Origin of the sequence: Nonomuraea composti (assembly GCF_012034275.1) — a bacterium.
Taxonomy (GTDB): domain Bacteria; phylum Actinomycetota; class Actinomycetes; order Streptosporangiales; family Streptosporangiaceae; genus Nonomuraea; species Nonomuraea composti.
Genome location: NZ_JAATEP010000038.1, coordinates 1 through 57,671 on the forward strand (window position 1 = coordinate 1; position 57,671 = coordinate 57,671).

Consider the following 57,671-nt stretch of genomic DNA (forward strand, 5'->3'; position numbering starts at 1 on the left):
CTAGCTCATCGTCACCGCCGACGACCCGGTCGGGCCGGGAAGCGAACCGGCGCAGGTACCCCGAGCTATCGACATCGACCCGGCGTCCGCTACCAGACTTGAAAGGCGATGTTCTTCGCCGAAGGTGGAATCAGCATCATGCAGGCCCGACTCGCCCCGCCTTCGGCCGGCTCCTCGCGAGGTTTTCGGGCCTGGCGGGACAGCGGCCTGGGGCGCGGTTGAATCATCTCCCGAGACTCATCCTGGAGGGGCCTGCTTGGACAAACCCCTCCAGGATGAGTATTTCGGCCCCGCGGCTCAGCGAATGGTGGTGCCTGCGTTTCGCCCAGGAAGGGTGATCAGCCGGGCGTGGCGAAGGTTGTCAGCCGTGGTGTCGATGAGCGCGGCAGTTGATTCGGCCGCGGCCTTGGCGACCTGCGGGTAGACGCTGGTGTAGGTATCGCGGGTGAAGGTGGACGAGACGTGGCCGAGGGTCTCTTGCACAACTTTCAGGTCGACTCCGGCGGCGAGCATCAACGAGGCCGCGCCATGGCGCAGGTCGTGCAGCCGTACTGGCGGCAGGCCGGCCTCATACGCCAGCCGGTAGAACTGATCGCTCACGTGCTGGGGATGTAGCGGCCGACCTAGCTCGTCGGTGAACACGAACGCGCTGTCGACCCGCGCCTCCCCCGCTGCCAGTCGCTCGGCGGCTTGGCTGCGTCTGTGTCTGCGGAGGACGGTGACGGTGTCAGTGTCAAGGGCGATCACCCGATCGCTGGCCTCGGTCTTCGGCTTGCCCTCGATGGTCTGCCAGCCCAGCTGAGTGATCTGCCAGTGCACTCCTGCGGTGCCCGCGTCAAGATCGACGTCCTTCCAGCGTAGACCGGCGCCCTCGCCTCGGCGCAGGCCTCGCAGGGCGATCAACCGGTACAGCGCGAACAGCCGGTGCGAGGCCGCGTGAGCGAGGAAGACCGAGGTATGAGCCGGAGTCCAGACCATCACCGAAGACGGCCGGGGCGTGGCCACATAAAGATTGACCTCGGCAGCGCGACCGAGATCGCCACCCCGGCGCCGCTGCGCCAGGCTCAGCCGATGCTGTAGATCCACGGTGAACTGCGCGACTCTCTCGTCGGTCCACACCAGCGCCTTTGGCCTGTCGGCGTCAGGAAGCTCGACTACCGCGGCAGGATTGAAGTCGATCAACCGATCCTGCTTGATCGCGATGTTCAACGCATGCCGCAGCGTGGCACGGATACGGTGCATCGTCGCCGGAGCCACCGGTCGCCGATACCGCACCTTCGCCCGCTGCTCGGGATCACCGCTGGAGTGCGCAGCGATGATGACGTCGTTGAACTCCTCGATCGCGTCGAACATGCCTGCGATGTCGGACACCCGCAGCCTATCCAGCCGGATGTGGCCGAGGTAGGGAGTGAAGTACAGCCGGATATGCGCCTCATAGGAACGGCGTGTGGTGGCATCGATCTTGCGCTTACGGCGCAGGAACTCGGTCATCCATTCGGCGACGGTAACGGCGGGGTTGAGGTCTTGGTGGGTGCGGACCTTGCGCCGTACTTCCTCCAACGCGGGCAATGTCTTGGTGTCCTTCAAGACGGCCAGCATCAGTTCGCAGATCTTCCGCCGCACGTGTGGGTCCTCGTCCAGCGCCAGCAAGTCGCGGGCGTGGTCCAGTTCGATCTCCGCCTCCTCCAAAGTGGCGAAGCCGCTTCGCCGAAGCGGATTCCGCCGCTGGCCGTCGGCTTGCGGAGGCAGCTCCAGCTGGTAAGCCCAGCGGCCGTGACTGCTGCTCCATCGATCGCCGTTGCCACCTGGACGGCGGAGTTTGAGGCAGGACTTGCCGAGCTTCTTGCCCGTCGTCGCATCCCGGCAGGAACACGATTTGTAGATGGTGCCATTCGCCATCGCTGCTGGTCCTTTCGTTGGTCGCTCGCTCGCGTGACTTCTCGTGTGCGTCACGCCGACTGACATGACCTCGGCGGTCTGGCGCACCAGATGGTCGCCGGCCCGCCGAATGTCAGGCCCCTGCGGCGGAGCCGCCACCGTGCCCGGGCAGGGCGGTATGACGGCCGCACCGTGGGACCTCCATCGGCGGGGCGGTGGTATCGACGCCCACCTTCGCCCCCCACGTCAAGCGATATCCGCTGGTCAATCCCGGCGGCACATATCCGTGGCCTTCGTCGCTCTCGTCCTTTCAATCTTTGAAATACCGACCTCAGGCCGCGGATTCGGACCGCGCAGTCGGTCAACATCAGGCCAAATCGCGAACTCTGCCGGCAAGTGGCGTCGTTCTCAATGTCGCTCGCTGTGGAAAGCGCGCCTTCACCGTGCGGTAAGGGCCAAGAGTTGATCAAGGCATGTCAGCACGGCACCGGCCTACGAGGGCGGAACGAGCTACGGGTTCACAGTGGCAACGTTGTTGCACCTCTCCTTGGACGGACGACTGTGTTCCCTCGCCTCGCCCTCGTGGCCGCTGTGCTCGCCATCTCTCTACCTGCTTCTCCAGCAGCAGCCTTCCCATCTGAGGGCTGGCACAACGACGCTGGTTGGGGCTCAGTGACGGTCTCGGCTGATCGCAAGCGCATCACGGTCTGCGATCTGGCCAACGACGGCCGCGCTGTCCGGGTCGAGTACGCCACGACCTATCTGCAGCAGTGGACCGTGGTCGACGGCAACGGCGCCAAATGGGGCTGCGGATCCGACTCGGCCTTTTTCAGCCGCATCACGGTCTTCAAATTGTGCGAAGGCAGCAAGTACGGCACCTGCCGTCCCTCGATCTGGATCTCACGAAGCAGCCTCACCTGACGCCGGTCAGCCACCGCTGACCGGGTGATCGGCGCAAGAGCGACGTTTCGGCACCCTCGGTTGTCAGACAGCCCGCCAAGTGGCCGGATTGCCATTGATCAGGCTGGTCAAGCGGCGAAGGAGCTCTGCGCGTACGTTCGGCTGGTCGCTGGCGCGAAGGTAGGCGGCCAGGGAGCGTAGCTCGCGGGCCGTGCGCAGGGTGGCGGCGGCGGGGTGATGTTCGAGGTCCGGGTCGACACCGTAGCGGCGGCAGAAACTGACCCAGTCGCTCCGGGGTCGGCCGAACCGGTGGTGTTCCATGATCGAGGGGATGAGGTCGGACAACAGGGGCCCGTAGGCTATGGAGTCCCAGTCTCCGAACACCCAGCGGTCATGGTCACGGAACAGGTTGCCGGTGTGGGCGTCGCCGTGCAGTAACCCCTGTCCGAGTGGACGGTCCAGATCGCGGTAGGCCCGTTCAATTTCGGTGCAGCGGCGCAGCAGCCAGCAACGATGCTGGTCAGAGAGCACAGCAGCGTGCCGGGTGAGGTCGGAGCGCAGGGTGCCGAGCGGCTGGAGGGCCGGTGCCGGGCTGGGCGGCCGGACGACGTGCAGGGTCCTCAGGAGCGCAGCCAGGTTTTGCGCTTCTGGCGCGGGTGTGGCGGGGCCGCTGACGTAGTGCCAGGCGGTGGCGATCCAGCCGTTGACCGTCACGGGTTGTTCGATGGGCAGGGGTTTGATGGTGGCGAAGCCCTGGGCGGCCAGCCAGCGGGTCGTCAGGATGGCGGCGCGGAGGCGGTTCTGGGCGTGGTGGTTGCCGGGGGCGTGCCGCAGCCGGAGCACGACCTTGGTGTTCGGCAGGTGGAAAACGGCGTTGGCGCGTAGATGCAGCAGCAGCGCGTCGTCGGCGTTCAGGCCGAGGAGCGCGGCCGCGGCGTCGAGGGGCGGAGTGGCCATCGCAGGTGCCTGTTCAGCTGGGTGAGTGGGTGTGCCGGTAGTCCTCGAAGTCGCGCACGTGCCGGTTGGATCGGTACGGCTTCAGGCAGTGGGTGAAGTCGTCCATCAAGGTGCGGGCGCGGGTGGAGGCGAGGGTGCCGGTGGCGGGGACGGCTTGGCAGGCGTAGTCCAGGGCGCGGTCCAGCTCGCCCAGTTCGAGGTAGGAGCGGGCGGCGTGGATCTGGTTGAACTGGGTCGAGCGCGGAAAGTCGGTCCCGAAGCCTTGCAGGGCCTGTTCGGTGTGGATGACGGCGCGCTGGTGCTCACCGAGGAGTTGCCAGCAGTATCCGACCTCTGCGGCCATTTCAGCTGCGTCGAAGCTGTCGTTCCAGGAGGGGCCGCGGCCGGTGGTGTCACGCGCGAAGGCGGTCTCCGCCTTCGTCAGCAGCCGGCCCACCTCGCCGATCGTGTAGGCATCGGGTCGGTCTCCGTCGATGTCGGCGAGAACGGCGAGGGCGCGAGCTTGGCGGACGAGGAGTTCGGCCGTCATCTGAGAGGGAGCCTCGGCCTTGTCCGCGGCTTCGACGGCCGCGCCGGCCAGGCGGATGGCCCAGCGGCGCTGGCTAAGGTCACAGGCCTGCTGGGCGAGGGTGGCCAGGACCCAGGCGCCTGTCAGGCCGTCCTCGGCTTGCTTGGCCAGCTTCAACGCCTGACCGAAGTGCTGCTGGGCCTGGCCGTGCCGGGACAAATCGAACGCCATCCATCCCGCCAGCCGGGTCATCTGTGAGGCGGCCGTGAACAGTTCCGTCCGGACGTCGTCGTCTGCTCTGCCGCGCAGGAGCGGAGCCACCTTCGAGGCCAGAAAGTCGATGACCGCCGGACGGACCAGTCCGGCTCCGAATTGGTGATCCATACGAGTGAAGGCCTCATGTGCCTCTTGAATGGCTCGTACATCGCTCATCCCGACGCGTACGTTGCTTACGTTGCCGGGGGCGGCAACGGGTGGGTCGAAGCTCCAAGACAGCAGCCATTCGCCCAGCACCGTCGGGGTGAAGGGCAGCGCGGCCAGAAGTTGTCGTCGTGACGTGTCGATCTCCCACCTCCACAACCGGGCCGCCGACTCGGCGCAGCAACCCACCGCGAGCCCATTCACGTCCACATCGGGCGCCGGTTCCGCGACAGGGTGGGGGACGGCAAGCCAGCGTTCCACTTCTTCCACCGGTACGTGCCACGCGCGAGCGATGCGAACCCGGTAGGCGGGCCGCATCTTCTGCTCGCCGCGTTCCCAGCGAGCCCAGGTTGTCACCGCGACGCCGATCAGCTCGGCGGCCTCTTCCTGGGTGAGGCCCTTGCGTTCGCGCGCCCGGACGAGGTCGGGACGGCCGTTGCCGGTTTGCCGTTCGGGCTGGTTCACCGCGTGTCACGCTCCCTCACCGTCCAGGGGACCACACAGTGTGCGCCGCCGAAACCCGTCACTCCAGTCGATCACCGAAACGACCAGCAAACGACCAGCCCGCCGTCGCGATACGCGCTGCGAATCGGTAAACGTACAGGCCACGCCGTGTACGGCAGGCATTGACGCCGGGTTGCATGGACGTCGTCACAGCGCGTGACCTCACGGGCCGCCACGCCCCGCGCTGTGACCAACGGGGAACCTCGCCCGGCCGCTCCTGCCGAAACATGCAGCCGGGCGAGCTCCCCGCCTAAGGGGAGGTGTCGAGCTGGCGGCATGAGCGCTCGATCGGGACACGGTAAGGAAGGAGTGCTGGATGCCGCCTGGGGCTGGCCAGCTTGAGAGGAGGCGGTGGCATGGCCTTCCCCGCCACCACCTCCTTGAGCGTCACGGACGGATACGACTCAACGGGAGCCTGCCGCACCCCTGCGACGAGCATGTCCGTGGCGATCGTTCGAGCCGGCCGGCCCTTCATCGACGACCAGTCAATGACAGGAGCCTGCGCCTGCCACACCGTCTTCTGACAGCTGGGCCTGGCCACGCCTCTGACCTACCTACATTGCGGGCGTAGCACCATGATCGAGTGGAGGCCCTACCACCGCTACACCGGCAACGCGGCTCGGATCAGGGGCATCTGCTGCTGTGACGCCTACCAGTTCCTCTGCGAAGGCGGCCAGTACGTGATCCTGCGCCGGAGCTCTCTCGGCGATCTTGAGGAGACCGCCCGAGGCTGCCACCCGCGGGCTCGGGCGGTCTGGCTGCAACTGCTCCTGATGCATGCGGAGAAGTGCCAGCGCGGCAACCCGAAAATGGATATCTGGCTGTAAGACGAGCGCCTCAGGAAGGGAGTGGGCCCGCGAAGAATTGCAGCGAGCCCACCCTTCATCAACCGGAGCCGGTGGCCGGCATCAGCCTCACCCTGCCCGAGCCGTCCGGGCTTCTTCCTGCCCTTCCTCGCAGGCGTCGTGGGAATCGTCATAGCCCAGTAGTATCCGCAGTCCGTGCCGCGGGACTGCGTACCGGCCACCGATCCTGAGCACCAAACAGGGGAACGTACCGGCTCTTGCCAGCCGGTACGCCGTCGTCCGTCCCATTCCCAGGAGCCGAGCGGCCTCCATCAGGCTGAGCACGAGCTGCCCGTTCGCCCTGCCGACCACCTGCCGATGCGCTGGCCTCGTCGAGTCCGCGGTGTCACGCACGGTCGCGAGTGTCTGATCGTTCATCGACGTTCTCCCATGGACTGGCCGCGTTCTCCAGCTACTTGTGCCGGCTGGTTGCTCATGTCGCCGGTGTCGGTGACCATCAACGGCTTGACGAGAATCAGCAGATCTTCGTGGGCGGTGGCGTGGATGGGCAGCCCGCGTGTCCAGCCCTTGCGGGCCTCGTGCATCTGGAAGAACGACGCACGGTTGAGCAGCTTGCCGTGGCCGAGCCCGCAGAGCAGGCACACGATCCGGTCGGCGAGCACCAGTCCGGCTCGCGCGGCGACCTTCTGCACGTGGCCGGGTAGGTCGATGAGTTCGCCCTGCTGCCGGTACGGGCGTACCGTCACCGCGACCACGCCGCCGGGCCGCAGCAGTTCGGTGCAGCCGGCGAGGATCTGGGCGAACCCGTCCAGCAGCACCGGTAGCCGCTGGTGGGCAAGGTTGCCACGGTCGCGGGAGTAGCGCTGGTTGTGCTTGCGGATGCCGGGCTGGCCGCTGTCGCGAGTGGAGCGGACGTGGCCATGGGTGGCCGACCCGTACGGCGGGGAGGTGAGCACCAGGGCTGCCTGTCCCGCCAGGCCGTGCAGCAGGCCGGTGATGCCGCGCGCGTCCCCGGCGAACACGGTGCCGGTGCCGGTGGCGCCCTGGCGGCGGGCGTGGGCGAGGTTGGCGACGGCGAGCTCGGCCCAGCCCTGCTCGTACTCCACCCCGGCAGCGTCGCGGCCCAGGTGCACGGCCTCGACCAGGGTGGTGCCGATCCCGCACATCGGGTCGATGACGAGGTCGCCCGGCCGGGTGTAGGTGTCGATCACCTGGGCGGCGATCGCGGGCAGCATCTTGCCTGGATGCTTCATAGATTCCGGCAGGTACCGGCCCTGCCGCTGGGAGCGGGACGGCTGCTGGCCCGTCGCCCAGACCGAGGTCGTCGTCGTAGTCATGCCTGCTCTCCCTCCAGCCAGGCCTGCTCGCCCAGCAGCGGATGATCCTCTGAATCGTCGGTGTTCCTGGAGCCGGACGTGGGCGGGGAGCTGTCGGGGCGCTGTTTGGTGAAGATGAATACGTCGCTGTGCACGCGGGCGCTGACGGGCAGGCCGGCGACGGGTGTACCGGTCTTCGACATCCCCCAGGTGATCGGCGGCTCGATGGACGCGCCACGGAGCGGGATGCGCAGGGCGACGATGTGCTGCAGGTACAACAGCCCCGCCCGTTGTGCCGTGGCGATCAGGGTTGGGGCCGGGTCGAGGAGTTCGTGCCCGTGCCGGTGTAGGCCGGTGACGACGACCAGGTGGCCTCCGGGCTTCAACAGCGCCGCCGATTCGGCCAGGTCAACTGTCGTCCGGTTGGTCGGGTTTGCCGATTCGGGCGCTCGTGCGTCTCGCTGGTACGGGCAGGTGTGAGTGCGTACGACCAAGGCGGCAGTCCCGATGAGATCTTGAATGTCGGTGGGCCAGGTGTCGGGTCGGGTGAGACGGAGGTCGGCCACCTCCAGGTCGTGGTCGGGATGGAGCCTGGCCAGCGTCTTGCCGATGACGGTGAGCAGGCCGGGGTCGGTGATGGTGGCGGTGGCCTGGCAGCCCATGACCAAAGCGGTGGAGATCACGTGGTGATCGGCGGCGTCCAGGTCGATCACGAGGTCGCCGAGCCGGGTGCATGCGGTGACCAGGTGACGGGCCAGCGGTCCACTCACCGGGACGCAGCAGCCGGTGCGGCAGGCGGGAACGGTTTCGGTGTCGGCGGCAGCCGGCCAGACGCTCAGCGGCAGATGGCGTGCGTCCACCTCGCGGACGGTCTGGGCGGGAGCGAGCGGGCGGGCGGTGTGGGAGCGGTCGGCAGGTGCAGGTGGTGTCACGATGATGTGGCCCGATCACCCGGGCGGGCTGGTTCCTGTCACTCAGCTAAATACCGGTGTCCAGGACCGATTTGGGACACGACGACAAGCAAAGAATCCGTCACCTGTCTCGGCCGTCTTACGGCTCGAAGAGGACTCCACCTCATCGGACCCCATCCCAGTCCCGACGCTGGCGGGTATTTCGGAGCTCGGAGTTCCGTACACGATCCGGACTACGTCCGGACAGAAACCGGACAACGACCTCAACACCGCATGTCGGCCCGGGTTCGCATTTGATGAGATCCCGTACGCGCATCTCAGTGTCGCGGGGCAAGCACGCGGCCACGGTGGGCGAGAAAGGCCGAATCGGATCAATGTTCCACGAGCACCGTCAACGGCCCTGCACTTTCGCCGGACATCCCAGACATACGGAATCGATACACCCGGCATCTGAAAACCGCAGGACGATCTGGCTATCCTGCACCGGCGTCCCCCTCTACTCTCGACCGTGACGGCACTGACGCCGTCGGACCAGCGGGGCCTACCTTCGAGACGGTGATGATCGCCATCGCTCAGCTCCTCACGCCCAGCACCTGGCGAGGCCGGCGTGACGTCCTTGCGCCTTGACTGCCGCCCTTTCCCCCTCGGCGTGGTGATCACGGTCGGCGGCGAACTCGACGCGACCAACGCCGACGATCTGGAGACCTATGTCGGCCGGATGCGGCAGCCGCGCCGGCCCGTGGTACTCAATCTTGGCGACCTCACCTTCATGGACAGCACCGGCCTGCACGTCCTGCTCCGCGTCCACGCCGAGGTACGCAAGCAGGGCAGCACCCTGCACCTGACCGCCGTACAAGACCTGCCTGCCCGCCTGCTGCAGATCACCGAGGTATGGGATGCCCTCAACATCCATCCCACGGCCGAAGTCGCCATCGCAACGTTGCTCGATCCCCCTGCACCGACGCCGCGTATGTGGAGGCTGCCATGAGACTGACTCACCGATATCTGCCGGGCGTGAGCGTGATCACGATCGACGGCGAGGTGGACATCACCACCTCCCGTGAGCTGGAGAACTACATCGACCTGGTACGCCGCAGCCTCGACGACCACCTGATCATCGACGCCAGCAGGTTGTCCTTCCTGGACAGCTCCGGGCTGGCCGTGCTGCTCGCCGCCGCGGTCCTCGCCCAGGCTCGCGGCGGCGCCGTGCACCTGGCCGGGTTGCAGCCTCGCGTTGCTCGGATCCTGGAGATCACTGGCGCCATGCCGGCCATTCGTGCCTATGACCACGTGGAGCAGGCGCTGGCCGCCGTCGAGCGTACCGGCGGGGTTCCCTTCACCGAGCCCGTCTGAGCGTCCCGCCGCCTTCGCGCCGTCCGCTGCAAGGCGGTGCGGCAGCGTTGGAACATTTTTGACCTCGTGATTTCGGCCTGGCGCTGTTCTGCCAGGTCAGGCCGTTTTCGGTCGAGGTTCGGACACTGGCCGGCCTCCGCCGCTCTGCGCCATCGAGACATTCCCCAGAGCCGCGTTACCGCAGGTCAGCCACGCTTTCGGCGTACTCTCTCAGTCTTTGGGTGATCTTTGTCCGGGCCGAAGTGTGCCCGGAAGATGTCCGGTTCCTGTACGGGGCCTCTGGCGGCATGAGCAGCATCCGATCCGCTCACCTGTCTTCGGGGGCTGCCATGTACGACACCCGCTCAACCGACGCCGCCACTCCGGCCGCCGCGACTGCTCGCGAGACCTGTCTCGGCATGACGGACAGCTCGCACGACGCCTCGACAGCGTCCGCGCAGGGGCGTCCGCTCGATCTGGCCGAGCGTGCCTTCCGGCTGCTCATGCAGGGACCGCAGCCGCTGGCCGTGGACGGAACCGCCCTCGGGCCCGGTCTGCCCGCCCGGCCGATCCCGCTCGATGAGCTCGGCACCCTCCTCCTGCATCCGTCCTGTTCCCGGGCGACCCGCGACGAGGTTTGGCGGCACCTCATCGAACAGGCCCGCACCCACCGGGGAGCGTGGATGGTGGCCGCCGTCGCGCTCGCGGCTCCCATGCTGCGCCGCCTGCTCAAGACCCTCAACCAGACCCTCCCGGTCGAGCGCGAGGAGCTGGAGGCCGAGATGCTGGCCTGCTTCATGGAGGCGCTGGGCCGGGTGGAGCTGTCCTGGTCGCATCTGGTGCTGCGGCTTTCGCGGCTGACCCAGTTCGCCGTCCTGCGCGCCCGCGCTATCGACCGAGCCGACCTGCTGCCAGAGCCGGAGATGAGCGACGGCCGGCAGGCGCTGCGCTACCCGTCCGGGCACGCCGACGAGCTGCTAGAGCGGGCGGTCGAGCTGGGCGTCATCACCGCGCAGGCGGCCGAACTGATTTCCATGACCCGCCTGGACAGCATCTCGCTCAGCACCTACTGCCGGGCCCGCGGCCTGCTGTACTGCACTGAGCTCAAACGCCGCCAACGCGCCGAAGCGCGCCTTCGCCAGGCCCTGCTCAGCGGTGAGCCCTCGCTGTCCGGCAACGCAAAGTGAACCTCCGCCCCGGCTTTCCGTCATCCGTTGAGACCGACCGTCATGAACGGGCAAATTCCGCTGACCCCGGTGTCTGATTTCGGCCCCTGACCCCGGTCTTTTAGCAGGTGAAAGGCAGCGCGGACGGCACCGGTCCCGGACAGGTCGCACCCGGCCACCGGTTCCTGTCACCACCGGAACGCCACCCGCACCCATCGCTCGAAGGAGGACGCCCACCCGGCCTCGCCCGGGCCCGGGCCTCCGCGCTGCCTTCCACCTCGAATTTCCTGTCCATCTGCCCAGGAGGCAGCCGTGATCCCACGTTCCCGCTTCACGACCCGCAAGAGCCTGCTCATCACCGCCGTCATCGTCGCCGCCGTGACGCTCGGCACCCTGCTGGAACTCGCCCTGGCCCACTTCGCCCAGGCCACCACCGCAAGCCTGCCCACCAAGGTGCTCGCCGACGGCGGCAAGGGGCCAGACTCGCTCAACGCGGTTATCGACAATCTGCGCAACGTCATCGTCGGCCTGCTGGTCGCCCTGGCCACCCTGTTCCTCACCGTGGGCGGGGTGCGCTACATCCTGGCCGGCGGCGACCCGGGCGAGGTCGAGGCGGCCAAGAAGACCCTGCGCTACGCCGCGCTCGGCTACGGCATCGCGGTCCTGGCGCCGCTGCTGGTCAGCGTCCTCAAGGGCATCGTCGGGGCTTGACCGTGACCCGCCACCCGCCGCCGCGCCCACCCACGGCGAACATGCTCCGGCCCGTCCCGCGCCGCTTGGCGCAGCTCCTCACCATCGTCGCGATCACGCTCACCGTCACCGCCATCCAAGCCGCCGCCGAACCGGACCCGCCATCAGCACCCTCGCCCACGGCGAACTCCCAGCCCACGCCGCCCGCCATACCCACTCCTACCTCGACGCCGTCCACTCCGACGGGGCCGATGCTCACGCCACCGCCGCACCCGCACCCGAGCTCCGGACCCACCTCTCCGGCCGCGGGGCAGCCGCCCGCCGCCGAGCCGGCGCCGCAGCCGGGCGGCGGGGCGGAGGAGTGCGGCTGGCTGGACTTCGGCTGCAAGATCAACCGTGCGTTGAACGGCTGGTTCGGCTCGATCGTGACCGAGGCGATCCAGCCCGCTTTCCAGACCATGGGCACGCTGCTGCTGTCCGCGCCGCCGCCGGACATGGTCGAGCGGGTGCAGGAGCTGTCCGCGCACGTACGGGTGGTGGCCAACGCGCTGCTGGCGCTGTTCGTGCTGGCCGGCGGCGTGATCATGATGGCGTACGGGAGCGTGCAGACCTCCACCACCGCAGCCGAGGTCGCACCCCGCGTGGTCGTCGCGGCCATCGCGCTCAACTTCTCGCTCACCGTCTGCCAGTACGCCATCGAGCTGGCCAACGGCCTGGTCGCCGCGCTGCTCGGGGACGGCGTGGATGCACGGCGGGCCGGTGACCTGATCGCCAACAAGCTCGCCAACCCGGTCGGGCAGCTGGCGGCCCCGCAGATGTTCTTCATCTGGATGGTCGCGATCGCGGTGGTGATGGGCCTCATCCTGGCCTTCATCGCGGTCGTGCGGATCGCGCTGCTGCTGTTCCTGATGATCGCGGCGCCGCTCGCGCTGCTGTGTCACGCGCTGCCGCAGACCGAGCACATCGCCAGGCTGTGGTGGCGCGCCTTCACCGGCGTCCTGGTCATGCAAGTCCTGCAGGCGCTGGTGCTGATTCTGGCGTTCAAGGTGTACTTCACCGACGCCGCCGACGCCTTCACCACCGGCCCCGACCAACCGGTCCTGGCGGCCGTGAAACCGATCGTCACGCGCGCCATCGACACCCTGGTGCTGATCGGCCTGCTGTTCCTGCTGATCAAGATTCCCGGCTGGGTGGCCCGCTCCGTCTGGCAGCCCGCCCAACCCCAGCTGCTGACCCGCCTGGTCAAAAGCTTGATCGTCTACAAAACCATGGGCCTGGCCAGAACTGCCCTGGTCAGGAACGGCAGAGCCGCCCGCGCGGCGAGAAGCGCTTCGAGCAGGCGGCATCGGCCTCCCGGCAGGCCAGGCGCGGGCCGCCCCGCCCGACCGCGCGGCGGACCGCCGGGAGCGCGACCGACAGGCCGACCTACCAGCACGGGAGGAACAGCATCGGTGAACACGCCCAACCCGTCCGGCCAGCGCGGCCATCAACAGCTCCAGCTCCCGCTCAATCTTCCGCCCACACCGGCTACAGGCGCTCGTCGGGCAGGATCCGCAGGCGGGCAGGGACGCCAACTCGCCTTGCCGTTCCCGGTCACCCGCGTGCCACGCCAGCCCACACCCCCTCCCCCGGCCGCGCGCACAGGCCCATGGATCCGACCGAAACCGCCCTGGAGTCAGCCGATGCTGCCCGGCATGCCCACCCGCCCGGCCCGGCCCCGGCAACTGCTGCTCCGCCTTGATCCGCCGCCGAACCGTACGCGCAGAGGTGACGGACGATGAACGAGCCGGAGCCGCTTGTCGCGCGCATCCCTGCCGACATCAACACCCCGGACAAGATCGCCTACGGGCTGACTTTCCGCCAGATCCTCATCGTCACCTTGACCGGCGGCATCGCCGCCGCGATCTACTACCTGTTCCATCGCCTCCTGCCCGTCATCATCCTCGCCTCCATTGTGCTGCCGCTGCTGGCGCTCGGCCTCACCATCGCCCTCGGGCGACGCGACGGACTCAGCCTGGACCGCTTCGCCTTGGCCGCTCTGCTCCACGCGTGCGCCCGCAAGCACCTGGTGTCCGCATCTGAAGGGGTCGCCGAGCCACCCCGGTGGTGCCGGGTGCGCGGCCAGCTGCCCTCCCCGCTGCGCCTGCCGGTCCGGGCAGTCCGCACCGACGGCGCCCTCGAACTCTCCGACGGCGGCGTCGCCGCTCTCGTCGAGACCAGCACGTTGTCCTTCCACCTGCGCACCACCAGCGAGCAGGCGGCCCTGGTCGGGGCGTTCGGCCGGTGGCTGAACTCGCTCGAAGCGCCCGTGCAGATCCTCGCCCGCGCCCGCCGCGCCGACCTGTCCGACTTGGCCGGGACCGTCGAGCAGCAAGCGGAGGTGCTGCCACACGCCGCGCTGGCCAACGCCGCCCGCGAGCACGCCGGATATCTGGCCGAGCTGAACAGCTCGCGCGAGCTGCTGTCCCGGCAAGTGCTCATCGTGCTCCGCGACCACCCCGCCACCAGTAGCGGACGACGCTCCGTGCGCCGGGACGCCTGCGCCGCCGTCGTGTTGCGGCGGGCCGCCGAAGCCGAGCGCAGCCTGGCCGCGCTGGGTGTCGCCGCCCGCGTTCTGGACGCCGACGCAGCCAGCCACGCGCTGGCCGAGTGTCTCGACCCCGGAGGCCGGCACCCGCTCGGCCGAGCCCTCCCAGACGAACTGATCACCGCTACCAGGAGCACGCCGTGAAGCTAGGCCGACGCACCCGCGAGCACCAGCCCAGTCCTCTCCTACATCCGGGGTCGGCGCACGTCGGTGCCCGAACACTGACCTTGCCCGATGCCGTGTGCGCATCGTTCGCGGTGACCGGCTACCCACGCGAGGTCGGCGCGGGATGGCTCGAGCCACTGCTCACCTATCCCGGCCACCTCGACGTCTCCCTGCACATCGAGCCGATCCCGCAGCAGGTCGCCGCGATGCGGCTGCGCCGCCAGCTCGCCCGCCTGGAGTCGGCCAGCCGCTCCGACGCCGCCCACGGCCGCCTGGCCGACTTCGCCGCCGAAGCCGCCGCCGACGACGCCACCGACCTGGCCGACAGCCTCGCCCGAGGCCACGGCCGGCTGTTCAAGGTCGGCCTCTACCTGACCATCACCGCCGCTACGGAGCCCGAGCTGGCCGCCGAGGTGGAGCGGGTCCGGGCGCTGGCCTCATCGCTGCTGCTGGATGCGCAACCGGCGACGTTTCGTGCCCTGCAAGGTTGGACCACCAGCCTGCCGCTCGGCGTCGACTCCCTGCGCGCGACGCGGACGTTCGACACCACCGCGCTGGCGGCGGCCTTCCCGTTCACCTCTCCCGACCTCCCGGCGACCGCCGGTGAGAGCGGAGTTCTGTACGGGCTGAGCGCCACCAGCTCCGGCGTCGTGGTGTGGGACCGCTACGCGCAGGACAACCACAACTCCGTCGTCCTGGCCCGTTCCGGTGCGGGCAAGAGCTTCTTCACCAAGCTCGAAGCCCTGCGCCTGCTGTATCAGGGCGTTGAGGTCGCGGTGGTCGATCCCGAAGACGAATACGCCCGGCTGGCCGACGCCGTCGGCGGCACCCGCTTGCATCTCGGCGCCGCCGGGGTGCGGTGGAACCCCTTCGACCTGCCCGCCAGCCACGGCTCGCAGGACGACGTGCTGTCCCGGCGGGCCATGTTCCTGCAGACCCTGATCGCCACCATGCTCGGCGGCGCCAAGCTCACCGCTCAGGCGCGGGCGGCCCTGGACTCGGCGATCATCGCCACCTACCAGGCCGCCGGGATCACCCGCGATCCCGCCACCTGGACGCGGCCCGCGCCGCTCCTCGCCGATCTGGTCACCACGCTTACCAGAAAGGAGTCGGAAGGGCAGGCGGGGATCGAACTGGCCGCGCAGCTCGCCCCGTACGTGACCGGCTCCTACCGGGAGCTGTTCGACGGCCCCACCACCACCCACCCGGCCGGGCATCTGACCGTCTTCTGTCTGCGGGACCTGCCCGAGGAAATGAAAGCCGTCGGCACCCTGCTCGCGCTCGATGCCATCTGGCGGCGCGTGGCCAACCCCCGCGACCGCAAGAAGCGCCTGGTGGTCGTGGATGAGGCCTGGCTGCTGATGAAGGAACCCGAGGGCGCCCGCTTCCTGTTCCGGATGGCCAAGGCCGCGCGCAAGCACTGGGCCGGGCTCGCCGTCGTCACCCAGGACGCCGCCGACCTGCTCGGCTCCGAGCTCGGCCAGGCGATCGTGGCCAACGCCGCGAGCCAGATCCTGCTCCGCCAAGCACCCCAGGCCATCGGCGTGGTCGGCGACGCCTTCGACCTGACCGATGGCGAACGCCAGTTCCTGCTCACCGCCGAACGCGGCGAAGCACTCCTGGTCGCCGGCCCCGCCAGCCGCATCGCCTTCAACATCGTCGCCTCGCCAGCAGAGACGGCCCTGGTCACCACGGACCCAGCCCAACTCGCCGAGCTCGAGCAACACGATCCGCCACCCCACCCACCGGCGGCTCCACCTGGCGCCATCCAGATCAGCGAAGTCCACCAGGACGAGGAGAGCGACCCGCTATGACCGTGCACCCGTCACCTGACCACAGCGGGCCCTGCCTGCTCTGCGACATCGACGACCACGATGTCCAGACCACCCTCGACTTCCTGGCCGAGCTGCCCGCCCGCCTGCCCGAACTCGCCCTCACCTACGGCCCCCGCCTCGCCCTGGCCCTCATCGCCGTCTGGACGGTGACGGCCGCCGTACGCTACCTGCTCGGCTGGCTCCACCACGCGGGCATGACCCCCGAAGCCCGCCTGATCGAAATCTCCAGCCCACCCCGCAGCGACCCGGAGGGCGCACTGGTGCTGTGGCGGCAGCTCGTCGGCCTGCTCCGCCCCGCATGGAGGCGCACCTTCGCCGGCCAGCCGCACCTGGTGTGGGAGTACCACGGCAGCGACGCTGGCATCCGGATCCGCCTATGGGTCCCCGGCACCATCCCACCCGGCATCGTGGAGAAGGCCGTCCACGCCGCCTGGCCCGGCGCCACCACCACGACCAGCCCCGCCACCTCGCCCCTACCGGCAGAGACCGAGGTCGCGGGTGGGCGGCTGATGCTGGCCGCGCCCGAGCACCTTCCGCTCAAGACCGACCACGACCACGATCCCGTCCGCTCGCTGCTGGAGGCCATGGGCGGACTCCGCGAGGGCGAGCACACCATCGTCCAGATCCTGGCCCGCCCCACCACCGGCCGTCGCCTGCGCCACGCCTACCGAGCAGCCGCCCATCTGCGCGGAGGAGGAAGCCGCCGCCTGTTCGGCCGCGTCTGCGACGAGGTCCTCTCCCTGCCCAATGCCCGCGACCACCACCGGCCCAGCGACCTGGCCCGCGACTTCCCCGAACGCGCCGAACAAGTCCGCGCCATCCTCGCCAAGGCAGGCCAGCCCCGCTACACCGTAGCCATCCGCTACGCCGTCGCCACCAGCCGCCAACCCCTCTCCACGACGCCAGTCCGCCGCGAGCCTGCCGAGCTGGCCCGTGGCTGGCTACGCGGCCACGCGCACACCCTGGCCAGCGTCTTCGCCCTCTACACCGCAAGCCACCAGTACCTGCGCCGAGCCCGCCTCTGGCGCGCCCGCCGCGTGATCAGCTCGCGCCGCCTCGACTCCGGCTACCTGCTGTCGGTGGCCGAGCTGGCCGCGCTCGCCCACCTGCCCTGGGACATCGACGCCCCCGGCATCACCCGCGCCGGAGCCCGCCCCATCGCCCCGTCCCCGGCCATACCGCGCACCACGCAGGGCGGAACCGCCCGCATCCTGGGCGACGCCGACAGCGGCCCCCCACGCCCCATAGCGCTACCCGTGGCCGACGCCCGCCACCACACCCACGTCCTCGGCGGCACCGGCGTCGGCAAATCCACCCTGCTCGCCAACCTCGTGCTCGCCGACGCAGCCGCAGGCCGAGGCGCGCTGGTCATCGACCCGAAGGGCGACCTGATCACCGACATCCTCAACCGGCTCCCGCAACGCGCCGTAGGCAAGACGGTGGTGTTCGACCCGCAAGACCCCGCCCCGCCGCCGTCGATCAACATCCTCGCCGGGCACGACCCCGCCTTCGCCGTCGACTCCGTCGTGACCATCTTCCACCGCTGCTTCTCCACCGCCTGGGGACCACGCGTCGACGACCTGCTCCGCTCCACCTGCCTCACCCTGACCAGCGTCCTGGGCCCTAAAGCGACCCTCGCCGACGTGCCCCGGCTCCTCACCGACCAAGCTTTCCGCACCCAGATCGTCCCGCGACTGGAGGACAGCCTGCTGGCCGGCTTCTGGGACTCCTACGAAGCCCTCACGCCCGCCGGACAAGCAACCGTGATCGGCCCGGTGATGAACAAACTCCGCGCCGTCCTGCTCCGCCCCTTCGTCCGGCAAGCCCTGGCCAGCCCGGACACCACCGTGCCCATCGGCCGCCTCCTCGACCAAGGCGGCCTGATCTTGGCCCGGCTCCCGAAAGGCATCCTCGGCGACGACGCCGCCCGGCTGTTCGGCTCCATCCTGCTCGCCCACACCTGGCAGGCCACCACTCGCCGTTCCCACCTCGCCGAAGTCGACCGGCCGGACGCCTCACTCGTGATCGATGAGTGTCACAACTTCCTGAATTTGCCTGGCCACATCAACGACGTCCTGGCCGAGGCACGCGGCTACCGTCTCTCCCTGGTCCTCGCTCACCAGCACCTCGACCAGCTCCCGAACGACCTACGCGAGGCCCTGTCCGCCGACGCCCGCAACAAGATCTACTTCAACGCCTCACCCAAGGACGCCAACGACCTCAAACACCACACCGCTCCACTGATCACCCCGCACGACCTCACGCACCTGGGCGCCTACCAAGCCGCCGCCCGCCTCGTCATCGGCGGCCAGCAAACCATCGCCTTCACCCTGCGCACCCGCCCCCTCCCTGCCCCGGTCGAGGGCCGCGCGGAGGAGATCCGGCAGGCCTCCCGCGAGCAGTTCACCCAACCTGGCGACGCGGCCCAGCGCCCCGCCCGCACGCCACGCCGCCAGCCAGATCACCTATCTGACCTGCGCAAAGACCTGCGTAACGGACCTCCCGGTCACCACGAAGAATCCGCCTGACCACCGCCACGCACACACCCAGCACCATCACCTGCAAGGAGTTCCCGTCATGCCCGCCGCTCGTATCCCGCTCGGCCTGCCACGCTTCGACGCCGCCGCCATGGCCAACGTCGCCGCCCGGCTCACTCCGCGCGACTACCAGATCCTGGAGCACCTTCTCCATCACCGCGTGCTGACCACGCACCAGCTCCAACGGATGTTCTTCACCAAACCGCAGCCCACGCGCCGTCGCCTGGGCATCCTGCACAAGCTGCACACCATCACCCGCTACCGGCCCTGGACCCCCTACGGCGGCTCTGCCCCGCACCATTGGGTGCTCGGCCGCACCGGAGCTGAACTGCTCGCCCTGCGCGGCCACACCACCGTCAAGGAGCTCGGCTACCACCCCGACCTGGCCATGTCGATCTCTGTCTCGGACAAGAGCGGCCACCAGATCGGCGTCAACGACTTCTTCGTCGCCCTGCTCCACCTGGCCCGTCACACGTCGGAAGCTCACCTGAGGGCGTGGCTGTCGGAGAAGCAGTGCGCCAAGATCTGGGGCGGCCTCGCCCGTCCAGACGCCTTCGGCTGCTGGTACGAGCACGGCCACCAGATCGACTTCTTCCTCGAACACGACACCGGCAGCATGACCCTGGCCAAGGTCGCCGACAAACTCGCCGCCTACACCGATCTCGCCGACGCTACGCAGATCACCACCCCGGTGCTGTTCTGGCTGCCCAGCCGAGCCCGCGAGACCAATCTCCGCGCGGTCATCAAGGCCACCGAGATGCCCATCGCCACCGCCGTCCAGACAGACCTCGACGATGGCCCCGCCGGGCCCTGTTGGCTCCCCCTCCCCAGCAGAGCAGGCCAGTCTCGGATGAGGCTCGGCGAACTGAGCAACGCCTGGCCGCATCTCGCCCTCGGCCGAAGCCCAGAACAACCCACCACCACCAGCGACCGCGACTCCTACGACGACAGCCGGTTTCCTCCTAAAGCTCAAAGCAGGTGAAGGTCGCCGCGGCCGGCGCCGCTCTCCTGCTGCTCCTTGTCTCGATGTTCATCGCAGCCGCTACCAGTATTTTGACCGCCTCCGGAACACCCGGCAGCGTCGCCTGCGCGATTCCATCCGGCACAGCGAGCGGCACGGAGGGCGCCCCGGTCGCGGCCCCGGCCTCCACCGGCATCACTTCCAGCGCCGTGGCCATGGACAGCGAGCAGCAGACCCACGCCGCCCTCATCGTCCAGGTCGCGATGGAGCGGGGCCTGCCCGCACGGGCAGCAGTGATCTCGATCGCTACCGCCCTGCAAGAATCGCAGCTTCGCAATCTGCGCTACGGGCACCTCGACTCGCTGGGGCTGTTTCAGCAGCGCCCCTCGCAAGGCTGGGGAACCCCCGAGCAGATCCTCGATCCCCGCCACGCCACCGGCACCTTCTACGACCACCTGATCACGGTGCGGCGTTGGGAGCAGCTTCCGCTCACCCGAGCCGCCCAGGCCGTCCAACGCTCCGCCCGCCCCGACGCCTATGCCCGGTGGGAGCCGCTCGCCCAACGCCTGGTTGATGCCCTCGCCGGGAGCTGCGTCCCGCTCATTCCCGGCGAGCAGGCCACAGCCGTGCTCGCGTACGCCCATGCCCAGCTCGGCAAGCCGTACCTATGGGGCGCCGAAGGACCGAACAGCTTCGACTGCTCCGGCCTGACCATGCGCGCCTACCAAGCAGCCGGCATCACCATCCCCCGCGTCGCCGCCGACCAATGGAGACACGGACCACCCATCCCTTCCGGACAAGAGCAGCCCGGCGACCTCGCCTTTTTCAACATGCAAGCCGACGGCCCCGGACACGTCGGCCTTGTCCTTGGAGGCGGTCAGATGATCCACGCTCCCAACCGCCGCAGCGTCGTCAGAATCGACACCTATCACCGCGCGGATCTGGTCGGATTTACCCGCCCCACCAGCCAGCCCGACCCACGTTGACCATCGCGGCCACGACCGCAGCGACGTCTACGTTTGGGGACTATCGCCGGAGTGAGCTGCGCGTTCTTCCTGAGACTCATAGTTACGGTACGGAATGAGGCCGATACTGTCCGGGAAGCTCTTCAGTGACCTCTAGATCCAGGAGACCCCCGCCATGGACGTAGCGCACGCCGCATGTGCACCCTTCACGATGTGGATGCCCCAGGGCATGGGCGCTCCGATCGAGGTCAGGTCGGACTATTCCGTGATCCACATGGCAGTGGTCGAGCGGGCGCACGCCACCCACCTGTCTAGCTCCTGGGACGTCACGGGCGCCTATGTACTCCTCGACCGGCCCGACGCGTTGGGCCGGTGGGGGGCGTACGTGGGGATGGCAGCACCAGGGACGCTGAGCAGGCGGCTCCGCGATCACCTTCAGGCTCGCGACCACTGGTATCGAGCGGTCTTGATCCGTCGCAACACCGATGAGCCGTTCCACACCAGCCAAGCCGGGTGGCTAGAGGGACACCTCTACGACCTGCTCGCCGGCAAGCCTCATATTCGCCTCCACAATGGCAAACGGCCTCAGGACCTGACCCTCTCCCCCAAAGACCAGGCGGGGATGCAGACCTGCGTCCCTCCGATCATCACCCTGCTCCATGCTCTCAGCCATCACGTCGACCCCGGCCTCACGCTCCTTCCGCACACGCCGCACATCGCGCAGCTCCAGCCGGACCAGGAGGCGCTGCCTCAGCGCATGCCCCCGCAACCCCCGCCGGAGCAAACCGGCGAGCAGCGTCAACGCTCTGAGCGCTACCGCAGCAAGATCACTGTCCTCGACCTGATTCAGGCGGGCCTTCTCGCCCCCGGCACCAGACTGGTCGCCGCCTCCCGCAAGCACCCCGGCTCCGCCGTCGTCGCCGCCGATGGCTCGATCCTCTACAACGGCCAGAAGAAGAAGTATCCCTCTCTCTCCACACCCGCTCACGAGCTCACCGGCAGACCCCAGAATGGCTGGAACTTCTGGAAGGTCGAAACTCCCAGCGGATGGGTCAAGATCGGCCGCCTCCGCCACCAGCTCGAACAGCGCCGCACCTCTGACTTCTAACGAGGGGAGAGCTTGTCTGGCGATAGTCCGGCGCACCGGTGGTGCAGGAGGTGTGCCCCGGCCAGCACACTACGGATGTGCTGGCCGGGGCATGCCTCCTACGCCACCGGGGCGGGACCTACCGGATGTAGCCCTCCCCCTTGTCCCCGCCGAACATCCGGCAGGCGAGTTCCTCCTCGGCTGTGAGCACCACAGCGGACAGTTCCGGCACGCTGCTGTTCAGTGCCTTGTGGAGGCGGTGCCAGCCGTCGATGATCAGCATGCCGCCGTTCGGGACCGGGGCCATGATCAGGGGCTCGGACAGGTCCACCTGGGCGGCGTGCTCGGCGTTGATGACGATCAGCCTGAGCATTCCCGCCCATTCCCTGGTCTCGATCCGACCAGCCGGGGTTCGGCCCTTGGTCAGCTTTTTGGCAGCCGTTACATTCCACCGCCAGGCCAGCATCTGGAAGAACTCCACGGAGGAGCTGTCCACCCGGCCTGATCCAGGGCCGTTCGAGGCTGGCGCATCATCAGCCGTCACGCTGTGGCGGTTCATGCCATTGCCTCCCGCCCGGTCGAGTCGCCGGGAAGCTGCTGCGTGGAGCCGGCTTGCGTGAACTTCTCGGCTTCGGTGAGGAAGAGGCGGGCGGCGTCTTGCCGGATGAGCTCCAGGCTGCGGTTGAGGTGTTCCAGGGCGAGCGCGTGCGAGCTGCCCATGCCGAGGGCTCCGGCGCCCGTGGCGGGCAGGGGCGGGGTGGGGTCGTTGGCGTAGGGCCGGATCCAGGAGACGAACCTGGCCACGCTCTGAGCCGGTTGTGAGCCTCCGCCATCGGTGTACGAGACGTGCCGGGCCACCAGCAGCCACCATATGCACAGGGTCTGCGCGCGCAGGGTGTCATAGAGCTGCTCGGCGGTCAGTCGCTCGCCCCGGCCGAGACGCCGGAAGATGTCCTCGCTGTGCTGCTGGCGCAGGTTGCGGGCCTGCTCGATGGTCGCCTCCAGGGAAACGGGTGGCGCGCCGGTGGCACGATGCTGCTCGAAGTGGTTCATGAGATCGACTTCCTTCCTCTGGGAGATGCCGCCAGCTCACGAGTGGCTGCGGGGTCATGGCCCCGCCACCGCCGAAGGCGGGGTCTGGTGACCGGAAGCGGCAGGCGTAGCAGGGGCGGGATCGTTTGCCTGGTGGATGAGGTGCTGGGTGAGGAGGTGGCCGCTGTGGTGGAGGAAGTCGCGGGCGGCGATGCGTGCGGCGTGAGCGAGAGCGTGATCGAACAACGTGCCCGGGCGGGCAACAGGAGGCTCCTCGGTGAGCGAGTGGCGGGCCCGTGAGCGCACCCGCCGTAGCGCGTGATCGGAGGTCAGCTTCTTGCTGGCAATCTCCTCGTCTACCAGATCCCACCAGGTGCGTGAGGCTTGGGCGTGGGCGGCGGCGAACAGGTGCTCACCGCTGAGCCGTTGACCGTTCTGCAAGGCGACGATCGCCTCGGCTGCTGCGGCGTAGAAGGTGTGACGGGTGGCCGAGATCTTCTCGGTGGTCAGTTGATCGCAGGAGACTCGGATCTGCGCCTCCTGTGCCGGGCTGATGTCGGGTGCCAGGGTGACGTCACCCGGCTCTCTGGTCGGATCGAGGGGCTTGGTCTGGCCGAGGTCATCCATTCGCATGTCCTTTCGTCGGTGATGGTGATCGGCGAGGAGGCTGGAGTGCCTGGGCGGGCCGTCCATTCGGGGGTCGTGGCCCTGCTGGTTGTCGCGGCGCGTCGGCGTGCGGACAGTGACGTACTGCGTCATGGACGGTGGTCATCGGCCGAGCCCGAGTCGGTCGCGCTGGTTGGCATGGCGGTGTGGTGTGGCCGGGTGTCGTGATCGGTGGGGAGGGCGAGTGCCTCGGCGAGCTTGTCGGTCGCGTCGAGGAAGGCCCGTGCGCCGCCTCGGCGGGACTCGGCCATGGCCAGGACGAACAAGCCGCCGTTGGTCGCGGGGCGCGCGTTGATCAGGAACTGCTGGGCGCGTTGCCGTACGGTCAGGAGCGCGGTGCCGCCGTCCACGGGTTCCTCGCTGTCGTGGGTCAGGTCGGTGACCTGATGCCACCACGACAGCCGCTGGTAGGCGTAGGCGATGCGGCCGAGGTCCTTGTCGTGCAGGGTGCCTTCCTCGTCCAGGGAGGCGATGCGGGTGAGCGCCTCGTTGAGTTCCCAGCGGGCGGCGTTGGCGTTGTGGATGGCCAGGTCTTCGAGTCGTCCCATGACGCTCTCCTTCGGGAATCGGTTCATGACGGATGTGGGGCGAGGGGTGTCTCGGCCGGGTGGCAACGGGCCGTCGGCCGGGTTTCCGGGGCGGGCTCCGGCACGGTGCCGGGTGGCGGTGTGGGGTCCGGTACGGCCCGCGCTCGTGCCGTACCGGACACCCGGGGCGGTGTGTCAGGCGGTGGACAGCAGCCAGAACGCGCGGGTCTTGATCTTGGCGTGGTCGTGGTCGTCGAGCAGCGCCCGCTCGGCCCGCACGGCCGCCACGTCACGGCTGCCGAACACCGGGCTGCGGTGGTCCAGCCGCTCGGTCACCGCGTTGTAGGCGGCCCAGCGGGTGTTGCGGATCGGTTCTTGCGTGGCCGCGTGGGCGAACAGGTGCTCCAGCTGGCGCAAGGTCAGCTCGCGGTTCTTGCGCGCCAGGTCCTTCGCGCCCGCCGGGATCGGGTACAGCACGTTGGTGAACTGGCGGAACTCGGCGAAGTCCATCGGGGTGGCGAGGAGCTTTTCGGCTTCGGCGGCGAACGCCTGGCCGTGCTTCCAGGTCAGCTTCAGCGCATCGCGCGCCTCGGCGATGCGCCCGGCCATCCGGCCGGTGTGCCGGACGGTGAACTTCGAGGCGTGATTGGCCAGCGCGGCCCGTTCGGTGTTCGCACACACGACCCGGACCGGGGTCGCCACGGTGACGAACGACCCCCACCCGTCGTGCCGGGAGAAGGCCGCCAGGTACAGGTCGATCTGATCGAACCCGCCGACCATGAGCGGCTCGGGCAGCCGCATGGTGACGAAGATGCGCCGCCCGTTGTTCAGCGACCCGCCGGTGTCGAACACCGCCCCGGACTCATCCACCAGGGTCTGCAGGAACGCGGTGACCTCCTCGTTCTGCAGCACCTCATACTCCCGGCCGACCCGGCCGAGCCGCTCGGGCGATCCGGTGACCGGGTTGGTGCGCACTACCAGGAAGTCCTCGTCCGTGCTGACCGGCTGGCCGGTGAGCGGGTCGGTCACCTGGCCGACCGGCACCTTGCGCACGTTCCACCCGGCGAGCTGGGCGTTCGACAGGAGCTCCTCGGCGGTCATCGGGCCGGGCGCGGTGTAGCCGAGCCCGTGCCAGCCGGGCTTCCCGGCGGCGGCGAACCCGGCCGAACCGTTGGCGAAGATCTCGATTTCGTGAGCCATGACAGGGCCTTTCTGATGTGTGGGCATGCGAAACAGACGCGATGACGGACGGGGTGGTGATGCGGGTGCGGTCCGGCCCCTCAGTGCGCGGGGCCGGGCGGGCGGGCTGGGCGGGCGGGCCGGTGGGGAAGCGGCCCGCCCGCGCATCCCGTTCAGGCGTCGCTGGCCGTGTCGGCGCAGGACGCGTTGGGGGTGAGGGCGAACCGGCGGGGCCGCTCACAGGTCAGCGTCGCCTGGCCGAGGTTGACGAGCCGGTCCAATGCGTTGGCCACCGCGCCGGACGAGGCGTCCAGCACCTTGCCGATCTCGTACGGGGTGAAGTCCTTGCCCGGGTACTCGGTCAGGTGCGCGTGTACCCGGTCCCGTAGCGCGCTCGGCCGCACCCCGCCGCCCGCGCCGCCACCGGTGCCCGGGCGGGCGGCGCCCCCGCCCCGGGCCGGGCCGGGGTCGGTGCCGGTCAGCACCGCCCGCGCGTTACGGTGCGCCGAGGCGACCTTCGCCATCGCCATCTCCAGGCACCCCAGCGCCATCACGGCGTTGCCCTCGTCCTTCGCCGAGATGACCCCGTTCAACAGGTGGGCGAGCTCCGCCAGCTCGGCCCGTGCCTGGTCCCAGGCCGGATCGTCCGCGACCGGCTCCATCAGCGCTTCGCCCTCATCTGCATGCTGGTCCGGTGCGAACTCGTCGTCTGCCCGGTCCGGCTGACCATGCGTCCCCTCGATCGGGCCCTCTTCGTCGGTCGGGTCCTCCGAGTTGAGGGCGGCCGAGTCGATGGTGGCCTGGAGCGCCTCCTCATCAGGATCTGATGCGGCCACAGCATCACCTTCACCGGTGTCAGCGCCCCAGGCATCAGCGTCCGGCGCAGTGGGCGTGGCATCCGGCGTTCCGATGTCCGGGGTGACCGAGGCGAACGTGTCGGCGGCGATGGGGTACCACCGGTCAGCTGAGCGACCTCGCGTCTGACCGTCGTTCGTGCCTGACTCGCGGCGGGCCCGTCCGTCAGCCTCGAGCTGGTTGAGGATCTTGCCCGCGACCATCCGACTCAGCCCGGCCGCCGCCCCGATCATCGTGGCCGACGCGCCCGGCTCGGCGTTCAGCGCCGCCCACACCGCCTCCACACGGGCATCGGTGTCCGGCGTGGGGTCGGTGTCCGGAGCGGCGGTGTGGGGCCCATCAGGGGCCGCCACGGGCACGGCGTCGGCGGCGTCAGCGTTATTGGTGGATGCGTCGGCGGGAATGTTTTCGATGGCGGCGTTTTCCGCTGCAGTGATAGTCATTCCGTGATTCCCTTTCTGGACTTTCCTGGCCCCGTTTCGGGTCCGGCGTTTTTTGTTTGTGCGACGACCATCCCTCGCATAACAAACAGCTGGCAAGTCGATCCGGGAACATTTTCCATCACCGCAACGGCTGGGAAGGCTTACCCGATGAACGACTACTGATCTGCGGAAACATCTCGCGAGCAGTTCGCCGCTACGACTTGACATCAGGGGCCGGCCGAGCTCTTCATATATTTCGCCGTTCGACGGTGAACGACACCCGATTGCCCGATTCTCAATCAACTGCTCTCAGGTGAATCTGCATTCTGGTTGACACGCATACACGATCGAGCGTTCATGAATTAGGCGATGGTTCGCCATCGAAAACATGCCGGAATAACGTGCCGGGGAAACGAAAGGGCACCCATGACGCCAACAATCACCGCCACCGACACCATCACTGTGAACACCGCCCACCTACGCGGCCTGACCGCCGCTGGCCCTGGATGGGCGCTCATGTGGGACGGACACGACGTGTTCACCGCCCTCGCCGACATCGCGGACCACGGCGCCGTCTTCACCATCACCAGGCGGGATGCCCTGGCCGCCATCCACGACGCGCACACCCCGAGCAGCGAACCGGCCGGGCACGCCGTCCTCGCCACCGACACCACCGCGCAAGCCCGTACTCGCCTCAACGACTGGCAGCACACCCTCAGACTGATGGCCGTCAGCGGCCCCTACCCGCGTCGCCAGTGTCCGCCACACGTTCGGCGACGACAGAACAGGCTCGTCCACAGCTTCTGCGGCAAGGATCTCACCAGGACCGACTCAGCCGGCACCCACCAACACCACTACTTGAAACTCGAGGAGACGGGACAGCAAACGATGAGGGGAACCACACCGGCATAGGCCAGACATCACGCAAACGTAGCCGCGCACATATTCCAGGAGTCGCCTTAAGGCGACTCGGGGCGGCCATCGCAACAGCCGAAACTCGCGTGACGTGAGCAAACGGCATATCAATAGGTGAGGCGCTCTCAGAGGCCACACCGAACGCGACAACAAAACGCGACACCGACGGCAACACCGAACAACGCCCCGCCCAGCAACCCGCAACAGCGACCGCGACAACCGAATGGGCCGACCGTCGTGTCCCCTCTCAGCCGACGTGGTCGCCTCGCCGCCGAAGACTGGCCCTCACCCAGCCCCGTCCAGCGCCTCTCAGCGCTGGACGGACGGGCGGACCGTTATCGACACCCACCTGCATCACGGCTGTCAAGTCCCGCATCACACCGGGAATGCCCGGCCCTCAGGCGGCGACAGCAGCCCTCGCTATGGGCTTCGACCGATGCCGGCGATGACGAGGCCTACCCTCGTCAGGTACTCCGCCCAGAGCGCCCCGACGCTCACCCCCAGGAACTTGTGCTCCCGCCCGTGATCGGCCCCGGTTCCTGCTCCGGCGCCACACTGGCCACCCATGCGGCCACCATGTCACTCGCGCCGGATCTGCGGCGACAACCGCCCACGTGCCCGTCCCCGACCGCTCAGCGGCCATGGCTCCGGCCGGGGGCGCAATCACCGCCAGCGTGCCGCTCAGCCCCGCCCCGGCGGCACCCTCTCCCCTGCGCGCCCCCCGCATGCCTACCCCCGACGCCAGTGACAATGGCCCGCCAACGCCCATCCGGCCCTCATCCGGCTCCGCCCCCAGCAGCTCCGACGAGCTCGGCCCCGATAGGTCAGCCTCCGCCACAGCGTGTTCATCGAGTACGAAGCCAGCCGAACCTTCTCCGGCCGAGATGGGCTTGAGCGGGATCGGCGGCAGCGCCTGGCGCAGTTCCTCCGGACCAGCCGCGCTGATGACGATCTGCGGGCCGCGCATCGCCAGCCACCGAGACCGCACCACCAGAAAGGCCCAAGCGGGCCAATCCCGGCGCAGTTCCGCCAGCGCCTGCTGCGCCCACAGTTCCTGGCCGAAGGCCGACACCTGGTCCGACTCTCCTCCGTACGCCCGCATCTCCAGGAAGGACGGCTCCTGGCCAGCCGCCGCGTACGGGACATCCGGCTCCGGCCCTCCCCCACCGGCATCGGCCACGTCAACAGCTGCGGCGGCCTGGGCCACCTCCTCAGACAAGGCGAGGTCCGCCCACACCGCATGTCCCGTGCTCGGATTACCCGCTGCCCCGTACCGGATCGCCAGCTTCGCCACTCCGGCCAGTCCGCGCCCGTGCTCCGCCAGTCCCGATATGGAGCCCGGCGTCCGGGAGAAGTCCGGTACCGCGCCTCCGCCCAGGTCATAAACGACGATGCGCACCACGTTCGCACCGCGCAGCACCTCCACCACGAAGAATCCCCGCACCTGCCCGGACCGCGTATGCCGCAACGTGTTGCTGACCAGCTCGGCCGTCACCCACTCCGCATCCCCACTCCGGTCGGTGTCAGCCAGCAACCCTCCCACCATGTGGCGCGCTGGAGCCGACTGATCCGCCCGCCCTGCGAAGGCTCGCCGCCAGGCCATCCCACTCCACACCTTCTGGGAACGGAACGTCGACATCACCAACCCCGGAGCCAGATCCGGGAACTCCTCTCCCAGCGGCTGCCGAAGCGTCCGCAGCTCGGAAGAGCGGCTCGGCTCGGCTGAGACGTGCTGCGTGCAGTGGTCCATGTTGGCTGTCCCTCCCGGTCACGCCCCCGGCACATCCAGGAGCGGCCAGCACCATCGCTCACCTCGCCGCCCGAATCCCACCCCCAACCCGTAACCCCGCCCCTGTACCGCGCCGACCAGCACCAACGCCGTCAACCCGTCCGCGCAACCCCCGCGCCACCCTCGACGATCACCCCACGCAGAAGCTTGAGCCCCTCGTCACAGGCCACCTACCGTCCCTCGATCCCACATTCACCCGGGGCGACCCACCGCCACGACCAGGACGGGAAGGACACCTCACCGCATGACCAACACCGGCTACCAGACGCTCCTCGACTGCCGCCGCCGCGGCCGATACCTACGCCAGCACGGCTTCACCATCGATCAGATCGCCATCATCCTCGCCCTCGACCACCCCGCCACCCCGCTCTGGCTCTACCGCCACGCCGTCGGCCTGACCGCAGCCCAGACGGTCGAGGCCTTCCACCGCCTCACTGAGACCACCGGTACAGGACTCCGAGAATCCCGCCTCTACGATTACGAGAACTGGCCGACGGCAGGCCGACGCCCCTCCGTCCACACCCTGCATCTTCTGGCTCGCATTTACGGCACGCAGCCCGCCCAGCTGCTCACCCCCGCCATGCTCGCCACCTACGCGCCACACGACCAGTACGTCCTCCACCGAGAAACCAGCCAAGGCTTCAACGAGCGATCTCACTCGCCTGCCTAGCGGAGAAATCGCTCACACACCTGGTGCACTTCGATGCTCGGGCTCGCGTCGATCTCCGCCAAGCGCTCCTCCAACAGCCCGAACGAGCGCCGTACGGCCGACGTCCTGCCCAGTTCTCCCTGGATTGTCATCAGCTGACACCACAACAGCTCGCTGTACGGATCGATGCGCTCCACCGCCAACCGCAACACGTCCAACGCGCGATCAGGATCATCCCCACGCACCAGCTCGGCCAGCCGCTCGGCCGCATCGACCGCCTGCCGCTGAGCGGCCTGCCGCAGCGGGAGGATCCACAGGGCATCCCGCCCAGCGAGCAACGGCCCCTGGTAGAGGGCCAGCATCTCATGCAGCGCAGCGAGCCGATCCGACTCCTCTCCCGTGCTGTTCGCGCGGATGAAGGCCTTCTCGAATCGCCAGTAGTCCACGTCGAAGTAGGCGGGCGCCAGGTGGCGTCGCTGCCGCGTCTTCACCACGAACTTCACGCTCGCCGCATGACCGGACGCCTGTCGCATCACCTGGTTGAGCTGCCGAACTGCGGACTCCAACGAGCGAACACCCCGGTCACCATCGCCCGGCCACAAGGTGTCGATGATGCTCTCCGTCGCCAGCCCCTCCTGGGAGGTCGACAGCAAGGCAAACAGATCGGACGCCACGGCACGGCCGAAGGAGACCTCCACGCCGTCATACGACAGCCGCAGCCCTCCGAGCACCTCGGCTTTCCCCTTGCCCGGCTCCGTCACGAACCCCGGCTCCACCCACTCTGCAGAAAGAGAAGCCGATGCGGTGTCTCCCAGGTCAACATCGTCCGACTCACGGGTAACTGCCGCGGCAGTGCCTGACTCAGGGGCTACGGTCTGTGCCTCCGCGGTGGCACCGGCCACGGGGTCGGCCGTGGCATCGATCCATGGTGCCTGTACAGAAACCGAAGCGGCCGCACTGCCGCTTCTTCCTGCATCAGTACGCCCACTGACCGCCGCGCGTGAAGAGGCGGCAACCGCCAATCCTGGCCAACGACGCCGGCGGTGGATCAGCACAGCAGCCAGCAGCATCACCACGAGCCCGAACAGCAGCGCAGCGACAAGCCGCCCCTGCCCATCGGACGCCCCTGCCGCGGGATGCCAGGTTGCGTGAGCTTCACTGCGGGTCGCCGCAGGTGAAGAGGCTGAGGGAGATGGAAGCGGCGAAGAGGGAGGACCGACTTCGACACGAGGTCGTGGCGACCGAACGTCGTGATGGTGAGCATGCCGGCGATGAGCACGCCTGACGTTACGCTGCCGCTCCGTAATTGGTTTCGACGCCCGGTTCGTCCCTGCATTCTCCTCATGCCACCCGCTCGGCCTGCCTTCCCTCCGCGGTGTCCGGGCGACAGGTGCAGGCCTGGGCGACCTCTCCCTGGGGGTCGAGCGCTTGGGCGTTGAACGCACTCGTGGTCGCGGAGGTGGCTCCGTCTCCGGAGGCACACGTTGAGACTCTGCCAGCCGCTCTTTGAGATTGGAAAGCCCGCGTCCCTCAGCAACGTCCCGATGCACCAACGCGCACAGTTTCTCCATATCGAACATCTGGCGCGTTTCCTCTGGAACCGGCGGACAATACGGCTCAGCAGCAGCCAAGGTCATACCCGAGCCACCCAGAAAAGCAGCCATCAAGGCGCCCGTGATGGCAATTCGACCAAAAGCCCCGGAAGCTCTTTTCCGGTCACTGGGAAGGCATCCCCGAAGCGCTAGGCTTCTCCAGAGGGTTGACACGTCAGCCGATTTACCACCAAGGCTTTCGTGGCACGCTCCGAAAATGGAATGCACATTACAAAAGTTGAGATCATGCCGCGCCCTGCGTGCACCGGCACCCCCCGCATGTCGACTCGACGACGCCGTGGCCGCTCCTCAGAAGCGGAAGACCGGGCCCGTCTTGGCAGCAAGCGCACAGGCGTTGGGGAAAGTCTTCTGCCAGCCAACGGTCCGGTTCCGCCACAGGCCATACATCGTCGCTGTAACCGGGTCACGCTTCTCGCTGCACCGGCGACCTGGATCGCCAGGAAGACGGTCGAGGTTTCCATCGACAGCGTCGATGACCACGCACACGACCTCACCGTATGGGTGCCCTCTCGTCAGACCTGGACACTGCAGGGTCACCATCTTCAGACTGCTGTTTCCATACGCCGTTACGGTGAGGACGACCGCGTTCGGCCGGGCGGCCCCGTAGGCCGGGATGGCTGTGAGAACGAGGCCGGCAGAGAGACCGACGCCAGTGATCAACAGGGGCAGGCGCATCATCGCTCCAGACGCCTTGGCGACTTAAAGTGATTGTAACACTACAGTAAGCCACCACCCCTTGCCTCGTATCCATGTAGTAAGCCTCACGAGACGAGATCACACTGCACCAAAGGAGCAAAGTTGCAGATTCGAGGCACGGTTCCGACACGGCGATGCGTCATGAATTATCAAGCGAAGATCAAAGCCCACAGAATAACCCAAGCGCCGTAGGTACGCTTCACCATAATCATCACGAGCATCGGGGGGCCGGAAATGCCCGAAAAGGGTAAACTGCCGCGGGGGTGCATGCGCGTCAGGACTCTACTGCAGGTGAGTGGAGCCGCCGCCGTCATAGCCACGGCAATAGCAGGGGGCAGCGTGCTCGGTGGCCGGCAAGACTCTTCCCCCCAAGCCATGGACGCACTGCGGGGCCTACCCGGCAACCGAGTTGTCGCCGCGCCTGCTCTGTCACGCGTCGACGAGCCAAAGGCGCACGGCGAAGGCCTACAACTACAACCGCTGGCCGGTCCCGAAGCCAACGGCCGTGCTTCCCGACCGGAGCCCCGTACGAAGCGCGCAAGCCGGCCGCGTCCCGACTCGCCGGTGTCGTCTGGACGGGGCGAGTTTCCATCGTTGATGGAGATGCAGTGTGACGAGTTGTTCCCGGCTCATAAGCGGGAGTTTCGGGTGCGCAACATCGCGTGCCATAGCCTCCTGGGCGCCTGATCTGGCGACAGCCGGGCGCCCAGCGTGAGCGGCTGGCCTATCGGCCCGGCCCGGTTCACGGATCGATCGACCGTCTCGGGTCGACAGCGGCCCGCTCGTCACCGAGCAGTCGGATTTACCGGTAACTCCATGCTTGGCCGGTGCCGCGATATTCCTCCACGGGAATGGGGGCGACGCCGGATCGCATGCGCTCGGTGTACAGGCGTCCGTACAGGTGGTCGATCTCGTGGCCGGCGAGGCGGGCCAGCGCGGCGTCCAAGGCGGCGATGACGCGTCGCCCGTCGAGGTGCGTGTGCTCGATCTCCAGGCGGAGCGGACGCGGCACCAGGCCGCGTACGTCGAAGAAGCTGAGACAGCCTTCGTACTGCTCATCGACCTCGGCGGACTCGCTGATCACCCGGGGGTTGAGCAGGACGAGCGGCTCGGCGTCAGGGTCAGGCGAGATGATGACGGCGGCGGATCGGTCGATGTCGATCTGCGGAGCGGCCAGGCCCATGCCCTTGCCGAAGACGTGCTGCTCCCGGACGCGTTGGATGGCGGTGAACAGCTGGTCGATGACGCCGGTTGCCTCCGCAGCCTCGGCGGGCAGGTCGAAGGGGCGCGCGGTGCGGGTCAAGATGGGCGCGCCGTGCTGGACGATTCCGACCGACCGCATCCGGTCGCTGGCGGTGCGCAGCGCGGGTTGCGGAACCGCGCCGTCGTCGCGGGCGCGGAATCGCCATTCGAGCCGGTAGCGGGCCCCCATGGGCGGGGTGTCGATGGCCCAGGAGAACACCGTTTCCTCGACGTCCCCGGTACGGCGTTCGGTCCGGGTGACGGGTGTCCTGAGCGGGACCGCTTCGGCGGTGGTTGAGGTCTCGGTGCCCCACACGACCGGGTCCAATGCGGCGGGAAAGACGAGCTCGACCGACAGACGCCGGGTGGGGAGCCGTACGGCGCGCTGGAACCAGGGGCCCCAGCGGCCGTCGTCCACTTGGTAGGCGTAGTCGAGTACCGCGTGCTGGCCGGGATAGAGCGGGAAGCGGCCGCGGTCGTTCTCCAGGCAGAGCCAGGCTTCCTTGAACGCGTCCCGGTCGTGCTTGGAGCGCCACGTCATCGGCTCGCCGTCGCAGGTGGCGGTCAGGTTGAGCTCATCCCAGGTGAGCGGGCGTGCGCGGTAGAGGGCGTTGGATCGCTCGGGCTGGCCGGGGTAGCGGTCCACGCTGATGCGCATCAGGTAGCGGGTGACCGGCTCGGCTCCGCCGTTGAAGAGGCGTCGCCGCTGTCTCGCCCGGTAGGTGGAGCCGTCGTAGTGCAGTTGGGCGTAATCGTCGTCCACGATCACGCCTTCCCCCTCGTGCTCCGCGGTCGCGGCCGGACGGGCGGGGGCTGTGGTCCGCCAGGCCTGCCACAGTGCACCGCCCGCGTTGAGCGCGCTCTCCGCCTTGCGGGCGAAGTCTTCGCTGGCGGCATGGCGGCTGGCTTCGACGTGACTGACGTAAGAGGGGTCGAAGCCCATCGTGATGGCGAGCTGCTTCTTACTCAGCTCTCGCCGTCGGCGCCAGTACGTGAGCTCGGCCGCAAATGACCGCCCCGGTGCTGAGGCTCCTGCTGCGGGCCCGCCTTGCGGCTGCGTTCCTGCGGTGGGGTTCACACCTGAATCCTTCCCAGGAATCGACATGAAGCCATGAATGAACCGTGAGTGATCACGCCTCAGCGTAGCGTCATCATCCGCTGCTGCGGTGTGCTCAGGGCGTCTCAGCCCAGCGGAAAGAGGAGCACATGGACAGGCTCTCCACCACCAAGGCGATCCTCGCGAACGCAGCCGACCATGTGTGGCGTCCATGGGCACCGATTCACGCCGACCACGATCCCCTGCTTCTGGTCGAGGGCCAGGGCTGTGAGGTCGTGGCGGCAGACGGACGACGCTTTCTGGACGCGCGAGCCGGTGTGTTCAACGCCGCCCTCGGCTACGGGCGGCAGGACGTGGCGACGGTCATGGCCACGCAGGCGGTCACGTTGATGGCGTACACGCTCCAGGAGGCGATCACCCCGCCCGCGGCAGAGCTGGCCACCCGGTTGGCGAGGTTGTTCGGTGAGCCGCTGTCACGGACGTTCTTCTGCAACTCGGGTTCGGAGGCGATCGAGAGCGCGATCAAGGTCGCACGGATGTTTCACGCCCTGTCCGGGGCGGGGCATCGACGGTTGATCGTCTCCTTGGCTCCGGGCTACCACGGCAGCACCTTGGCCACTGCGGCGATGACCGGTATGCCGGCGGTTCGCGCCCTGATGGAGCCGCTTCCCGAGGGGTTCGTGCTCGTACCAGGTGATCAAGCCGGCAGCGATCCCAGTGCGGTAGCCGCCTGCGCCCTGGGCGCCGGGGCCGATCAGGTGGCCGCTGTGGTGGTCGAGCCGGTGCTAGGGGTGGCTGGGATACGGCCGCTGCCGCTCGGTTACCTGGCTGCGGTGCGGCGCCTGTGCGATGGCATCGGCGCGTTGATGGTCGTCGACGAGGTCATGACCGGGTACGGCCGGACCGGCAGGTGGTTCGGTTACCAGCACGAGCCGCTCGTGCTGCCGGACATCGTGGTCACTTCCAAGGGGTTGACCGCCGGATACGCGCCGCTGGCGACGATGACGTGTCGCCAGCACATCTACGAGGTCTTCGCGCGCGATCCTGTTCTGGGCGGCCTGCGGCACGGCTTCACGACGGGTGGTCACGCGACAGCATGCGCGGCTGCCTGTGCCGTACTGGATGCCATCGAGACCGAGGGCTTGGTGGAGAACGCCGCCCGGGTGGGTGTACGGCTGCTGTCCGGTCTTCGTACTTTGATCGGTGAACAGGGCGTACGGCAGGTACGCGGGCGTGGACTGCTGGCGGCAGTGGAGTTCGACACCGCTGACCGGGCCGCGGAGGTGGCATTGCGCCTGCGCGAGACCCACCGGGTCCTGGCACGTCTGCAAGGGGCGGTGGTGGCGTTCGCTCCCCCGTTGATCTGCACGGAGGTGCTGGCCGACCGGATTTGTGAGGCCATGGCCTGCAGCCTCCGCCCGCAGGCGGTGGCGCGATGAGTGGCCCGTTGACGGTGATCGTGCCGTGCGCCGGAGCGGGTACGCGCCTGGGCCTCCCGATACCGAAGGAACTGCTGCCCATCGGGACCGGGCGGGTGGCGATCGACGGCGTGTTCGATCTGATCCGGGCCGCTCGTACGCCGACGCGAGTGGCCCTCGTCGTGGACGATCACCGCGCGGCGACGTTGGCGCACGTCCATCAACGTCATCGCGATGTTCCCGTTGCGGCCGTACGCCAGCGGGCGGAGTCGCCCGAGCTGGCCGGCGCGCTGGAATCGGCGCTGGAGTGGGCGAGCGAACGGGTTCTGGTGCTGCTTCCCGATCAGGTGCTGTCGGCTCCGCCGCCCGGTTTCCTGTTGGACGAGGTGCTGGCGGCGCTGGAGCGGGCTCCGGCCTGTGTCCTTGCCGCTCGTGAGGACGATCCGGCGCGCATCGCCATGGACGGGGCGTTGTGTGTCGATGACACGATGCACGGCCGGCGAGTGTGTCACCTGGTGGACAAGCCCGGCATGGACGCCGCCGAGCAGGGGCGGTTCAACGCGGTGTGGTTCGGGCTGGCCTTCCGCCGCGAGGCCGCCCAGCAAGTGATCGATCAACTCGCCGAAGCCGCCGAGCCGCCGCTGGGTGGCTCCCCGGTGATCGAGGTACCGCCGTTCACGGACCTGGGGACGTGGCCCTCGCTGCTCAGGTACTGGAAGGACCTGCCATGCGCGTGAGCCTGTTCACCGGTCCCTACCCGGTGGGAGAACGGATGGGTGGGATCGGCCTGCGCATGTGGGAGATCGCTCTGGGGCTACGCGCCGCCGGACACTGCATCCGCGTGATCGCCGCGCCGGGCAGTGACGTCTCCTGGTCTCGGGACGGGCTGGAGGTGAGGGAGTTCGGCGAGGACGGCTGGCAGGCGGAGGTGGAGGCCGCCCAGGCGGTGATCACCACCGATCTGCCCGACCCACGAGTGCTGCTGCACGCTCACCGGCTGGGCCGGCTCATCATCAGCGAGAACGCGCCACCGATCGAGCACCTGCACTACGACCAGTTGCGCGACTCGGCGAACGCCGACCGCTTCTATGAGCAGCTCGTGGCCCAATTTCGCCTTCAAAGCTGGGTGAGCGACCATTTCCTGGCGCGTTCGGAAGTCGAGCGCGCCGGGATGTACGCGACACTCGTCGCCCTCGGGCGGCTGACACCGCGCCAGCACGCCGTCGATCGCCAGCTGCACCACCTGGTTTCGCTGGTGCCCATCGGCTTCAGTCCGGAAGCCGCGACCACGGCCGCACATGCCGTCCCCACTGCTACGCCGGCTGACTATGCGTGGTCCGGCGGCGTGTGGGACTTCACCGACACGGGCGTTCTGTGCCAGGCACTGGCAGCGCTACGCGATGCGAGACGCGCGGTGAGCGTGCGGTTCTGCTACCCGCCTCCCGCCAACCAGCGCATCGCGGAGGCCGACCGGCTCCACCGCTTCACCGCCGACCTCGGTCTCGACGCCCACCTCGTCCACCACGACAGACCGCTCCCGCACACCGGCCGGGACGGCATCCTGGCGTCATCCCGCGCGCTGGTATGTCTGGGCCGCCCCGGCGCGGAGAACGAGACCTGCCATCGGCTGCGGCTGCGCGACGTGCTGCTCCACCGGATGCCGATCGTCATCGACAGCCACGGCGCCTCCGGCTCATGGGTCGCCCGGCACGGTGTCGGCCTGACCGTCGATACGACGGACGTCGCCGAGGTCGCCGCAGCGCTCGACGAGCTGATCCACAACCGCGAGACCTATGCGGCATGCAGAGCAGCGATCGACGTGCTGCGGCCGGCGTACCGGATGGACGTCACGCTGACCCCGCTCCTGAACTTCCTGCACCACGGCCGTCGCGCACCCGACACGGGCGGGCCTCGTCAGAAGGCAGCCGTTGAGCGGCTCTTCTCCGAGGTGCCCGCCGTCGCCGATCCGATCCAGCTCATCTGAACGACGCCCCCAAGCCTGAAAGGCGTACCCCCATGGCTGCTCTTGTGCTGGCCCAGCGCCTGCACCACGTCATCACGACCACCGACGAGAACCAGCTTCCGGCCTTCCCCACCTCGGTAAGCCCGATCCCGGTGGCGTCCTACGACTCCCCGCAGGCCAAAGACCTCGCCGCGGTGATCGGGCAACTCCGCTGCGCGGGGTTCGCGGTCACCTCCTGCCCCGAGCCGCCGACCCAGGAGCGCCTGCTCGCGCTGGCGGAGGCGTTGGGCCTGGGTGAGCCGTTCGTTCCGCCGCTCTACCGCCGTGCCGGCGCGATCGGGGTGGCGGCGAGCGGAATCTCGACACTGACCGCGTCGGCGGCGCACGTGGCGCACCCAGCCGTTTCCGCCTCCGGCCAGGGACTGCACGTCGATGGCCTGCTCCAGCCGATCGGAGAGGTGCTCACCTCGATCCTGCTCTGCATCCGTCCAGCTGCCGAAGGCGGGCAGAGCACGCTCTTCAACGCGATGGGAGCGTTCTGGCAGCTCGCCAAGACCGACCCGGACGCCGCCGCTGCCCTTCTCTCCGACCGAGTCCTGGGACGACGGGCCACCGTGAACGGCTCCTCCGATGTCACCTGGGGCCCGGCGTTCGCCGTCGTCAACGGCACGCTCGTCACGCGCTACAGCCGGGACGGCAACGACCTCTGGGATCCGGGAAACGGGCAGGAGGCAGCGCTTGGCCGGGCGCTCACGACGCTGCAGGTGCTGGCCGAGCCCGACTCCCCGTACGCGCTGCGGTTCACCTTGCAGGCCGGACAGGGCCTGATCATGTCCAACTCCCGCATCTGCCACGGCCGTACGCCCTACCGCGACGTCGCCGACCGGCCTCGCCGCATGCTCCGCGGTCTCTTCCTGCGGGACGCGTCGTGAGCGATCGTCTGATCAGCGACGTGGTGTCCGCGCTGGAGGCGCTCACCCGGCAGGAGCGCGAGGCCCAGCGCCGGCTCAACATGATCCCCAGCGAGAACCACACGTCCCCGTTGGCCCGCATCGCCCTGGGACTCGACAGCGGGCACCGGTACTTCTTCAACACCAGCAACGACCCGAACTCCTGGAATTTCCCGGCGGCCCGCGAAGCCTCCCGGGTGGAGACCGAGCTGACCCTGCCGCTGCTGCGCCGGCTGACGCGCGCCGAGCACGTCAACGTGCGGACGTTGAGCGGACTGCAGGCCATGGCCTTGGTGCTGTCCGCACTGGGCGGCGGCCCGGGCACCACAGTGATCAGCATCCACGCCGACCAGGGCGGGCACTACGCCACCGCCGGCCTGGCCCGGCGCCTGGGCCTGACATCAGTCCTCGCGAGCGGGCCCGATCCGCACAGCCTGGATCTCGATGCCCTCACCACGCTGGTCGCGCGGCATCGTCCGTCCCTGGTCTACCTGGACCTTTCGCACGCGCTGTTCCCGCTGGACGCCGAGGCGGTGGTGGCGGCGATACGCGCGGCCGGAACCTCCGCCCGCGTTCACGTCGATATCTCGCACTGGATGGGACTCGTACTGGGCGGCGCGATACCTCACCCGCTGGACGCGGGAGCGGACTCGATGGGCGGATCCACGCACAAGACGTTCCCCGGCCCTCAGCACGCTCTAATTGCCACCCGCGATGCGCACCTCGCTGCCGAGATCGGGCTCGCTCAACAGGAGATGATCTCCAATCACCATCTCGCGGTCACCTGCGCGCTCGGCCTGGCAGCGGCCGAGTTCCTCGCCGCCGATCCCCTGGGCTACAGCCGGCAGATCATCGCGAGCGCCCGACTGCTGGGCGCTCACCTTGCCGAGCGCGGCCTCCCGCCGGAGGCGGCCGAGCGTGGCTACAGCGGCGGCCACCAACTGTGGGTGGACAGCGCGCGTGCCGGAGTCGATGCCGACACAGCTGCCAGGCGGCTGGACGAGGCCGGCATCAGCGTCAACGTCCTGACCGACCTGCCCGGCATGCAGGGACGTCCGGCACTGCGGCTGGGAGTGGCCGAGCCGCTGTCGGTCGGCTTGACCACTGACGACATGCCTTTGGTGGCCGATCTGGTGACCGCCGCCGTGTTCGCCCGCCGCCCGGCCGATGTGATCGCCGAGCACGTCGCCGCGCTGCGGGCCGCGCGCGTACCGCGCTGGCGCCTGGCCGACCAGCCGCAGATCGCCACAATCCTCCGCCGCCTCACCGCTCAGGAGTACGCCGCATGAACGACCTCTCTCCGTGCCCGCCTGTACCGGAGCTGATCGAACGGACCCGCTCTCGATCCGGGCTCGCCCCTGCGCACATCGCCGCTCTCATCGGTGGCCACCTCGCCGGGCGCGTTCCCGACTACCAGATCAGCGCGTGGCTGATGGCGGTCACCTGCTCCGGCTTGTCCTCCGCGGAGACCGCCGAACTGACACGCGTTCTCGCCGATACCGGCCAGTGCCTGCATCTGGGGCAAGACACGTTCGTCGCCGACAAACACTCCACAGGAGGAGTCGGGGACAACGTCACCTTGGTCTTGGCGCCGCTTCTGGCGGCCGTCGGCATCCCCATGGCCAAGATGAGCGGCCGCTCGCTCGGTCACCACGGCGGCACGGTCGACAAGCTTGAGGCGATCCCCGGCCTGGTCCTTCCGACGACCCCTGAGCAGGTGAAGGCCAGTCTGGAGACGACAGGGATGGCGATTGCCACCCAGTCCTCCGCGTTCGCCCCAGGCGACGCCGCCCTGTACCGGTTGCGGGACGTGACCGCCACCGTCGACTCCCTGCCGCTGATCGCAGCATCGGTCATGAGCAAGAAGCTCGCCACCGGGGCGAGCGTGGTCGTCCTCGACGTCAAGACCGGCGGCGGCGCGATGATGCGCCACCTAGAGGATGCCCGCGCCTTGGCGGAGCTGATGGTCGCCATCGGATGCCAGAACGGCCTTCCCACCCGCGCCGTGATCAGCGACATGAATCAGCCGCTGGGCAGCGCCATCGGCAACAGCCTGGAGGTCGCGGAAGCGCTCCACGTCCTGGCGGGCGGCTACGTGCCACGTCTGAACGACCTGGTCCTGGCCCTGGCCGGCCAAGTAGCTGCCGCCGCGTGGCCCGCCGTACCCAACGAGGTGGTCGACGCGCGCCTGCGCAAGGCATTGACCGACGGATCGGCTCAGAACGTCTTCCGTACGTGGGTCGGCATGCACGGAGGCGACGTCGCCTCCATCGACGATCCCGCGCGGCTCCCGCGGGCGCCTCATGTGGTCCGCGTTCTCACGCCCAGCGGTGGTGTCGTCCAGTCGATCGATGCTGCCGCTCTGGGTGGTCTGGCCGGGCGCCTGGGGGCAGCCCGCGAGCAGGCGGGAGCGGCTGTTGATCCCGCTTCGGGTATCCGGCTGCTCGTGGGGGTTGGCGCCAAGGTCGAGGCCGGCGCGGATGTCGCCGAACTGCACACCTGCACCGGAGGCGACGCGGAGCTGCTCGCTGCCGCGCAGGCGGCCTTCACCATCGGCGACGCTCCCGCCGCTGAGCCGCCTCTGGTGCACCAGATCATCACGGGAGACGCGACATGATCGGAGTACCCGCGATTCCCGCCGACGTGGACTGCGTAGCGGTCTATCACCGCCTCCGCGAGGGAGTGCCGAAATCCAGCTCCCAGATCGGCTACGGCTACAACCTCTACCCGGCCGCTCGGGCGGTCACCGACCACCTGAGCACCATCCTGCGTACCTGCGTCCAGACCGGCCGGATCGCCGAGTACGGGACGCGGGCCGATGCCGCCGACCGCGATCTCGCCGCCACGCTGGCCGGCGCGTACCTCGGTGTGCCGGTCAGCGGCGACCAGGTGGTGTTCACCCATGGCTCGACCGAGGCCATCAGCATCGTCACCGGCTTCCTCGCTGCCTGCGACACCAGCTTGGTGCTGCCCATGCCGTGCTACTACGCCTTCGAACAGACCACCCGGCGGCGCGGCGGCGTGATCGCGGGCCGCTACCGCTACGACGGCACCGCAGCGACGACCGGCATCGACACCCGGTACCGAGCCATGGTCGAGATCCTGCCCAACGGCGTCACCGGCACCCTGTTCACCCGCCCCGAGATGGACACGGACTTCACGGTGCTCGACGTCGTCTTCCAAGCAGGCGGCTCCGCCCAGGCCACCGCGCGGGTCGTGCAGGAGGCCCGCGCCCTGGTGGCGGGCGGCCTCGAAGCCACGGCGGTCATGATGACGCCCGCCAAGGACATGTGCGTTCCCGGCCTACGGGCCGGCATCCTCATCAGCGGGCACCCACCCCTCATCGCAGCGGCCAGAGAAGAGCAATTCGACCGCACGGCATCCATCAACCCGATGATCGGCCAGACCGTCCTGCTCTACCTGACGGTCCTGCTGCTGGCCGACGCCGAGCGAACGGGAGGTATGCGGGCCTTCGAGCAGACGTACAGCTGGATCCGGAGCCAGTTCACAGATCACGATGTCGCTCCCATCCCCACGTTGGAGACCTGCGTCGAGATCATCGACCACCTCCGTGGAATGGCAGCACACTTCACGCGAGCGTTCGCCCTGCTAAACGACCACCCCAGCCCGCTATTGGAGACCGGCGACGGGCTGCGGCCCATGGCCGGGTATTCGCTGCTCCCCCGCGTACACGCACCCCTGGGCGATACGGAGAAGGTCATCGCCTGGGTCAACGCCATCGGCCGCCACCACCACCTCAAGCTCAACCCGATGCTGCTGTTCGGCGGAAGCGCTCCGGCTTGGGAGACCCTGTACCCCGGGCAAGCACGCCTGCGCGTGAACCTCTCAGTGCCCCACCTGGATCTCACCACGTCGTTGAAGCTCCTCGATTACGCCCACGCCGAGATCACGAAGCGAGGCACGCCATGAGCAACACGCTGCTGGACGCCATCGCCGCCCAAGCCACCGCTCACCCTGAAGCCCTCGCAGTCACCGACACCCACCTTGGGCACACCCTTTCCTACGCCGACCTGATCAGGGACGCCGCCGGCGTCGCCGGAGCGCTACAGCCACTCAACGTGGCCGGATCAACGGTGCTGCTGGCGCTGCCGCCCGGCACACAGTGGTGCGCCGCCCTCCTGGGCATCTGGCAGGCAGGAGCCGTCGCCGCGTTCGTCGATATCAGCCATCCTCCCGGCCGGCTCGCCGCGATCACCGACGCCTGCTCCACCCGAACGGCGATCACCCCAGACGGGAAGCCCCCACGATGGGCAGCCGACACAACCGCTGTCGCCCCTGGGGCAACGACAGGCGTCACACTTGACCAACCGCCAGCCACGTCGGGATGCGTCTTCCATACCTCCGGCAGCACGGGAACACCCAAGCCCGTCCTCGTCCGGCAAGACGCACTCGCGGCACGGACGGAAGCACTGCGTACCCTGTACGGGTTCACCCCGTCCGACCGGATCGCCCAGCTCACCGCACCGTGCTTCGACGCCGTGCTGTGGGAGCTGCTCCCCACCCTGACCGCGGGCGCCCACCTGCTCATCCCCGGCCCACGGCACCGCAGCATCGGCTCCGAACTGGTGGCCTGGCTGCACGACCAGCGCATCACCGCCTTCACCTGCACCCCGACGACGCTCACCACCATGCCCTTCGCCGAGCTGGACGCACTGCGCTTGATCGTGCTGGGCGGCGAGACCCTCCACACTGCACCGCTCAAGCAGTGGCTGAGCCGGTACCGGGTCGCCAACGCCTACGGCCCCACCGAGGCGACCGTCGAAGCGGTCATGGCGCTGCCCATCACGCCTGACCTGGACCCGGTGCCCATCGGCCGGCCACTGCCCGGCGTCATCACGCATGTCCTCACCAGCGACGGCCAGGCCGCAGCCGCCGGAGAAGTCGGTGAGCTGTATCTCGGCGGCATGGGCCTGGCCGAGGGCTACCTGGGGATGAGCCGAGAAACCGCGTCCCGCTTCGTACACCTCGATCTGGACGGTGCGGGACCACGCCGCTTCTACCGAACCGGCGACCTCGTCCGCGAACTGGATGACGGCCAGCTAACCTTCGTCGGCCGAGCAGACCAGCAACTCAATCTGGGCGGAGTACGCCTGGAGCCAGGCGAGATCGAAGCGATCGCGCTCCGGATGCCCGGCGTCCAGGCCGCCGCGGTCTGCGCCGTCCCCGCACCAGACGGCCCGGCTCTGAGCTTGTACGCGGTGGCGTCCGTGCCCGTCACGGTCGCACAGCTTCGCCGTCACCTGGCCGCTCACCTTCCTCCCAGCGCGGTCCCCTCACGTCTCCGCCTGGTCGCCGACCTGCCACGCACAACCAGCGGCAAGCTCGATCGCGGAGCCTTGACGAAGCTTGGGCACCCACCGCCCGTACATCCGGATGTCGATCTCCCCGAAGACGTCGCCCTTCTCTGGCAGCGCCTGACCGGCACGTCACCAACGGGGGCCGACTTCTTCGCCGACGGCGGCGACTCCATCGCAGTGCCCGCGCTCGTTCACGGCGTCAACGAAAGCCACGCCACCCGGATCACCATCACCGACTTCACGGCGGACCCGACGCCCGCCTGCCTCGCACTCGCGATCACCACAACGCGGAAGGAGCTGCCATGACTCTTCGTGGCCTGCTCGTGGACCTTGACGGCGTCGTACGGCTCTGGCGCGGCCACGGCCGCCGCCGCGCCGAAGCCGCGTACGGGCTTCCTGAAGGAACCATCCGCCGCCTGGCCTACAACGACGACTTCGACGCAGCCCACCACGGGCTGCTGACGTATGCCGCCTGGGTCGAGCGGGTCCGGGACCGTCTGGTCACCGAGTTCGGCTCCCAAGCCGCCGGCGCCGCCGATCTGTGGTCCAGCGATCGAGGCGAGGTCGACCCGGACATGGTCAAGCTCCTTAGCCAGGCGCGGGCCGCCGGGCTACGCATCGCCACCCTGACCAACAACACCGATGCGGTTCCCACCGACCTGGACCTTCACGGCATTACCCACCTCTTCGACGTGGTCGTCAACTCGGCGGACATCGGCGCCACCAAGCCGGCCCCCGCCGCCTACATCACCGCGGCCGCCCTCATGGAGCTCCACCCACGCCAGATCCTCTTCACCGACGACAATCCCGCCAACGTACGAGCCGCACACACATGCGGCATGAGCGCCGTCCCCTTCACCAGCGCACGAGCGCTGGCCCAAGCCCTCGCCGACCGCGGCTTCCCTCTCGACCAACCGGCCACACCCCCAACCTCGTGCCTCGGAGAAGGCCCGATGATCGCCGGCCTGCTGAACGCCCACGGCAGCACCGCGTTTCCCACGCCTGGCAGCGGAGAGGCCACCACCGCCGGCTATCGAGTGATGTATCTGTCCACGCCGAAGAGCACGGCCGATATCGTTGACGCGCTCGCTGATCACGCCGCAATCACCGGCATCTCCGCTCACCTCGCTTCAATCGGCGTGCAATCCGCCGACGGCACGCTCACAGAGGTGCGGCTCCTGCCCCACGACGTTGAGGAACCCGGCGCTCCAGCAACCTCTCCGAGCAGCGACGTCGAACATCTTCCCCCCTGGACGCCGGCCCTCCGCACTGCTGCCGCCCGCGCGCTCCAGACTGCGGCTTCCCAGATGGCCTGGTCGCTCACCCAGAGCGTGCTCGCCCATGAGCGCGGCGACGCCCTGGCCGCCGCACATGCGCTGGACCGGGCCCGCATCGCCGCCACAGACACGATAACGATCTTGGCCCGCCACCAGGCCGCCCCCGCCCCTGGTCTCCTCCTGTCCCGGTATCTCGGCAGCGCCACTCAACAAGCCCTCGCCACCTCGCTGAGCTGCGATCCCCTCACCCCCGACGGGCTGACTTCCGCAATCGGAGCGCTCATTCCCCTCCTGCGCCATGCCCGGTACGCAGGTCTCCACCTGTTCGAAGCGCCGCTCGTCTGGGACTGGCAGCACCTGACCGCCCAACTGAGCAGCATGCTGGGCGCCGTGGACCTGGGCCCTTCTTTGCTGCGCGGAGATGCGATGTACGACGCCGCGCTCGCCGAGGTCTACGACCGTCACCGGCATGTACCTGCTGACATGGCTTCCGGCCTGGCTGAATGTGCACGTCGGTGGCTGAACGACGCTGATGTCCTGGAGGTGGGAGCGGGCACCGGCCGGATCACCCGCCACCTCGCTCCAGGATCCCGTTCCTACCTCGCCCTCGAGTACTCGCCCGCCATGGCCAACCTCGTACGAGCACGGCCCATGGTGCAGGTGACCGTGCAGGTGGGCGACGCTCTCGCCCTCCCGACCGCCGACAACAGCATCGACGTCGTCGTGGAACACGAGGCCCTGATGTTCACCGCCGACCCCCTACGTGCGGTGGACGAAGCGCTGCGTGTGCTCCGGCCCGGCGGAACTCTGCTCAGGCTGCTGGTGCATCCTCTGGGCCAGGACGCGGTCAGCGAGGTCGAGCACGCCTACCGGCAAGCGGCCTTCCATGACATGCCGCCGCCGGTCTTCATAGGCAAGGGGACTGACGAGCGGGTGACTCACCACCTGACCGGCCGAGGCCACACGACTCAGAGCCATGATCTCGCCGTTTGGGACGACGCCTCCGCGGTCGAAGACGCCGTAGCTGCCCTGCAAGATCGCGCGTGGCCCTACACCCGGCTTCCGGACGACGCCCGACACCAGCTGGGGCTGGAAGCCGCTCACCGAGCGGCATCGCGCCTGGCCGCACTGCCAGCCCGGCGACTGCGACTGTATGCCCTGGCCACGACCATCCCGGAAGACTCGCCATGACGACCGCCCTTCCCGCCTCCTGCAGTTGGGCCAGCGACCTGCGGGAGGCTACGGAGCATCTTTGGGCCGGCCGCATCTCCTTGCTGAGGCCGGCTGATCCCGATCGGGCGCACCGCTGGGCGCGAGTCATGGCTTGGTACTCCCCCGACGGCGCTCACGCTCCCACTCCGAGTCGCGGGTCTCGCGTGGTGTCCATCGCGAAGGCCGCACCGATCGGACGGCTCGCCGCCGAGGCGTTGCACCGCCCACACACAACGGCCGCCACACTGTCGGCCGTAACGCCGGCTTCCGCCGACACCAGTCTGCTGATCGTGGCGGACGCGGCGGAGTGTTCGCTCGCAGGCTTGTTCCCTCTCCTACGTTCCTGCGCCGAAGTCGGTGTCCGCGTGGGTCTGCTGACCGGCCGTGACCTTGCCGGGCAGGTGTTCGGTCTGGCCAAGATCCTTGCCGCCTCCAGCGGGAACGCGCCCTGCGCCGATCTCCTTCTTGAGGGTTCTACCGGCTGCGCACATGACCTGGTCACAGATGCTCCGATACCGCTCGCCGAGGCCATCGGCCAGGACACGCGACACCTTGTGGTCGACGCCCACGGCTCAGCAGCTCACGCCCATCTCGGCCCCTACTTGTTGTGCGGGCTGACCGGTGACGCCGAACGGACGATGGACGGCCAGGTCATACCGGCAGGCTGTACACGTACCCGCTGCAAGATCGCGCGCGATGCGCCCCTGCAGCTACTACGCCCGCACGAGCTACGGACCCGCGTGCTCGGGCTGTTCGTGTGCAACGCCATCACACTGACCCCAGCCGAGCAGTACCCCTCCAACGTGGCGCTCGCCTTGGACGCGTGCGACGGTTACCCGTCGGCGACATTCGGGCTGCTGCGCGGAGACGCCGCAACCGGCTCCGCCGAACCAGCTCACACGACACGGCTCCTTCGAGCAGGCCTACCACTCGGGGAAGTCGTCTACCACCTCAACCGCCCGACCGCACTACATGGCATCAGCCCCTCGATCTTGCTCCTCGGAGATCCCGACCAAGGCGCCCTCCGCACCAGTCCACAGCACAGACACACGCCCACCATGAGCACCGGTGCTCTCGCACCACCCCGGTCTACACCGGTCCGGAACACGCCCACGACGTGGGAGGAGAGCCTCCTCGCCCTGTGCCAGCAGCGACCCGACCCCGAGCTCGCAGCGTGCCTGGAGCAGATGCGCCAAGCCCGGGCGACGGCATCCGCCACAGCATCGACCAGCATTCTGGAGGAGGCGGCTCAGACGTGGGCCCAGGCCGCGCTCGACATCCTTCACCGCACCCGCAGCGGCTCCTTCGGCCGCCTGTTCACCGCGCTGTCCGCGCCGCTACTCGCACAAGTGCCCCAGTCAGCCAGCAGCTGCCCCTACTGTGGATCCCCTCGTAACCAGATCGCCGAGAACGGCCGCTTCGCGCTCACCTGCCCTCGATGCGGCCCGGCCGCCGTCGGCAGCAACCGGCTCAACCTGACCTTGAACACACCCAGCCGCTTCGCCCCAGGGCACGAGTTCGCAGTTCAGGTCGCGGTGTCCGCCCTCGTCCCGGCCCCCGTACTCGTGGCGCTCCAGCTCCGTAACCGTTCCACCGCGCGAGGCGCCTACGCCACGGCCACCCTTCGCATGACGCCAGGACACTCCACCGCGTGCACCCTACGGCCGCCGACCGCGGTGGAACCGGAACTACATCGGGTGTGGGCCGTCGCCGCGCATCACTTCGACCTGGCGCTGGTCCAAAACCGCATTCCGGCCCTGCCCACCCCTGACATGCTGACCTGACACCCAGCCTTCACATCCCTGAGGAACCACATGATCGTCTTCCTGAACGGCCCCTTCGGCGGCGGCAAGAGCTCCGTCGCCGAGCACCTCCTCACTCACATCCCCGGCAGCCTGCTCTTCGACCCCGAAGAGGTCGGATTCATGCTGCGCGCCATCCTTCCCGGCCGCGAGAAGGACTTCCAGGAGCTGCCCCCATGGCGACCCCTGGTCGCCGCCACCGCCGCCGAAGTCCTCGCCTACGCCGGCGGCCCGCTGATCGCCCCCATGAGCCTGCTCCGCCACGACTACGCCACGGAGATCTTCTCCGCCCTGGACAAGCGCGGCATCGCCGTCCACCACATCCTGCTCCACGCCGACCCCGCAACCGTGCGCGAACGCATCACCGGCCACCAGATGTTCCCCGACGACCCGGCCCGCTCCCAGAAGGTCACCGGCTTCCGGCTCCGGAACCTCCCGCGCTACGAACATGCCTACGCCGAATGGCTGGCCACCGAGGCCCACGTCATCGACACCACCACCTGCACCCCAGCCGAGGCCGCCGACCAAGCCGCAGCGTTCCTCGCCGGTACCGCCGCTGATGACCCTCGCTGACCACGTCACCCGGCTCCTCGCAACACCCGTCACCCCCACCGCCGATCATTCGTGGGACGACACCACCACCCATATCCAGCGGTTCCGCCTGCCGACCGGCGAAGAGATCATCGCCAAACACAACACCACCGCGGCCATGTTCGCCCGCGAACACCACGCCCTACGGCACTGGGCGCCGGCCCTCGCCCCCCACGCTCCCCGCCTCATCGCCGCCGACCCCGAGCACCACCTATTGGTGATGACCGCCCTACCCGGCACACCCCTGTGCGATCAACGCCTCGACCCCACCAGCGAGCAGCACGCCTACCGCCAGGCAGGCCGCCTGCTGCGGCGCTTGCACGCGGCCGCCCCACCCCAGCTCCTGCCCGACTTCGGCCAGCAACGAGCCGCCTACATCCGCGCTCAGCTCGCCGGCGACACCGCCCCGCTCACCGCCGAGGAACTCGCCTTCACCCACGCCTGCCTGACCCGCCTCGAAGATCTGCCGCCCCAATCAGCCGTTCCCTCCCATCTGGACTTCACCAGCCGCAACCTCCTTCTCTCCGAGGGCGGAACCGTCTCCGTCATCGACTTCGAGACCAGCCGCTACGAGGCCGCCGGTCGTGACTTCCTCCGCATCAGCATGCGCGCCCTCCTCGCACGCGATGACCTGCGTGATGCCTTCTACGAGGGTTACGGGCGCCAGCCCAGCCCGGCAGAGCAGCACCTGATGTCCCTATGCGGCGCCGCCGACGCCGCCGCCATCGCCGTCACTGCAACCGCCAACCGGCAAGATCGCTTCACCGCCGAAGGACATATCGCCCTGCAACACTTCATGCGAACGAACAACGCGCCGGCAGTTCCCTGACCACACTGCACAACCGCGTTCACGATCTCAGAACAACCCGACCTGAACTCCGCCCGATGGCGCCAGACGTTTGGGCGCCAGTCCGCCCACCCGGTCGAGATCGGGCAGCGTGCGCCAGCGCCCCCTCTGCCCGCCCTCAGCCACCAGGCGCTCGAAGACCCGCGCCGTGACCTGCACGTCCGGCATCGCCCGATGACGACGCCCAGGCGGCTCAATCCGCAGATACCTCATCAGATCGTCCAGGCGGTGCGACGGCAGCTCCGGGTACAGCGCGCGGGCCAGCCGTACGGTGTCCAGCAGCGGGACAGCCGCCAGGACAGGACAGTGCAGCCGCTGGTGGGCGATGAGCCCCGCCTCGGTGGGCGCGTGGTGGGCGACCAGCCGGTACGGCGGCACCGTCAGCCGGCGATCGAGCCCGGCCATGACCTGCTCGGGTCCGGCAGCCGTGGCCAGCATCGCCGCAGTGATACCCGTCATACGCACGTCGAACGAGGTAACCAGCACCCCGGTGGGCGGCGCGATCAACGATTCAAAACTCCACAGCTCCGACCAGCCGGTGGCGGTGACCGTGAGGGCGAGGACCGCCACCTCCACCGGAACAGCGGACCGCCCGGCAGGGGTCAGCGCCTCAAAGTCGATGACCAGGTAGGTGTGCCGGGCAAAGGCGGCATCAAAGGATAGCGGCGAGGCTTCGGCCATCAGCCGGCCCCGGACCGGGGCGCGTTAGTTGCGGCACCGGCACGGACCTCGCGCAACCAGCGGTTGAATGCCTGCTGATAGCGACCGCCGCCCTCGGCATCGACGATTTCGCCGCTGTCGGCGTTCGGCACCGGTGCGGGCCCGTCCCCCGCTCGCCACAGCGGCCCGCGCGGCTCGTAGGCCGGGACGGTGTCGGTGATGCCGTCCCATGCGGCGACGGCCAGCCCGGCGGCGGCCAGGGGCGGATCGTGGGTGGCATCCACCAGCGTCCACCGGCCATCGATCAACGCTTCGGCCGCTGAGTGCACGTCCTCTCGTGAGGGCAGCAGCCGCACCTCCGCCGGACGATCGGGCAGGTAGTACAACCACCGGACTCGCCGAACCTGGTACCCGAGCGCCCGCAAGCCCTCGATCAGGTAGGCGGACTTGGCCAGGCAGTCGCCACGCCCGAAGGCCATCAGCGTCTCGGCGTCGTGAGCGCCGTCCGTGGCATACGGCACGTCCCGCACGGCGAGGAACAACGCGATCCGCTCAGCACACGCGTCCACACGCTGACGGTACCCCCGCCCCACCCTGCAGCACCTCAACCTCGCGCCAAGTTGGCAGGCCACGCCTGCTCCGACCGCGAAATCAGAGGCTACGTGACGCCCGGCCGTAGCCGAGCACAAGTCAAACACGTCGGCCGCGTTCACGCCCGCGTCGGAGGGATCATCGCCTCTCGCTGACCGACTGACAAAGGCAAGCGAAAGAAGAGACTCACCCATGAATGCGGTACTCGCACAGCCCCCGATGCACCATGCTGAGCGTGTCCCAGCTCCGTTCTCCCTCATCTGCGAGGAGTCTCCTTGACCCGGTACGCCGTCGATCACCGTCGCCACGCCCTCATTGCCTCCTGGAGCACCGGGTCGGGGGACACCGCGGTGGACGTGGCCGAGCTTCCGACCGGGATCCCCAGCCAAGACGCCCTGAACTTGGCCAAGACGCTGACCCAGCTCTCCGAGATCTGCTGGCGGTGCTACACCCACCCGGCCAGCGCCGCCGACAGCCACGAGCCCAACTCCGAAGGCGAACGCCGCCAGGAAGAACGCGACGCCTTCGCCGGCGTCCTCACCGCGTTGACGAACCCCAACCTGCCCTCCGACGGCTACATGATCCAGTCCTACATCCAGGTAGAAGAAGCCGCCCACCAGGTCGGCCGAGCCCTGCACGCCCTCAATGCCGCCGAGCTGACCACCCGCGTCACCATCGACGTCGGCGCCGAACTGGCCGCCATCGAACAGGCCGAGCTGGGCAACCTGACCGAACGCGCCCGCCAGGCCGTCACCCTCACCCGCGAAGACGCCTCCCCGCTCCAAGTCGCCCAAGCCAGCAACCTGCTGCACGACAACCCCTTCGGCCCCGAAGCACTCTTCACCGAGATCGACCCCGCCGCAGCCGCCATCGCCGCCGCGCACTGGCTGGACGCGGCCGCCACCGTCACCGCGGAGTCGCTCGGGCTCCCCGCCACCCAGGTCGTGGTCGAAGCCGACAACATCGAGGCACTTCCCCACGTGACGCCCACCCTCGTCCTGGAGCTGATGGCTGACGGCGCCTCGCCTCGCCAGGCGGTGATGCCCCTGATCCGCGACGCCCTGCGGGTCGCGGAAGGCGAGATCCCCCACATCACCGCACTCCAGCAGCGCATCGCCGCCGCCGAGCAACTGCTCGACAAGCGACGCGAGGACCAGTCCGAGCCGAGCCTGGACGCGCTCGACCTGCGGATCACGCCGCTGGATCCCGCCCGCCCGGCCCTCGACCTGCTGGAAGACCTGCTCAGCGGCATCCGTGGCTGCTGGCTGCTGTACTCCGAAGACGCGACCGAACTCGACGAAGCTGAAGACCTCGACGATGAGGAATGGCAGAAGCGCCGCACAGCGGCGTTCCTCGCGGAAGTCCGGGCAGAAGCTGCCGCTCATCGCGAACGCCTCTTGTAGCGCCATGTTTGGCGTTGCCTTCAGGGACCGTGATGTTCGATTTCCGTAACCGCAGCCCGGCACCCGAAACGCATTTTCGACCGGATACCGCGTGCACGGGCGGTTCCGCCACTCCGGCGTCGCGCGAGGGTGTGGCGTCGTCGACGCTGCCGCCATTATGGTGACCGCAACTGCCAATGGTGAAGGTCTCTTCACCGTCGAAGGCATACCGTCGCACAATGCCTGCTGAATAATAGAGCCAGCAGTCCCAGACCTCTTGAAGAGATGAGGGGCGGCCTGATCGCAGGATCGCGCACGCGCCCAAACACCAAGCTCTGGGACTACTCTTCAAGCCTTAGATGCTCTATCCACCAGCTGTAGTCGGAGTCAGTTCGCCCCAGAACGAAGGATGCATTCTTCTCAATCCTTTGGAGGAGTCGCGAGATTTCTTTCGGAGTAAGTTCGTCCGACTCCGCATACTTACGCAGGAGAAGTGAGGTGGAGATCAAACGGGACACGCCTATCTCTCCACAAAGCCGGCGGGCAGCCCTGTCATCTGTGGCTAGAGGCAATGAACGCGCGACCGCTGCCGCAATGGTCGCCGCTTCGCCATCACCCACTTTGGCCGCATACTGCACATAGAGCGGAAATTCGTCCTCAGCCAGCGCCGTGAACTCCAAAGCCCCGGATCTGAGACGTTCCGCAACATTGATTGGCACAATGACGCGTTCTCCATCAACGTAGTCTCGAAGGGAAGAAACTTCTTGGGCGGCCTCGTCTACCATCACAAAGACGAGGTCGTTCGCCGCAGCGATCTCATCGAATTTCTGCGTGGCTATCAAGTTAATGGCGACACAGGCATCAAGCAGAAGACGCGCGGTCATAGAGTCAGCCCGTAGGATCTATGTCAACGAGGTCGAAAACTTGCGGAGCCCCATCGTCACTTACGTCGGGGCTGCCGGTAAGAGAGCGGTAGATGTCGCGTGCTCCTACTCTGTCAGTACGGAGGAATCGGGCTAGTTGCCCTTCTGTGATCTTGCCTTGCGCGTAGAGTTGCACTGCCAGCGTGCGATAGTGCTGCGGCAGAGAATCCCCTTCTCCTAGCAGCTCGCTCATACCTAGATGGCGCTCGGCTGCACGTGGCTTGAACTTATTATCCACCAGCTTGTCCCAAGTGCCGCCCGGAATGAGTTGTAGATCTTCAAGGCGGTGAGTCATAGCTTGGACGGACACTCGGTATGCCCTGGCCAGCTGCAGCAGCGTAGTGGGGGTTGCCTTGCCCCCCTGGCTTCGCTTGAGCTCGTGAAATCGTCGGGCGAGTCCGCTTCGAGGCATGAGAAGGGCCGCAGCGAAGGCATCAGCGAATCGTTCGCCCTCGGGAACTCTCGTTGAACGACCGAGGAGGGTTACTTCGGGACGATCACGGGAGACGAGGAAGTGCGCATACTCGTGGGCCATCGTGAACCGCCGGCGCTCCAGCGGATGCTTGGCATTGACGGCAACGCACCCACCTAGGGGTTCTGCGTAGATGAACAGGCCGGCGACCCGCGCGGGTAGCGGGAGGATGAACAGCCGGATGCCGACGTCGTTCTCCAGCACCTCGCGTAGCCGTTCGATAGGTCCGTCCCCTAGGCCGAGCCGGTTACGCTCATCGGTTGCGAGGTCTTCGGCCTCCTCCGCGCTCAAGTCGAGGGTGCGTAGCGCGGGGTATCGTCGCGGCAGATCGGCGCCAGCCTGGCGCGCGAGATCTAGGTAGTCATCTCCGATCCGCTCGAGTTCAGTGATCAGTGCATCGATGTCTGGGGCGGGCGCTTTCGCGCCGAGGGCTGCTCTGAAGCGGATACCTACGGCCGTAGGCGGCGCTGATGGCCGGAGCAACTCATTGAGTGGTCGGCCGTACAAGCGTGCAAGCCGGACCAACTCCTCGGGGCGGACCTCGCGGCTGCCTTTCTCCATCGCGATGAGGAGAGGACGGCTGACGCCCAGTTCGGCGGCGGCCTGCTGTTGCGTCAGCCCTCGCGCCTCCCTGGCTGCTCGAAGCCGAAGTCCTAGTGAAGATGCGCTCTCTTGTTCGGTACTCACAACATCTATGGTCATCACGCAGCCGTCCTGTCCCATGGTGGGGGGGTATCTCCGAACTTGGCCGACACCACGGCCCACTCCTGACAGTAGGTACGGTAGAGCCGGACAAGATCGTTGCTGGAGATCATTCTGGACGCAGATCGTAGAGCCGGGAACTCCATCATGAGCGCGCTCCACGGATCCTCAGTTCGCAGGCAGCGCTCAAGACGTAGGGCTTGCCAGGCCATGGCAGCCCACTGCTCGCTGGTTGACGGGTCAGCCCGACGATAAAGCTGGCCAGCCTCCAGATGCCTCTTATCGGAGGCGTGGATTGCCAAACGCCGAAGCAGGCATGAAGTGCAGGTGCCGCAGGGCGTTCGGCCACGAACGCGGGCAGAAAAGCCGCTGTCGCACGAGACTGATTGCCAAATCGCCTGATCGGCATCCTCTGGAACGGAGGCGATCAACTCCGCCTTGGTAAGCGTGAGGTAGGGAGCGTCGATGCTGAACGCCTCACCGGTCACAGAACCGACGAGAGCGCTCATCATGTGCAACGTCTTGGGGTGCATGGCACGCGTGGCCTGAGCACCGTACTGAGAACGCAAGTAAGGCAAGTTGATGGCGCCGATTCCGTTCTCATACACCCTGAGAAGGCGGCGTCCCATGGTCCAGGCCACAGCGATCCCTGAAGCGAGATAGACAAACCCTCTCGTTCGTTGACTCGATTCGACACCCGACAGACGTAGATTTATGTTGAACTGCACAGGCAGACAATACCCATAGATCAGATTCTTGATGACTTGACGCTGCTGATACAGCATCCAATTATTGGTGAACACGCTGACGGCCACAATGCGCCGCTCATTCACAAGGAGATCTCTCGCGAGCCCGGCAGTCGAATCCATCCCTCCAGAAAACAAGACTGGATCGGCATCCGGAGGCGCCGCCTCGAAGAGGGGCGACTGACCTGGCGTCAGAGGACCCTCTCCCTGGCAGAACTCAAGAATCCATTCGTCATCAGACAACCAGCAAAGCAATTGCGCAAGTTGTTCTGCGTTGGCGTTCCAGACATCCGGACGCCTCACGGGGATTCGCACACGCATCGTTCGAGACCAGTTGCGGCCGTAGGCTGAGCCTTTCCACCCCTTTCGAGGAGTCAAGCGATCAGCAGCATGAATACACGCTGCCACCTCGAGGAGATCTGCCGCATACCACGGAATCTGCTGGGCAAGCCGATCCATGACCCGCTGACCGTCCAGAGTAAGGGCGACGCCCCACGCAAGATCTACGGGAGGCTCAGCGATCCCGCCCGGCCAGCAGGCTGCACCGTACCAACACCGGCCAGAACGCAAGGCCATCACAAATCTCCCAAAGACGTCTCAAGCAAGTCGGAAGTAGACATGCTGCGCATCTTGAATCCGGGGGCACGCAGCCCCTTCCCGTCAGGATGCCGTAGCAACCTGCCGGCAAGAGCCTTGATCTGCGGATGCGCCAGGACAAGTTCCATGATGTTCAGAACCTGAAGGAGTTCTTTGCCCCTGCGCACTGCATCCTTGACCATCCGATCGAAGCCGAAGTGGAAGGCAAGCTCTTTGAGAGAAGCCTCCGCCACGACCTGTTGAGCCTCTGAGGTCGAGCAGCTTGCGAGCTTCTCGGCCTGGGTCTCCACAAGGGCATCAGCAACCTGCCGGGTGATCACAGTGGGTGAGTGCTTCGAAGCGTACAACGGATCATGGTCATCGATCCCGAGGTCTAGTTCCGAGCACTTGGTCTGCGCGCGCTGGACAGCCTCATCGGCGATGTCCCGCAGCTCTGGAACACCACCTACATCACGAAAGGTACGAGCGAAGGCCTGCGCCGTCGCACGCGCGAGCTGGTCAAGCGAGGCCCCGCTGTCGATACAGCGCCAGACCTTACTCCATCCGGGAGGAAGGCCCCGCAGCCACCTGTCGTCGTCCGGCATGACGACCACCTTGCCCTTTTAACTATGTCATCATCTAGAGCGTACTTCTCTCACCTAATGTGTCAATATGTAAAAGCTGGGCGGCGGAAGGGCCCGTCCAGCTACCGCCCTCGACCCGGCCGGAGACCAGCGATGCAGTCGAACACTCCCGAACCTGGAGAGACCCGCAAGACCACGCTCTACCGCCTGCAAGAAGCAAGAGGACACCCGGACGAACTGCGGAAGGTCATCGTGCCTCGGTACTTGGATGACGAGCGATTCACGGCCGACCCCGTCGACGTCGCCGGCATCCCGTCCCTCCTCGTCCATGGCACGATCTCCAAGGGCGTCACGGACTGGTCAGCCGTACTCGAAAAGCTGACCTCCGCCTCCATCGAGGAGACGAACTGCACGGCGGCCGCCGTACTCGTCATCCCGGTCGACGAGGCGATCTTCGCTCTCAGCTACGGCATGGGCCACCTGCTGATCGAACCCTTGTTCATCGATCCAGGGTTCGGCCTCAGCTTCGCCGTACGAGCCGTCGACCCAAAGAGCGTCAGGCAGGTCACCCGGACGGCCATGCTCGCTCAGCCACGTTACGAGCGCAGCTCTGTCCCCGGCGGCCAAAACATCCGCTGGTATGGCATCGAAGAGTACGGCGAGATCGTTGGCAGGATCACCGGCCAGTTGGCCAACGTCGAACTCACCTTCAACCGCGGGCGGAAACGCCGTATCAGCGTGGCTGGCACCGACTCCCTCAAGGTCCACCTCGCCACCGACCCGGAGGACCTGCTGGATGACCTCCGGCGTATCGGCAAGGTCTGCGCCAAGGAGTCTCCAGCCGAGGAACTCGAGTTCATCGCACGCCTGCGTGCGCTGAAGCCGAGAGACCCATTAATTCCCCGGCTCAACGACTCACTGGACGACCTGCTCGGCGGCGGCACGGAAGGCGAACTTGCCCTCGCGCTGCCCCTTGCCTGCCATGACGTGGAGGAAGAGCACCAGTCGTACAGGGTGAAGATTGGTCAACGAAGGTTCACCACGGAGGAGGACCTGTCCCTCGAGACGATCCTGGCTCTGACTCAACCGCTTCCTGCAGGCCGGCGAATCAAAGCGCTCCGAGACGGCTACATCCAGATCTGCGCCGACCACGAAGGTGAGGAGCCGCTGAGCCGGAGGGTAAAGGGACATCTGTGGATCTCCGCTGACATCCCCATGGACGCACATCGGTACTTCCTGCACGAGGGCAAGTGGTACGAAATTGGCACCGCCCACCTGGAGACCATCCACAATCACGTCAAGCAGCTGCTGTCGCAGGCCCCCTCTATATCCCTCCCTTTGTGGGATCCGGCTTTCACCCGCGAGGACGCCTACAACGACGAGGTCGCCCGGCACGGCCAGTTCCTACTGCTCGACAAGAAGGTGTTGCGCACCACCCAACACCCTCATGGCGTCGAAGCGTGCGACCTCCTTGGGCCCAACGGCGAATT

General features: G+C 67.9%; 50 protein-coding genes (1 of these 50 running past the window's edge). 29 read left to right on the plus strand and 21 right to left on the minus strand.

The features are described 5' to 3' along the window. Positions 1–297: 297 nt before the first annotated feature. Entirely contained in the window at positions 298–1,899 is a 1,602-nt protein-coding gene (locus tag HCN51_RS39195) for a tyrosine-type recombinase/integrase (protein ID WP_168017107.1), read from the minus strand. Positions 1,900–2,460: 561 nt separating this feature from the next. On the opposite strand from HCN51_RS39195, the gene HCN51_RS39200 reads away from it, so the two are divergent. Further along, positions 2,461–2,799 carry a hypothetical protein gene (locus HCN51_RS39200; protein ID WP_168017109.1) on the plus strand — a complete coding sequence of 113 codons (339 nt, stop codon included), beginning with the start codon at positions 2,461–2,463 and terminating at the stop codon, positions 2,797–2,799. A 63-nt stretch (positions 2,800–2,862) separates the two neighbouring features. On the opposite strand, the gene HCN51_RS39205 is transcribed toward HCN51_RS39200, so the two are convergent. Further along, positions 2,863–3,735 (minus strand): phosphotransferase, encoded by an 873-nt coding sequence (locus tag HCN51_RS39205; protein WP_168017112.1) that lies wholly within the window; start codon positions 3,733–3,735, stop codon positions 2,863–2,865. Between the two features lie 13 nt (positions 3,736–3,748). Next, a complete protein-coding gene (locus HCN51_RS39210) occupies positions 3,749–5,128 on the minus strand; it encodes an NsdA family TPR-like regulatory protein (protein ID WP_168017114.1) in 1,380 nt (459 codons plus the stop codon). A 614-nt stretch (positions 5,129–5,742) separates the two neighbouring features. On the opposite strand from HCN51_RS39210, the gene HCN51_RS39215 reads away from it, so the two are divergent. After that, a complete protein-coding gene (locus HCN51_RS39215; protein WP_168017116.1) occupies positions 5,743–5,994 on the plus strand; it encodes a hypothetical protein in 252 nt (83 codons plus the stop codon). Between the two features lie 87 nt (positions 5,995–6,081). Here the strand turns inward: HCN51_RS39215 and HCN51_RS60255 are convergent, their stop codons facing one another. The 3 genes from HCN51_RS60255 to HCN51_RS39230 are packed head-to-tail and all read right to left on the minus strand — an operon-like array spanning position 6,082 to position 8,149. Beyond that, the gene (locus tag HCN51_RS60255; RefSeq protein WP_168017118.1) at positions 6,082–6,390 is read right to left on the minus strand and encodes a helix-turn-helix domain-containing protein; all 309 of its coding nucleotides are present in this window, start codon (positions 6,388–6,390) and stop codon (positions 6,082–6,084) included. Continuing rightward, entirely contained in the window at positions 6,387–7,310 is a 924-nt protein-coding gene (locus HCN51_RS39225) for a TRM11 family SAM-dependent methyltransferase (protein ID WP_168017120.1), read from the minus strand. The genes HCN51_RS60255 and HCN51_RS39225 overlap by 4 nt, the downstream gene beginning before the upstream one ends. Beyond that, positions 7,307–8,149, minus strand: a complete 843-nt coding sequence (locus HCN51_RS39230) for a hypothetical protein (protein WP_168017122.1) — start codon at positions 8,147–8,149, stop codon at positions 7,307–7,309. The genes HCN51_RS39225 and HCN51_RS39230 overlap by 4 nt, the downstream gene beginning before the upstream one ends. Positions 8,150–8,849: 700 nt before the next feature. On the opposite strand from HCN51_RS39230, the gene HCN51_RS39235 reads away from it, so the two are divergent. The 11 genes from HCN51_RS39235 to HCN51_RS39285 all read left to right on the plus strand — a co-directional run bounded on the left by HCN51_RS39235 (position 8,850) and on the right by HCN51_RS39285 (position 21,546). Continuing rightward, positions 8,850–9,188: an anti-sigma factor antagonist gene (locus HCN51_RS39235; protein WP_168017124.1), complete on the plus strand. Its 339-nt coding sequence runs from the start codon at positions 8,850–8,852 to the stop codon at positions 9,186–9,188. Continuing rightward, positions 9,185–9,553: an STAS domain-containing protein gene (locus HCN51_RS39240; protein WP_168017126.1), complete on the plus strand. Its 369-nt coding sequence runs from the start codon at positions 9,185–9,187 to the stop codon at positions 9,551–9,553. Before HCN51_RS39235 ends, HCN51_RS39240 begins: the two co-directional genes overlap by 4 nt. 329 nt (positions 9,554–9,882) lie before the next feature. Further along, positions 9,883–10,719 carry a hypothetical protein gene (locus tag HCN51_RS39245; RefSeq protein ID WP_168017128.1) on the plus strand — a complete coding sequence of 279 codons (837 nt, stop codon included), beginning with the start codon at positions 9,883–9,885 and terminating at the stop codon, positions 10,717–10,719. A 291-nt stretch (positions 10,720–11,010) separates the two neighbouring features. After that, positions 11,011–11,409 (plus strand): pilin, encoded by a 399-nt coding sequence (locus HCN51_RS39250; RefSeq protein WP_346433955.1) that lies wholly within the window; start codon positions 11,011–11,013, stop codon positions 11,407–11,409. 2 nt (positions 11,410–11,411) lie between these two features. Continuing rightward, the gene (locus HCN51_RS39255) at positions 11,412–13,169 is read left to right on the plus strand and encodes a TrbL/VirB6 family protein (protein ID WP_487353033.1); all 1,758 of its coding nucleotides are present in this window, start codon (positions 11,412–11,414) and stop codon (positions 13,167–13,169) included. After that, positions 13,166–14,119: a PrgI family protein gene (locus HCN51_RS39260; protein ID WP_168017132.1), complete on the plus strand. Its 954-nt coding sequence runs from the start codon at positions 13,166–13,168 to the stop codon at positions 14,117–14,119. The genes HCN51_RS39255 and HCN51_RS39260 overlap by 4 nt, the downstream gene beginning before the upstream one ends. A 113-nt stretch (positions 14,120–14,232) precedes the next feature. Next, positions 14,233–15,954, plus strand: coding sequence for a TraG/VirB4 family ATPase (locus HCN51_RS39265; protein ID WP_168017134.1), 1,722 nt, complete (start codon positions 14,233–14,235; stop codon positions 15,952–15,954). Continuing rightward, positions 15,951–18,503, plus strand: coding sequence for a type IV secretory system conjugative DNA transfer family protein (locus HCN51_RS39270; RefSeq protein ID WP_168017136.1), 2,553 nt, complete (start codon positions 15,951–15,953; stop codon positions 18,501–18,503). The genes HCN51_RS39265 and HCN51_RS39270 overlap by 4 nt, the downstream gene beginning before the upstream one ends. A gap of 49 nt (positions 18,504–18,552) precedes the next feature. Next, positions 18,553–19,494, plus strand: coding sequence for a replication-relaxation family protein (locus HCN51_RS39275; protein ID WP_168017138.1), 942 nt, complete (start codon positions 18,553–18,555; stop codon positions 19,492–19,494). After that, entirely contained in the window at positions 19,491–20,459 is a 969-nt protein-coding gene (locus HCN51_RS60260) for an NlpC/P60 family protein (protein WP_168017140.1), read from the plus strand. The genes HCN51_RS39275 and HCN51_RS60260 overlap by 4 nt, the downstream gene beginning before the upstream one ends. A gap of 154 nt (positions 20,460–20,613) precedes the next feature. Further along, positions 20,614–21,546, plus strand: a complete 933-nt coding sequence (locus HCN51_RS39285) for a restriction system modified-DNA reader domain-containing protein (RefSeq protein WP_168017142.1) — start codon at positions 20,614–20,616, stop codon at positions 21,544–21,546. Between the two features lie 118 nt (positions 21,547–21,664). Here HCN51_RS39285 and HCN51_RS39290 read toward each other — a convergent pair whose 3' ends face one another. From HCN51_RS39290 to HCN51_RS39315, 6 genes are all read right to left on the minus strand, one after another. Then, positions 21,665–22,084 carry a hypothetical protein gene (locus HCN51_RS39290; RefSeq protein WP_168017144.1) on the minus strand — a complete coding sequence of 140 codons (420 nt, stop codon included), beginning with the start codon at positions 22,082–22,084 and terminating at the stop codon, positions 21,665–21,667. Beyond that, the gene (locus HCN51_RS39295) at positions 22,081–22,578 is read right to left on the minus strand and encodes a hypothetical protein (protein WP_168017146.1); all 498 of its coding nucleotides are present in this window, start codon (positions 22,576–22,578) and stop codon (positions 22,081–22,083) included. Before HCN51_RS39295 ends, HCN51_RS39290 begins: the two co-directional genes overlap by 4 nt. 54 nt (positions 22,579–22,632) lie before the next feature. Beyond that, a complete protein-coding gene (locus tag HCN51_RS39300; RefSeq protein ID WP_168017148.1) occupies positions 22,633–23,316 on the minus strand; it encodes a hypothetical protein in 684 nt (227 codons plus the stop codon). Beyond that, entirely contained in the window at positions 23,313–23,771 is a 459-nt protein-coding gene (locus tag HCN51_RS39305; protein WP_168017150.1) for a hypothetical protein, read from the minus strand. The genes HCN51_RS39300 and HCN51_RS39305 overlap by 4 nt, the downstream gene beginning before the upstream one ends. Positions 23,772–23,945: 174 nt before the next feature. Next, on the minus strand, positions 23,946–24,950 hold the full coding sequence (locus tag HCN51_RS39310) for a DUF932 domain-containing protein (RefSeq protein WP_168017152.1): 1,005 nt from the start codon (positions 24,948–24,950) through the stop codon (positions 23,946–23,948). A gap of 152 nt (positions 24,951–25,102) precedes the next feature. Then, positions 25,103–25,765, minus strand: a complete 663-nt coding sequence (locus HCN51_RS39315) for a hypothetical protein (protein WP_168017154.1) — start codon at positions 25,763–25,765, stop codon at positions 25,103–25,105. Between the two features lie 975 nt (positions 25,766–26,740). Here HCN51_RS39315 and HCN51_RS39320 point away from each other — a divergent pair. Both HCN51_RS39320 and HCN51_RS39325 read left to right on the plus strand, forming a co-directional pair. Then, on the plus strand, positions 26,741–27,118 hold the full coding sequence (locus HCN51_RS39320; protein ID WP_168017156.1) for a hypothetical protein: 378 nt from the start codon (positions 26,741–26,743) through the stop codon (positions 27,116–27,118). Positions 27,119–29,154: 2,036 nt separating this feature from the next. Continuing rightward, positions 29,155–29,580, plus strand: coding sequence for a hypothetical protein (locus tag HCN51_RS39325; protein WP_168017158.1), 426 nt, complete (start codon positions 29,155–29,157; stop codon positions 29,578–29,580). Here HCN51_RS39325 and HCN51_RS39330 read toward each other — a convergent pair. The 3 genes from HCN51_RS39330 to HCN51_RS39340 all read right to left on the minus strand — a co-directional run bounded on the left by HCN51_RS39330 (position 29,577) and on the right by HCN51_RS39340 (position 33,873). Next, entirely contained in the window at positions 29,577–30,629 is a 1,053-nt protein-coding gene (locus tag HCN51_RS39330) for an AfsR/SARP family transcriptional regulator (protein WP_240973734.1), read from the minus strand. The genes HCN51_RS39325 and HCN51_RS39330 overlap by 4 nt on opposite strands. Before the next feature lie 831 nt (positions 30,630–31,460). Then, positions 31,461–31,850 (minus strand): SSI family serine proteinase inhibitor, encoded by a 390-nt coding sequence (locus HCN51_RS63135; RefSeq protein WP_168017161.1) that lies wholly within the window; start codon positions 31,848–31,850, stop codon positions 31,461–31,463. Between the two features lie 820 nt (positions 31,851–32,670). After that, the gene (locus tag HCN51_RS39340) at positions 32,671–33,873 is read right to left on the minus strand and encodes a peptide deformylase (protein ID WP_487353032.1); all 1,203 of its coding nucleotides are present in this window, start codon (positions 33,871–33,873) and stop codon (positions 32,671–32,673) included. Positions 33,874–34,316: 443 nt separating this feature from the next. Between HCN51_RS39340 and HCN51_RS39345 the strand changes: the two genes are divergently transcribed. From HCN51_RS39345 to HCN51_RS39400, 12 genes are all read left to right on the plus strand, one after another. Then, positions 34,317–35,606: an aminotransferase family protein gene (locus HCN51_RS39345; protein WP_168017163.1), complete on the plus strand. Its 1,290-nt coding sequence runs from the start codon at positions 34,317–34,319 to the stop codon at positions 35,604–35,606. A gap of 8 nt (positions 35,607–35,614) precedes the next feature. Next, on the plus strand, positions 35,615–36,322 hold the full coding sequence (locus tag HCN51_RS39350; protein ID WP_168017164.1) for a glycosyltransferase family protein: 708 nt from the start codon (positions 35,615–35,617) through the stop codon (positions 36,320–36,322). Further along, entirely contained in the window at positions 36,313–37,569 is a 1,257-nt protein-coding gene (locus HCN51_RS39355; RefSeq protein WP_168017165.1) for a glycosyltransferase family 4 protein, read from the plus strand. The genes HCN51_RS39350 and HCN51_RS39355 overlap by 10 nt, the downstream gene beginning before the upstream one ends. Before the next feature lie 32 nt (positions 37,570–37,601). After that, positions 37,602–38,480, plus strand: a complete 879-nt coding sequence (locus HCN51_RS39360) for a TauD/TfdA family dioxygenase (protein WP_168017166.1) — start codon at positions 37,602–37,604, stop codon at positions 38,478–38,480. Next, a complete protein-coding gene (locus tag HCN51_RS39365) occupies positions 38,477–39,787 on the plus strand; it encodes a PLP-dependent aminotransferase family protein (protein ID WP_168017167.1) in 1,311 nt (436 codons plus the stop codon). Before HCN51_RS39360 ends, HCN51_RS39365 begins: the two co-directional genes overlap by 4 nt. Then, positions 39,784–41,115 (plus strand): thymidine phosphorylase, encoded by a 1,332-nt coding sequence (locus tag HCN51_RS39370; protein WP_168017168.1) that lies wholly within the window; start codon positions 39,784–39,786, stop codon positions 41,113–41,115. Before HCN51_RS39365 ends, HCN51_RS39370 begins: the two co-directional genes overlap by 4 nt. Then, on the plus strand, positions 41,112–42,428 hold the full coding sequence (locus HCN51_RS39375; protein ID WP_168017169.1) for an aminotransferase class I/II-fold pyridoxal phosphate-dependent enzyme: 1,317 nt from the start codon (positions 41,112–41,114) through the stop codon (positions 42,426–42,428). Before HCN51_RS39370 ends, HCN51_RS39375 begins: the two co-directional genes overlap by 4 nt. Further along, the gene (locus HCN51_RS39380) at positions 42,425–44,122 is read left to right on the plus strand and encodes an AMP-binding protein (protein WP_168017170.1); all 1,698 of its coding nucleotides are present in this window, start codon (positions 42,425–42,427) and stop codon (positions 44,120–44,122) included. The genes HCN51_RS39375 and HCN51_RS39380 overlap by 4 nt, the downstream gene beginning before the upstream one ends. Next, on the plus strand, positions 44,119–46,284 hold the full coding sequence (locus HCN51_RS39385; protein ID WP_168017171.1) for an HAD-IA family hydrolase: 2,166 nt from the start codon (positions 44,119–44,121) through the stop codon (positions 46,282–46,284). Before HCN51_RS39380 ends, HCN51_RS39385 begins: the two co-directional genes overlap by 4 nt. A gap of 188 nt (positions 46,285–46,472) precedes the next feature. Then, complete coding sequence (locus tag HCN51_RS39390) at positions 46,473–48,089, plus strand: hypothetical protein (RefSeq protein ID WP_168017172.1); 1,617 nt, start codon at positions 46,473–46,475, stop codon at positions 48,087–48,089. A gap of 30 nt (positions 48,090–48,119) precedes the next feature. Further along, positions 48,120–48,680: an AAA family ATPase gene (locus HCN51_RS39395; protein WP_168017173.1), complete on the plus strand. Its 561-nt coding sequence runs from the start codon at positions 48,120–48,122 to the stop codon at positions 48,678–48,680. Next, the gene (locus HCN51_RS39400; protein ID WP_168017174.1) at positions 48,667–49,527 is read left to right on the plus strand and encodes an aminoglycoside phosphotransferase family protein; all 861 of its coding nucleotides are present in this window, start codon (positions 48,667–48,669) and stop codon (positions 49,525–49,527) included. Before HCN51_RS39395 ends, HCN51_RS39400 begins: the two co-directional genes overlap by 14 nt. 27 nt (positions 49,528–49,554) lie before the next feature. On the opposite strand, the gene HCN51_RS39405 is transcribed toward HCN51_RS39400, so the two are convergent. Beyond that, positions 49,555–50,226, minus strand: a complete 672-nt coding sequence (locus HCN51_RS39405) for a 3'-5' exonuclease (RefSeq protein WP_168017175.1) — start codon at positions 50,224–50,226, stop codon at positions 49,555–49,557. Continuing rightward, positions 50,226–50,774: a transglutaminase domain-containing protein gene (locus HCN51_RS61710; protein ID WP_168017176.1), complete on the minus strand. Its 549-nt coding sequence runs from the start codon at positions 50,772–50,774 to the stop codon at positions 50,226–50,228. Before HCN51_RS61710 ends, HCN51_RS39405 begins: the two co-directional genes overlap by 1 nt. A 372-nt stretch (positions 50,775–51,146) precedes the next feature. On the opposite strand from HCN51_RS61710, the gene HCN51_RS39415 reads away from it, so the two are divergent. Continuing rightward, entirely contained in the window at positions 51,147–52,199 is a 1,053-nt protein-coding gene (locus tag HCN51_RS39415; RefSeq protein ID WP_206068408.1) for a hypothetical protein, read from the plus strand. Positions 52,200–52,519: 320 nt separating this feature from the next. Here HCN51_RS39415 and HCN51_RS39420 read toward each other — a convergent pair whose 3' ends face one another. The 4 genes from HCN51_RS39420 to HCN51_RS39435 form a co-directional block, all read right to left on the minus strand. Then, positions 52,520–53,062, minus strand: coding sequence for a hypothetical protein (locus tag HCN51_RS39420; protein WP_168017178.1), 543 nt, complete (start codon positions 53,060–53,062; stop codon positions 52,520–52,522). A gap of 4 nt (positions 53,063–53,066) precedes the next feature. Beyond that, entirely contained in the window at positions 53,067–54,296 is a 1,230-nt protein-coding gene (locus HCN51_RS39425) for an XRE family transcriptional regulator (RefSeq protein WP_168017179.1), read from the minus strand. Beyond that, complete coding sequence (locus HCN51_RS39430) at positions 54,275–55,480, minus strand: 7-cyano-7-deazaguanine synthase (RefSeq protein WP_168017180.1); 1,206 nt, start codon at positions 55,478–55,480, stop codon at positions 54,275–54,277. The genes HCN51_RS39425 and HCN51_RS39430 overlap by 22 nt, the downstream gene beginning before the upstream one ends. Positions 55,481–55,596: 116 nt before the next feature. After that, positions 55,597–56,202: a hypothetical protein gene (locus tag HCN51_RS39435; protein ID WP_168017181.1), complete on the minus strand. Its 606-nt coding sequence runs from the start codon at positions 56,200–56,202 to the stop codon at positions 55,597–55,599. A 132-nt stretch (positions 56,203–56,334) separates the two neighbouring features. Between HCN51_RS39435 and HCN51_RS39440 the strand changes: the two genes are divergently transcribed. Continuing rightward, positions 56,335–57,671 carry the 5' portion of a DUF6119 family protein gene (locus HCN51_RS39440; protein WP_168017182.1) on the plus strand. 337 nt of this gene lie beyond the right edge of the window, so the window shows 1,337 of its 1,674 coding nt (coding positions 1–1,337); its start codon is at positions 56,335–56,337; its stop codon lies beyond the right edge, outside the window.

Excerpts from the sequence above, each read along its gene's own strand:
- HCN51_RS39325 (WP_168017158.1), top strand. The coding sequence starts at position 29,155 with ATGACCAACACCGGCTACCAGACGCTCCTCGACTGCCGCCGCCGCGGC.
- HCN51_RS39285 (WP_168017142.1), top strand. The coding sequence starts at position 20,614 with ATGGACGTAGCGCACGCCGCATGTGCACCCTTCACGATGTGGATGCCC.
- HCN51_RS39245 (WP_168017128.1), top strand. The coding sequence starts at position 9,883 with ATGTACGACACCCGCTCAACCGACGCCGCCACTCCGGCCGCCGCGACT.
- HCN51_RS39205 (WP_168017112.1), bottom strand. The coding sequence starts at position 3,735 with ATGGCCACTCCGCCCCTCGACGCCGCGGCCGCGCTCCTCGGCCTGAAC.
- HCN51_RS39425 (WP_168017179.1), bottom strand. The coding sequence starts at position 54,296 with ATGGGACAGGACGGCTGCGTGATGACCATAGATGTTGTGAGTACCGAA.
- HCN51_RS39430 (WP_168017180.1), bottom strand. The coding sequence starts at position 55,480 with ATGGATCGGCTTGCCCAGCAGATTCCGTGGTATGCGGCAGATCTCCTC.
- HCN51_RS60255 (WP_168017118.1), bottom strand. The coding sequence starts at position 6,390 with ATGAACGATCAGACACTCGCGACCGTGCGTGACACCGCGGACTCGACG.
- HCN51_RS39385 (WP_168017171.1), top strand. The coding sequence starts at position 44,119 with ATGACTCTTCGTGGCCTGCTCGTGGACCTTGACGGCGTCGTACGGCTC.
- HCN51_RS39195 (WP_168017107.1), bottom strand. The coding sequence starts at position 1,899 with ATGGCGAATGGCACCATCTACAAATCGTGTTCCTGCCGGGATGCGACG.
- HCN51_RS39225 (WP_168017120.1), bottom strand. The coding sequence starts at position 7,310 with ATGACTACGACGACGACCTCGGTCTGGGCGACGGGCCAGCAGCCGTCC.
- HCN51_RS39330 (WP_240973734.1), bottom strand. The coding sequence starts at position 30,629 with ATGCTGCTGGCTGCTGTGCTGATCCACCGCCGGCGTCGTTGGCCAGGA.
- HCN51_RS39345 (WP_168017163.1), top strand. The coding sequence starts at position 34,317 with ATGGACAGGCTCTCCACCACCAAGGCGATCCTCGCGAACGCAGCCGAC.
- HCN51_RS39360 (WP_168017166.1), top strand. The coding sequence starts at position 37,602 with ATGGCTGCTCTTGTGCTGGCCCAGCGCCTGCACCACGTCATCACGACC.
- HCN51_RS39380 (WP_168017170.1), top strand. The coding sequence starts at position 42,425 with ATGAGCAACACGCTGCTGGACGCCATCGCCGCCCAAGCCACCGCTCAC.
- HCN51_RS39355 (WP_168017165.1), top strand. The coding sequence starts at position 36,313 with ATGCGCGTGAGCCTGTTCACCGGTCCCTACCCGGTGGGAGAACGGATG.
- HCN51_RS39275 (WP_168017138.1), top strand. The coding sequence starts at position 18,553 with ATGCCCGCCGCTCGTATCCCGCTCGGCCTGCCACGCTTCGACGCCGCC.
- HCN51_RS39290 (WP_168017144.1), bottom strand. The coding sequence starts at position 22,084 with ATGAACCGCCACAGCGTGACGGCTGATGATGCGCCAGCCTCGAACGGC.
- HCN51_RS39215 (WP_168017116.1), top strand. The coding sequence starts at position 5,743 with ATGATCGAGTGGAGGCCCTACCACCGCTACACCGGCAACGCGGCTCGG.
- HCN51_RS39405 (WP_168017175.1), bottom strand. The coding sequence starts at position 50,226 with ATGGCCGAAGCCTCGCCGCTATCCTTTGATGCCGCCTTTGCCCGGCAC.
- HCN51_RS39400 (WP_168017174.1), top strand. The coding sequence starts at position 48,667 with ATGACCCTCGCTGACCACGTCACCCGGCTCCTCGCAACACCCGTCACC.
- HCN51_RS39240 (WP_168017126.1), top strand. The coding sequence starts at position 9,185 with ATGAGACTGACTCACCGATATCTGCCGGGCGTGAGCGTGATCACGATC.
- HCN51_RS39395 (WP_168017173.1), top strand. The coding sequence starts at position 48,120 with ATGATCGTCTTCCTGAACGGCCCCTTCGGCGGCGGCAAGAGCTCCGTC.
- HCN51_RS63135 (WP_168017161.1), bottom strand. The coding sequence starts at position 31,850 with ATGATGCGCCTGCCCCTGTTGATCACTGGCGTCGGTCTCTCTGCCGGC.
- HCN51_RS39375 (WP_168017169.1), top strand. The coding sequence starts at position 41,112 with ATGATCGGAGTACCCGCGATTCCCGCCGACGTGGACTGCGTAGCGGTC.
- HCN51_RS39305 (WP_168017150.1), bottom strand. The coding sequence starts at position 23,771 with ATGGGACGACTCGAAGACCTGGCCATCCACAACGCCAACGCCGCCCGC.
- HCN51_RS39370 (WP_168017168.1), top strand. The coding sequence starts at position 39,784 with ATGAACGACCTCTCTCCGTGCCCGCCTGTACCGGAGCTGATCGAACGG.
- HCN51_RS39300 (WP_168017148.1), bottom strand. The coding sequence starts at position 23,316 with ATGACGCAGTACGTCACTGTCCGCACGCCGACGCGCCGCGACAACCAG.
- HCN51_RS39435 (WP_168017181.1), bottom strand. The coding sequence starts at position 56,202 with ATGCCGGACGACGACAGGTGGCTGCGGGGCCTTCCTCCCGGATGGAGT.
- HCN51_RS39270 (WP_168017136.1), top strand. The coding sequence starts at position 15,951 with ATGACCGTGCACCCGTCACCTGACCACAGCGGGCCCTGCCTGCTCTGC.
- HCN51_RS39420 (WP_168017178.1), bottom strand. The coding sequence starts at position 53,062 with ATGACCGCGCGTCTTCTGCTTGATGCCTGTGTCGCCATTAACTTGATA.
- HCN51_RS39295 (WP_168017146.1), bottom strand. The coding sequence starts at position 22,578 with ATGAACCACTTCGAGCAGCATCGTGCCACCGGCGCGCCACCCGTTTCC.
- HCN51_RS39260 (WP_168017132.1), top strand. The coding sequence starts at position 13,166 with ATGAACGAGCCGGAGCCGCTTGTCGCGCGCATCCCTGCCGACATCAAC.
- HCN51_RS39310 (WP_168017152.1), bottom strand. The coding sequence starts at position 24,950 with ATGGCTCACGAAATCGAGATCTTCGCCAACGGTTCGGCCGGGTTCGCC.